Annotated in this window: 48 protein-coding genes (2 of these 48 cut by a window edge); 23 read left to right on the forward strand and 25 right to left on the reverse strand. The window is 43.8% G+C overall.

Going from position 1 to position 57,671, the window contains the following annotated elements; genetic code table 11:
- Positions 1 to 1,833, reverse strand: partial view of a 1-deoxy-D-xylulose-5-phosphate synthase gene (gene dxs, locus G460_RS0115645; protein WP_026956247.1) — the 5' portion only. It extends 81 nt beyond the left edge of the window; only the first 1,833 of its 1,914 coding nucleotides appear in the window; it begins with the start codon at positions 1,831 to 1,833; its stop codon lies beyond the left edge, outside the window.
- Positions 1,834 to 2,010: 177 nt separating this feature from the next.
- Here dxs and G460_RS0115650 point away from each other — a divergent pair, with 177 nt between their 5' ends.
- The 4 genes from G460_RS0115650 to G460_RS0115665 are packed head-to-tail and all read left to right on the forward strand — an operon-like array spanning position 2,011 to position 7,133.
- Positions 2,011 to 2,760, forward strand: coding sequence for a segregation and condensation protein A (locus tag G460_RS0115650; RefSeq protein ID WP_026956248.1), 750 nt, complete (start codon positions 2,011 to 2,013; stop codon positions 2,758 to 2,760).
- A gap of 1 nt (position 2,761) precedes the next feature.
- On the forward strand, positions 2,762 to 3,826 hold the full coding sequence (locus G460_RS0115655) for a lysylphosphatidylglycerol synthase transmembrane domain-containing protein (RefSeq protein WP_026956249.1): 1,065 nt from the start codon (positions 2,762 to 2,764) through the stop codon (positions 3,824 to 3,826).
- A gap of 1 nt (position 3,827) precedes the next feature.
- Entirely contained in the window at positions 3,828 to 6,284 is a 2,457-nt protein-coding gene (locus tag G460_RS0115660; RefSeq protein ID WP_026956250.1) for a bifunctional UDP-N-acetylmuramoyl-tripeptide:D-alanyl-D-alanine ligase/alanine racemase, read from the forward strand.
- A gap of 39 nt (positions 6,285 to 6,323) precedes the next feature.
- Positions 6,324 to 7,133, forward strand: a complete 810-nt coding sequence (locus G460_RS0115665; protein ID WP_035464544.1) for an ion transporter — start codon at positions 6,324 to 6,326, stop codon at positions 7,131 to 7,133.
- 3 nt (positions 7,134 to 7,136) lie between these two features.
- Here G460_RS0115665 and G460_RS0115670 read toward each other — a convergent pair whose 3' ends face one another.
- From G460_RS0115670 to G460_RS0115680, 3 genes are all read right to left on the reverse strand, one after another.
- Positions 7,137 to 7,832 (reverse strand): potassium channel family protein, encoded by a 696-nt coding sequence (locus G460_RS0115670; RefSeq protein WP_026956252.1) that lies wholly within the window; start codon positions 7,830 to 7,832, stop codon positions 7,137 to 7,139.
- A 10-nt stretch (positions 7,833 to 7,842) separates the two neighbouring features.
- Positions 7,843 to 9,606 (reverse strand): TrkH family potassium uptake protein, encoded by a 1,764-nt coding sequence (locus tag G460_RS0115675; RefSeq protein ID WP_245578742.1) that lies wholly within the window; start codon positions 9,604 to 9,606, stop codon positions 7,843 to 7,845.
- Positions 9,607 to 9,730: 124 nt separating this feature from the next.
- Positions 9,731 to 10,957: a voltage-gated chloride channel family protein gene (locus G460_RS0115680; protein WP_026956254.1), complete on the reverse strand. Its 1,227-nt coding sequence runs from the start codon at positions 10,955 to 10,957 to the stop codon at positions 9,731 to 9,733.
- A gap of 119 nt (positions 10,958 to 11,076) precedes the next feature.
- Between G460_RS0115680 and G460_RS0115685 the strand changes: the two genes are divergently transcribed.
- Positions 11,077 to 11,967: a TIGR01777 family oxidoreductase gene (locus tag G460_RS0115685; protein ID WP_026956255.1), complete on the forward strand. Its 891-nt coding sequence runs from the start codon at positions 11,077 to 11,079 to the stop codon at positions 11,965 to 11,967.
- Here the strand turns inward: G460_RS0115685 and G460_RS23080 are convergent, their stop codons facing one another.
- Genes G460_RS23080 through G460_RS0115700 form a run of 3 tightly spaced genes read right to left on the reverse strand, consistent with a single transcriptional unit; the run spans position 11,968 to position 12,632 of the window.
- Complete coding sequence (locus G460_RS23080; RefSeq protein WP_084421363.1) at positions 11,968 to 12,141, reverse strand: PLDc N-terminal domain-containing protein; 174 nt, start codon at positions 12,139 to 12,141, stop codon at positions 11,968 to 11,970.
- Positions 12,142 to 12,378, reverse strand: a complete 237-nt coding sequence (locus tag G460_RS0115695) for a PLDc N-terminal domain-containing protein (protein ID WP_084421365.1) — start codon at positions 12,376 to 12,378, stop codon at positions 12,142 to 12,144.
- Positions 12,375 to 12,632, reverse strand: a complete 258-nt coding sequence (locus G460_RS0115700) for a PLD nuclease N-terminal domain-containing protein (RefSeq protein WP_026956257.1) — start codon at positions 12,630 to 12,632, stop codon at positions 12,375 to 12,377. The genes G460_RS0115695 and G460_RS0115700 overlap by 4 nt, the downstream gene beginning before the upstream one ends.
- Positions 12,633 to 12,725: 93 nt before the next feature.
- Between G460_RS0115700 and G460_RS0115705 the strand changes: the two genes are divergently transcribed.
- The 7 genes from G460_RS0115705 (at position 12,726) to G460_RS0115735 (ending at position 22,671) form a co-directional block, all read left to right on the forward strand.
- Positions 12,726 to 15,281, forward strand: coding sequence for a M14 family metallopeptidase (locus G460_RS0115705; protein WP_026956258.1), 2,556 nt, complete (start codon positions 12,726 to 12,728; stop codon positions 15,279 to 15,281).
- Positions 15,282 to 15,364: 83 nt separating this feature from the next.
- Positions 15,365 to 16,483 (forward strand): amidohydrolase family protein, encoded by a 1,119-nt coding sequence (locus G460_RS0115710; protein WP_035464546.1) that lies wholly within the window; start codon positions 15,365 to 15,367, stop codon positions 16,481 to 16,483.
- A gap of 222 nt (positions 16,484 to 16,705) precedes the next feature.
- The gene (locus tag G460_RS0115715; protein WP_026956260.1) at positions 16,706 to 18,865 is read left to right on the forward strand and encodes a TonB-dependent receptor; all 2,160 of its coding nucleotides are present in this window, start codon (positions 16,706 to 16,708) and stop codon (positions 18,863 to 18,865) included.
- A gap of 10 nt (positions 18,866 to 18,875) precedes the next feature.
- The gene (locus G460_RS0115720) at positions 18,876 to 19,520 is read left to right on the forward strand and encodes a tetratricopeptide repeat protein (RefSeq protein ID WP_026956261.1); all 645 of its coding nucleotides are present in this window, start codon (positions 18,876 to 18,878) and stop codon (positions 19,518 to 19,520) included.
- Positions 19,521 to 19,592: 72 nt separating this feature from the next.
- On the forward strand, positions 19,593 to 20,675 hold the full coding sequence (locus tag G460_RS0115725) for a sensor histidine kinase (protein WP_026956262.1): 1,083 nt from the start codon (positions 19,593 to 19,595) through the stop codon (positions 20,673 to 20,675).
- Positions 20,672 to 21,424, forward strand: a complete 753-nt coding sequence (locus G460_RS0115730; RefSeq protein ID WP_026956263.1) for a LytR/AlgR family response regulator transcription factor — start codon at positions 20,672 to 20,674, stop codon at positions 21,422 to 21,424. The genes G460_RS0115725 and G460_RS0115730 overlap by 4 nt, the downstream gene beginning before the upstream one ends.
- A gap of 29 nt (positions 21,425 to 21,453) precedes the next feature.
- Positions 21,454 to 22,671: a hypothetical protein gene (locus G460_RS0115735; RefSeq protein WP_026956264.1), complete on the forward strand. Its 1,218-nt coding sequence runs from the start codon at positions 21,454 to 21,456 to the stop codon at positions 22,669 to 22,671.
- A 33-nt stretch (positions 22,672 to 22,704) separates the two neighbouring features.
- On the opposite strand, the gene G460_RS0115740 is transcribed toward G460_RS0115735, so the two are convergent.
- The 3 genes from G460_RS0115740 to G460_RS0115750 all read right to left on the reverse strand — a co-directional run bounded on the left by G460_RS0115740 (position 22,705) and on the right by G460_RS0115750 (position 25,611).
- Positions 22,705 to 24,276, reverse strand: coding sequence for an Rne/Rng family ribonuclease (locus G460_RS0115740; protein WP_026956265.1), 1,572 nt, complete (start codon positions 24,274 to 24,276; stop codon positions 22,705 to 22,707).
- Positions 24,277 to 24,462: 186 nt separating this feature from the next.
- The gene (locus G460_RS0115745) at positions 24,463 to 25,284 is read right to left on the reverse strand and encodes a tetratricopeptide repeat protein (protein ID WP_026956266.1); all 822 of its coding nucleotides are present in this window, start codon (positions 25,282 to 25,284) and stop codon (positions 24,463 to 24,465) included.
- An 18-nt stretch (positions 25,285 to 25,302) separates the two neighbouring features.
- Positions 25,303 to 25,611 (reverse strand): HU family DNA-binding protein, encoded by a 309-nt coding sequence (locus G460_RS0115750; RefSeq protein ID WP_026956267.1) that lies wholly within the window; start codon positions 25,609 to 25,611, stop codon positions 25,303 to 25,305.
- A gap of 145 nt (positions 25,612 to 25,756) precedes the next feature.
- Here G460_RS0115750 and mutY point away from each other — a divergent pair, with 145 nt between their 5' ends.
- The 5 genes from mutY (at position 25,757) to G460_RS0115780 (ending at position 35,098) form a co-directional block, all read left to right on the forward strand.
- Entirely contained in the window at positions 25,757 to 26,827 is a 1,071-nt protein-coding gene (mutY, locus tag G460_RS0115755; RefSeq protein ID WP_026956268.1) for an A/G-specific adenine glycosylase, read from the forward strand.
- Positions 26,828 to 26,864: 37 nt separating this feature from the next.
- Positions 26,865 to 27,332, forward strand: a complete 468-nt coding sequence (locus G460_RS0115760; RefSeq protein WP_026956269.1) for a single-stranded DNA-binding protein — start codon at positions 26,865 to 26,867, stop codon at positions 27,330 to 27,332.
- 67 nt (positions 27,333 to 27,399) lie between these two features.
- Positions 27,400 to 28,749 carry a gliding motility-associated protein GldE gene (gene gldE / locus G460_RS0115765; protein ID WP_026956270.1) on the forward strand — a complete coding sequence of 450 codons (1,350 nt, stop codon included), beginning with the start codon at positions 27,400 to 27,402 and terminating at the stop codon, positions 28,747 to 28,749.
- A gap of 378 nt (positions 28,750 to 29,127) precedes the next feature.
- Positions 29,128 to 33,618, forward strand: a complete 4,491-nt coding sequence (gene gltB / locus G460_RS0115775; RefSeq protein WP_026956271.1) for a glutamate synthase large subunit — start codon at positions 29,128 to 29,130, stop codon at positions 33,616 to 33,618.
- 1 nt (position 33,619) lies between these two features.
- Entirely contained in the window at positions 33,620 to 35,098 is a 1,479-nt protein-coding gene (locus tag G460_RS0115780; RefSeq protein WP_026956272.1) for a glutamate synthase subunit beta, read from the forward strand.
- Between the two features lie 137 nt (positions 35,099 to 35,235).
- Here G460_RS0115780 and G460_RS0115785 read toward each other — a convergent pair whose 3' ends face one another.
- The 4 genes from G460_RS0115785 to G460_RS0115800 all read right to left on the reverse strand — a co-directional run bounded on the left by G460_RS0115785 (position 35,236) and on the right by G460_RS0115800 (position 38,116).
- On the reverse strand, positions 35,236 to 35,718 hold the full coding sequence (locus tag G460_RS0115785; RefSeq protein WP_026956273.1) for a hypothetical protein: 483 nt from the start codon (positions 35,716 to 35,718) through the stop codon (positions 35,236 to 35,238).
- 64 nt (positions 35,719 to 35,782) lie between these two features.
- A complete protein-coding gene (locus G460_RS0115790; protein ID WP_026956274.1) occupies positions 35,783 to 36,145 on the reverse strand; it encodes a hypothetical protein in 363 nt (120 codons plus the stop codon).
- A gap of 134 nt (positions 36,146 to 36,279) precedes the next feature.
- Positions 36,280 to 36,705, reverse strand: coding sequence for a Spy/CpxP family protein refolding chaperone (locus G460_RS0115795; protein WP_026956275.1), 426 nt, complete (start codon positions 36,703 to 36,705; stop codon positions 36,280 to 36,282).
- A gap of 79 nt (positions 36,706 to 36,784) precedes the next feature.
- Positions 36,785 to 38,116, reverse strand: a complete 1,332-nt coding sequence (locus tag G460_RS0115800; protein WP_026956276.1) for an NAD(P)/FAD-dependent oxidoreductase — start codon at positions 38,114 to 38,116, stop codon at positions 36,785 to 36,787.
- Positions 38,117 to 38,320: 204 nt separating this feature from the next.
- On the opposite strand from G460_RS0115800, the gene G460_RS0115805 reads away from it, so the two are divergent.
- Together G460_RS0115805 and yjjX are read left to right on the forward strand one after the other, a co-directional pair.
- On the forward strand, positions 38,321 to 39,028 hold the full coding sequence (locus G460_RS0115805; protein WP_026956277.1) for a YebC/PmpR family DNA-binding transcriptional regulator: 708 nt from the start codon (positions 38,321 to 38,323) through the stop codon (positions 39,026 to 39,028).
- Between the two features lie 30 nt (positions 39,029 to 39,058).
- The gene (gene yjjX, locus G460_RS0115810) at positions 39,059 to 39,634 is read left to right on the forward strand and encodes an inosine/xanthosine triphosphatase (protein WP_026956278.1); all 576 of its coding nucleotides are present in this window, start codon (positions 39,059 to 39,061) and stop codon (positions 39,632 to 39,634) included.
- 195 nt (positions 39,635 to 39,829) lie between these two features.
- Here the strand turns inward: yjjX and G460_RS0115815 are convergent, their stop codons facing one another.
- The gene (locus G460_RS0115815) at positions 39,830 to 40,816 is read right to left on the reverse strand and encodes a hypothetical protein (RefSeq protein ID WP_026956279.1); all 987 of its coding nucleotides are present in this window, start codon (positions 40,814 to 40,816) and stop codon (positions 39,830 to 39,832) included.
- Between the two features lie 68 nt (positions 40,817 to 40,884).
- On the opposite strand from G460_RS0115815, the gene G460_RS0115820 reads away from it, so the two are divergent.
- Entirely contained in the window at positions 40,885 to 41,811 is a 927-nt protein-coding gene (locus tag G460_RS0115820) for a M28 family peptidase (RefSeq protein ID WP_026956280.1), read from the forward strand.
- Between the two features lie 114 nt (positions 41,812 to 41,925).
- Complete coding sequence (locus G460_RS0115825; RefSeq protein WP_245578743.1) at positions 41,926 to 43,653, forward strand: chloride channel protein; 1,728 nt, start codon at positions 41,926 to 41,928, stop codon at positions 43,651 to 43,653.
- A gap of 416 nt (positions 43,654 to 44,069) precedes the next feature.
- On the opposite strand, the gene mtgA is transcribed toward G460_RS0115825, so the two are convergent.
- The 4 genes from mtgA to G460_RS0115845 form a co-directional block, all read right to left on the reverse strand.
- The gene (gene mtgA / locus G460_RS0115830; protein WP_026956282.1) at positions 44,070 to 44,765 is read right to left on the reverse strand and encodes a monofunctional biosynthetic peptidoglycan transglycosylase; all 696 of its coding nucleotides are present in this window, start codon (positions 44,763 to 44,765) and stop codon (positions 44,070 to 44,072) included.
- Complete coding sequence (locus G460_RS0115835; RefSeq protein ID WP_026956283.1) at positions 44,765 to 45,565, reverse strand: class I SAM-dependent methyltransferase; 801 nt, start codon at positions 45,563 to 45,565, stop codon at positions 44,765 to 44,767. The genes mtgA and G460_RS0115835 overlap by 1 nt, the downstream gene beginning before the upstream one ends.
- 75 nt (positions 45,566 to 45,640) lie before the next feature.
- Positions 45,641 to 47,578, reverse strand: a complete 1,938-nt coding sequence (locus G460_RS0115840; RefSeq protein WP_026956284.1) for a DUF3857 domain-containing protein — start codon at positions 47,576 to 47,578, stop codon at positions 45,641 to 45,643.
- Positions 47,579 to 47,582: 4 nt separating this feature from the next.
- The gene (locus G460_RS0115845) at positions 47,583 to 49,436 is read right to left on the reverse strand and encodes a transglutaminase-like domain-containing protein (protein WP_026956285.1); all 1,854 of its coding nucleotides are present in this window, start codon (positions 49,434 to 49,436) and stop codon (positions 47,583 to 47,585) included.
- A gap of 200 nt (positions 49,437 to 49,636) precedes the next feature.
- Here G460_RS0115845 and G460_RS0115850 point away from each other — a divergent pair, with 200 nt between their 5' ends.
- A complete protein-coding gene (locus tag G460_RS0115850) occupies positions 49,637 to 50,101 on the forward strand; it encodes a MaoC family dehydratase (RefSeq protein WP_026956286.1) in 465 nt (154 codons plus the stop codon).
- Here G460_RS0115850 and G460_RS0115855 read toward each other — a convergent pair whose 3' ends face one another.
- The 6 genes from G460_RS0115855 to G460_RS0115880 all read right to left on the reverse strand — a co-directional run bounded on the left by G460_RS0115855 (position 50,102) and on the right by G460_RS0115880 (position 56,469).
- Positions 50,102 to 50,827 (reverse strand): tRNA threonylcarbamoyladenosine dehydratase, encoded by a 726-nt coding sequence (locus G460_RS0115855; protein WP_026956287.1) that lies wholly within the window; start codon positions 50,825 to 50,827, stop codon positions 50,102 to 50,104.
- Positions 50,824 to 51,501 (reverse strand): TatD family hydrolase, encoded by a 678-nt coding sequence (locus tag G460_RS0115860; RefSeq protein ID WP_211226758.1) that lies wholly within the window; start codon positions 51,499 to 51,501, stop codon positions 50,824 to 50,826. Before G460_RS0115860 ends, G460_RS0115855 begins: the two co-directional genes overlap by 4 nt.
- 35 nt (positions 51,502 to 51,536) lie before the next feature.
- Entirely contained in the window at positions 51,537 to 53,975 is a 2,439-nt protein-coding gene (locus G460_RS0115865) for a TonB-dependent receptor (protein WP_026956289.1), read from the reverse strand.
- A 200-nt stretch (positions 53,976 to 54,175) separates the two neighbouring features.
- The gene (locus G460_RS0115870) at positions 54,176 to 54,781 is read right to left on the reverse strand and encodes a superoxide dismutase (protein ID WP_026956290.1); all 606 of its coding nucleotides are present in this window, start codon (positions 54,779 to 54,781) and stop codon (positions 54,176 to 54,178) included.
- A 104-nt stretch (positions 54,782 to 54,885) separates the two neighbouring features.
- Positions 54,886 to 55,329 (reverse strand): nucleoside deaminase, encoded by a 444-nt coding sequence (locus G460_RS0115875; protein WP_026956291.1) that lies wholly within the window; start codon positions 55,327 to 55,329, stop codon positions 54,886 to 54,888.
- Positions 55,330 to 56,469 carry a hypothetical protein gene (locus G460_RS0115880; RefSeq protein ID WP_026956292.1) on the reverse strand — a complete coding sequence of 380 codons (1,140 nt, stop codon included), beginning with the start codon at positions 56,467 to 56,469 and terminating at the stop codon, positions 55,330 to 55,332. It abuts the gene before it with no gap.
- Between the two features lie 239 nt (positions 56,470 to 56,708).
- Between G460_RS0115880 and G460_RS0115885 the strand changes: the two genes are divergently transcribed.
- Positions 56,709 to 57,671, forward strand: partial view of a Na/Pi symporter gene (locus G460_RS0115885; RefSeq protein WP_026956293.1) — the 5' portion only. The gene runs 147 nt beyond the window's last position; 963 of the gene's 1,110 nt are visible here — the first part of the coding sequence; its start codon is at positions 56,709 to 56,711; the stop codon falls past the right edge of the window.

Below are 57,671 nucleotides of genomic sequence, written 5' to 3' on the forward strand. Positions count from 1 at the left end.
TTCGATTTGCTCGCCATGTTCGATGATTTCGTCAGGAATCCCAAGTCGTTTTACCTGAGCTTGGTAGCCATGGTCCATCATCCATTCGAGCACTGCGGAGCCAAATCCTCCCATCAGGCAGCCGTCCTCTACTGTCACCACTTTGCTGAATTTCCCAAAAATCTCATGGAGTAATTCTTCATCCAGCGGTTTCACAAATCTCATGTCGAAATGAGCAGGGTTGAGTCCTTCGGAAGCGAGGGTTTCGCAGGCCTCCACGGCATAATTTCCAATATGTCCTATTGTCAGAATAGCTACCTCTTCTCCTTCTTTGATGATTCTACCTTGTCCCAGAGGAATACCTTCAAATGGTGTTCTCCACTCTGGCATGACGCCTTTTCCTCTTGGATATCTGATAGAATAAGGGCCTTCATGGGAAAGGGAGGAATACATCATATTTCTCAATTCCTGCTCATTCATAGGAGCTGCTACCACTAAATTGGGGATGCATCTGAAATAAGCTATATCATAGGCCCCGTGATGGGTAGGTCCATCAGCTCCTGCAAATCCTGCTCGATCCAGGCAGAAGACAACTGGTAAATTTTGCAAACACACATCATGGACGACCTGATCATAGGCCCGCTGCATGAAAGTGGAATAAATATTACAGAATGGTTTGAGTCCTTGTGTGGCAAGACCTGCGGAGAATGTCACAGCATGCTGCTCAGCTATCCCCACGTCAAATGCCCTGTCTGGCATCGCCTCCATCATGATATTCAAAGAAGACCCAGAAGGCATAGCTGGAGTGATACCCATAATGCGTTCATCCTGCTCCGCCAGTTCTACAAGCGTGTGTCCGAAAACATCCTGGTATTTGGGAGCTTGCGGCTTGGAAGGTGATTTTTTGTAAATCTCACCCGTTACTTTGTCAAAGGTGCCCGGCGCATGCCAAGTGGTTTGATTTCCTTTTTCGGCAGGCTCATAACCTTTTCCTTTCACTGTCACACAATGAAGGATTTTTGGGCCTGGAATGTCCTTGAGATCGTCTAAGATTTCCACCAAGTGATTGACATCATGTCCGTCTACCGGACCAAAGTATCTCAAATTGAGAGACTCGAAGAGGTTGCTTTGATTGAGCAAGGCAGATTTGATCGCCCCTTCCACTTTTGAGATGACCTCTTGAGCGGAGCTGCCAAATTTGCTGAATTTCCCGAGCAATTTCCAAACTTCATCTTTCACCTTATTATAGGTATGAGAAGTAGTGATATCTGTGAGATAATCTTTCAAGGCTCCGACATTGGGGTCGATAGCCATGCAGTTATCATTTAGAACAATCAGGATATTGGAATCAGAAACACCGGCATGATTCATCGCCTCAAATGCCATCCCTCCAGTCATGGATCCATCGCCGATGACAGCTACATTTTGGATGCCAGTGCCTTTGTATTTGGATGCCACGGCCATACCCAATGCTGCTGAGATGGATGTGCTACTATGTCCTACGCCAAAGGAGTCGTACTCACTTTCTTTTCTTTTAGGAAAACCTGAGATGCCTCCGAAGATTCGGTTGGTATGAAACTGATCTCTTCTTCCAGTGAGAATTTTGTGTCCGTATGCCTGATGTCCCACATCCCAGACCAGCTGATCTTGAGGGGTATTGAGCACATAGTGCAAAGCTACGGTAAGCTCTACCACACCGAGGCTAGCGCCAAAGTGTCCTCCATAGACGGAGACATTGTCCACGATGAAGTGTCTCAATTCATCACAAATCTGGACCAACTTTTCCTTCGGAAATTTCTTTAAGTCCTCAGGACTATTGATTTGAGCTAGTAATTCTCCCGGTTCAATCAGCATCTATCTAGGCATTTTAAAGTCTGAGATGATAAACTATAGCTATACTGGTTTGTTTTATAGTTAGCATGACAACTACTTGACAATCTCCAATCTCAGACCAGAAATCCAATTAAATTACATTAATTGAATATCTTTGGCTACAAGGTGGCAAAATTAACCCATTAATTTAAATATCCCTTGAGTTTCGAAATCAAATTACCGCTCTTCGAAGGACCTTTCGACCTGATGCTCTTCTTTATAGAGCGGGACGAACTGGATATTTATGACATTCCTATCTCCAAGATTACCAATGATTTCTTGGATTATATCCATCACTTGGAAAAGATGGAAATCGAAGTGGCGAGTGAGTTTATTCTCTTTGCTGCTACCCTGATGAAAATCAAATCCAAAATGCTGCTGCCACGGCCGGAGCTGAATGAGGATGGAGAGGAAATCGACCCCAGAGAGGAGTTGATTCGCAACCTATTGGAGTATAAGAAGTATAAATCTGTCGTAGAAGACTTGTCGTCACTGGAGTCAGAGCGTCTCATGAAAGAAAAGCGGGGAAATATCGCCGCTGAATTGAAAGCTCTGAGAAAGGTGGATGATGTGGACGCAGAAATGCAGGATTTGGATCTGTATAAGCTGCTGAAAGTCTTCCAAAAATGCATGGCCAAAATGGCTGCACGGGTGGAGGAAACCAAACATACGGTCATCCAATACCCCTATACGATCGAACAGCAAAAAGACTTTGTGTTGGAGAAAATCAGTTTTAAAAAACAAGTGCCTTTTACCGAGTTTATCACCTACAAACCCGATAAAATATTCGTTATCTATACTTTTTTGGCAATTCTGGAATTGCTTCAGCTCTCCCAGGTCACTATAGTGATCGGAGAGGGTTTTAATAATTTTTGGGTAGAAAAGACTGAGCCTATCGCTGCAGCCTGATATGAAGCTTGATAACAAAAAAATCTTTGAAACCCTGAATCCCAATAAGGTCTGGGTACCGATCCTGATTGGTTTGGGGATTGTCTTTGGGATGTTTTATCTGGATCCTTCGGTCAACAAAGATTCTCTCAAGGGAATTTTTGATGCTTCTCTTCCTTGGATTTTTGTAGCCATTTTGGTGATTTTCTTTAGAGATGTAGGCTATGTATATAGGATCAGGATCATCACTGACAAGAATCTGTCCTGGCTGAGAGCCATCTATGTGATTATCCTGTGGGAATTTGCCTCAGCTGTCACCCCATCGGTAGTAGGTGGTACGGCTGTTGCGATTTTTATTCTGAATAAAGAAGGAATCAAACTCGGTAGAGCTATAGCCTATGTGATGGTGACAGCGATCCTGGACAATTTATTCTTTGTGATAGGAGCTCCGATTATTCTGTTTTTTGCCAAAGGAAATATCTTCCCGGACAGTCGTCTCCTTGAGGCGCAGCTGCAGAATAGCATGGAAGCTATTTTCTGGATCAGTTATTCTCTCTATGCTGCTTATAGTCTGATCATGGCTGCGGCATTATTTTATAGACCTCGGGTTTTCAAATGGGTATTGATCAAAATATTCTCTATCAAATGGCTCAGGAAATGGAAGCATGATGCACAAGAATATGGCAATCAGATCATAGAAGCTTCCAAGGAACTATCCGGGAAAAATTGGAGATATTGGGTTCCTATCATCGTCGCAACGATCTTTATCTGGAGTTCGAGGTACTTGATGCTGAATGCGCTGATTTCGGCCTTTATTCCATTGAATCTGCATGAGCATACGATCGTTTTTGCCCGTCAGGTGATCATGTGGATAGTCATGATGATCTCACCTACTCCGGGTAGTTCGGGTACTGCTGAGTTTTTCTTTGGTCAGTTCTTTACCGAGTTTTTGAGTAATTATACCTTCATTACCAGCATTCTGTGGAGGCTGTTTTCCTACTATCCTTACTTGATATTGGGAGCTATTTTCCTTCCTCGTTGGATTCGCCAGGTATTTTTCAAAAAGAAAAAAGAGAAATCTGAATAGTATGATTCAAGCTCTTACTGCGGTGCAGCTTGCACAAATCACCCAAGGTACTCTGGAGGGTGATCATCCGGGTTTGATCACTCGGATCATGATCGATTCCAGACAGGTATTGCAGCCTGAGGCAAGCGTATTTGTAGCGCTCAAAGGTGCGAAGGCAGACGGAGCCAGCTATATTCCCGCCTTGTCAGAACAGGGAGTTGCATGCTTTATGGTAGCTCGGGAATTTGATAGCAAAGGTCTCAAAGGTGCTTTCATCCGTGTGAATGACACCAAAATTGCCTTGCAGCAATTGGCGGCTTTTCTACGGGGTCAATTTGAAAAGCCTATCATCGCCATCACAGGTTCTAATGGCAAGACCATCGTCAAAGAATGGCTGGGGCAAGTACTCAGTCAGCGGTTTGCCGTGGCCAAAAGCCCCAAAAGTTACAATTCGCAAGTCGGAGTCCCGCTCTCTGTTTTTGAAATACAGCGCTACCATCAACTGGCGATCTTGGAAGTGGGGATTTCCAAAAAAGGAGAAATGAAGCCATTGGAGGCTATCGTCAAACCCAATTTGGGGATTTTTACCAATATCGGTTCGGCTCATGATGCAGGATTTGAATCTCTTCGCGAAAAAATTGAAGAAAAATCCAGGCTGTTTCAGCATTCAGAGTTACTCATTTATTGCAAGGATCATTGGGAAGTAGCCGAAGTTTTGGAACAAACATATAGTCCAGAGCGACTCATTGGCTGGTCGGATCAGCCAGGTACAGATTTTACCCGCTCAGTCAAAATGCAGGACGGAATCTCCAAGATATATCTTATCAAGTCTGATCTGAAGACTTATACTTTTCAGACAAGTCTATCGGATATTGCTTCACTGGAAAACCTGACCCATACGATCGTTGCCTGTCTGACACTGGGGATGGATGCTTCGCAAATTCAGGAGGGGATTTCACTACTTCGACAGGTGGACATGAGGCTGACTCTCAAGCCCGGCATCAATGAATCTCTGCTGATCGATGATACTTATAATAATGATTTGGCAGGACTTCGGGTTGCTTTGGATTTTATGAGACAGCAGCGTCCCAAAAATCGGAAGATTGTCTTTTTGTCGGATTTCAAGCAGCAGGGTCATCCTGAGAAAATTTATCCAGATGTGGCTCAGTTGCTCAATTCCTACCAAGTAGACCTCGTAGTAGCTGTAGGCAAAGAAATCACAGCTCTGAGCGAAATGATTGAGGCAGATTTTGGGATTTTTGAAACTACTGAAGAGTTGCTGAGGAGCTTGGATGCCGAACAATACCACAATGATCTGATCCTGATCACGGGAGCTCGTGAGTATGGCTTCGAAAAGGTGGTAAACCATCTTCAGCAGCGGATTCATGGGACTACCTTAGAAATTAACCTCAATTCTCTCACACATAATTTCAACTTTTATAAGCGTCTGCTCAAGCCAGAAACACAAGTGATGGTCATGGTCAAGGCTTTTGCCTATGGAGGAGGAGCTACTGAGATCGCCAATCATCTCCAGCAGATGGGGGCAAACTATCTGGCAGTGGCCTATACAGACGAGGGTGTCGCTTTGAGAAAGCAAGGCATCCGGCTGCCTATTATGGTCCTAAATCCTATGGCAGAGTCATTTCAGCTGTGCAAAACCCATGAGCTTGAGCCTGTGGTGTTCAGCTTGGAGTTTTTCAGACTATTAGCTCAATGGACTTTGGCTGAAAAGGCTTCTATGAAAATCCATTTGGATCTGGATACCGGAATGCATCGGTTGGGTTTTGAGGAGTCGCATCTAGAGCAACTGGGGCACTTATTGCAAGCTAATCCACAAATGGAAGTAGCCTCAATCTATACCCATTTGGTAGGTGCTGATGAGGAAATTCATCGCGAGTTTTCCTTGCAGCAGCTGAGTTTATTTTCGAGAATGAGCAAAAATATCAGCTCCCAACTCAGTTACCGCCCCCTGATTCATGCGCTGAATTCAGCGGGAATAGTGGCTTTTCCAGAGTTTCAACTTGACATGGTTCGATTGGGCATAGGACTTTATGGGGTAGAAGTGACAGGTCGGTTTCGCTCTGACCTATTGCCTATCAGTACACTCAAGACGACTATTTCCCAAATCAAGAATCTCTCGGCTGGAGAAACGATCGGCTATTCGCGAAAGGGGAAAATGAACCAGACTGGAAAGATCGCTACGTTGGCGATTGGCTATGCAGATGGCTACGACAGGAGGTTTAGCAATGGCAAAGGCTATGTGCTGATTCATGGAAAAAAAGCTCCTGTGATCGGAAATGTCTGTATGGATATGGTCATGGTAGACGTCAGCGCTATCGATGCTAAGGCGGGTGATGAGGCAATGATCTATGGACCGGGTATTTCCCTTCAGGAGCTTGCAGATCAGATCGGGACCATTCCGTATGAGCTCCTTACCAATATCAGTACTCGGGTGAAGAGAGTTTATTATCTGGATTGACCAGACATTAGCAAATCTTATTTTTTTCTAAATTCAGGAATGAATTTGACCAAAAGGCGACTAGCCCATATTGTATTTGAGTCCAATGACCGGGCTTCCAAGCTATTTGATGTCATTTTGCTGATCCTGATTCTTGGTTCCGTGATCGTGGTAGTATTGGATTCTGTAGCCGATTTGCGTGCGGAGTATGGTCGGCTATTTTACGTACTTGAGCTGGTTTTTACGTTTCTGTTTACTATCGAATACCTTCTGCGTGTTTGGCTGACTTCCAAAACAAGAAAGTATGTTTTCAGCTTTTATGGGATGGTGGATTTACTCGCCATTTTGCCTGTATATCTCAGTTTTTTTATAGCAAATGTACAGTTGCTGACAGTGGTGAGGGCTTTGCGGCTACTGCGCGTGATCCGGATTTTGAAATTGGGAAGATACTTGGCTGAGGCAGACTTCATTCAGCGATCGCTTAAGGCGAGTTTGGCTAAAATCCAGATTTTCCTTTTTGCAGTCATTACGATCGTTCTGATTATGGGTACGCTCATGTACCTCATTGAGGGACCAGAGACCGGGTTCACGAGTATTCCCCGATCGATGTATTGGGCCATAGTGACCTTGACCACGGTTGGATTTGGAGATATCACTCCCGAGACTCCAGTAGGTCAATTTGTCGCTTCACTGATCATGCTCCTGGGGTATGCGATTATTGCAGTGCCTACCGGAATAGTCAGTGCGGAGATGGCGAAGCAAAAAGCTCCCGAGCATCATGCATCCAGTAGGACCTGTACCCATTGTGGCAAAGATGGCCTCGATCGGGATGCTCATTTTTGCAAAAACTGCGGCTATCCGCTGGATTAGAAGTTATTCTTCATCATCCAGATTCAAAAACTCCCGGATATTCTTGATTTTGCCAAACAGTAAAAGAATATCTCCTTCTTCCAGCAAGTAGTCTGGGGTGATTACTCCGATGACTCTTTTTTCCTGAGTTTTGATGCCTAGCATATTGACTTTGTCCACCAGCTTGATCACAGTCAGGATATTGAGGAAAAATTCCTTTCGGATATTGGCTTCGGATACCTGCATGCCGATATAGCGCTTGGGAAGCTTCACTTCTACAATATTGTATTCATCTGAGATCTCCAGCGAGTCGAGGACTCCTTTCATCTGCAGCCGTTTGGAAAGTCTATCGGCAGTTTCCTCTTCAGGGTGGATGATTTCGTCCACGCCGATACTACGGATGACTGTTTCGTGAAGGGAATTGATCGCTCTCGCAATGAGTCTTTTGACGCTGAGCTGCTTGAAGATAGCAGTACACATGATGGAAGCACCTACATCCTCCCCGATCGCGACGATGACGACATCGGCATCCTTGATCGGGAGGTTTTGCACGGCTTGCTGATCGGTGGCGTTTAATGTGACGGCATGCGTGATTTTGTCTTTGATCAAGTCGATGCGCGCTTCATTATTATCTACTCCGATGACTTCATGTCCCATGTCTGTGAGACGCATGGACAGATAGCCTCCAAAATTTCCCATTCCTACGATGATGTATTTCATATCAAGCCATTTAGGTAATAAAGACGTTTTCTTCGGGGAATTTGTAGCGCTGCTCACCAGCTTTTCTGACCAAGGCGATCAGCAAAGTCAAAGTGCCCACTCTCCCCATAAACATACAAAGCATCACGACGATTTTGCTCATGGTGCTCAATTGCGATGTGATCCCCAGGCTCAATCCTACGGTGGAAAAAGCACTAAAAATCTCAAAAGTAACATCAATCAAGTGTAGCTCAGGATTAAAAAGCATGACTGCAAAAATTCCCCCTCCAATAACCAAAAAAGAAAGGGAGATGACTGCAAATGCCTTTCGGATGGTTTCCTGAGAGATCTGTCTAAAGAAGATTTCTACACGCTTTTTGCCTGATGCGATACTGAATGTGTTGAGAATAGCTACTGCAAAAGTGCTGGTTTTCAGTCCTCCTCCCGTAGAGCCAGGAGAGGCACCGATCCACATCAAAATCAAATAAATCAAAATGGTAGGCACTGTCAGTGCTCCCATGTCTACGGTATTGAATCCAGCTGTTCTGGGAGTGACGGCGCCAAAAATGCTCGTTACAAATTTGCCATAAGTACTGAGACCGTCGAGCGTTCCATTTCTCTCAAAAACAGCATAGCTGACAATCCCCACTACCAGTAGTATCCCTGTGGTGTAGAGAGATAGCCGCGTACTGATATTGGTCACTCGTGGCACATGCTTGTAAGTATCGATCCCCAAAAGCTTTTTGGTACCGCCTACCAATACATGTTTTAGATAACTGTAGTAGTTGATCACGACAGGAAAGCCGATGCCACCCAAGACAATAGCTCCTGCCAGCACCAAGTGCATGTGATAGGCTTCCCGAAATCCAGATTCATAAAGTCCATTGCTGAGGGTCGAAAAACCCGCATTACAAAATGCCGAAATGGCATGAAAAGCCGCAAAAAAGAGATGGTCTCCACGAGATGCAAACATGCTGGAGTCCGTAAAATGGTAAATGAGCAAAGCTGCGATAGCCTCTGTCAGGATCGTGAAAAAAACGATTTTCAGCAAGGTAGAATAGACCTCCGACACGTTGTTTTCATTGATATAATCCCGGATAAACAATTGGTTTTCCAGACTAAAACTCCCCTTAAAAAAGAATCCGAAAAAGCTGGTAAATGTCATCATACCCAAACCGCCGATCTGAAATAGCAGCATGATCGTCACCTGACCAAAAAAAGTAAAGTCTTGTGCGGTATCCACCACGATCAGACCTGTCACACAGACAGCAGAAGTGGCTGTGAAAAGGGCATCGATAAAGCTGATGCCCTGAGTAGTCGCATGAGGCAAACTCAGAAGTCCTGCTCCCACCAAAATCAATAAAAAGAAGCTTAAGATGAATACCAAGGTAGGGCTTGCTTTGAGCTTATTGATGGTCAAGCTCAGCTTACTGGCTTCTATGACAAATAAGATCACTACTAGCACATTCACCAGAAAGAACTGTCGGGAAAAGCTCATGATACCTTCCGAAAACTCCATTCCGAAGACATTCCATCGCAAGAGCGAAAACCCGATCAGAAAGAGGGAAAGGACAAATTCCAGAATAATTCTACCCACTAGAATTTTGGGCTCGTAAAGTAGGATTTTAAGAATATATCCCAGCCCGATCAAAATCAGACAGAGCGTAAACAGGAAGGAAAGAATGGAATAAGAAACGGGATTGATGTCATAGCCTATCCCATAGAGTAGTATTCCAAATGTGATGAAGCTGCTGAATTGGACTACCTTCTCGATGATAGCTTTCAGCTTTCGCAAAAAGAAAAGATTCTTATCCGGATTAGAGAAAAATTTGAAATTCAGCTTCATACCAAAAACCTATCCTGTAAAGGGGCTATTCAGCCTAAAAGTTCTGATTTTATATGTTGTATTCCACGATTTGTCATTCTTTTTTCGAAAACAATTTTAGTTTTTTCTCCAGATTTTGTGACGCATAGATGCTGGATCGGCCACTTACAAGGTAGGCTATCAAGCAGCTGACTGCCAAGAAGACGCCGGGTTCTGTCCCAAATAGTTCCATTCCCATGATCGTACAGGCCAGAGGAGTATTGGTGGCCCCCGAGAACACACCGACAAAACCCATCCCCGCCAACAGAGCCAAAGGAAGAGGTATCCAATAGGCCAGAGCATTGCCCAAGGTAGCTCCAGTGAAAAACAATGGAGTGACTTCGCCTCCTTTGAAGCCTGCTCCCAATGTGAATGTGGTCAAGCCAGTTTTGGCCAGCCAATCGTACCAGGGCAGGGGAGCTTCAAAAGCTTCCACGATGCGTGGCACACCCAACCCCAAATAGACAGTGCTGTCCGATATCCATACAATCACCGCGATGATCAGTCCGCCTAAGAACGGTCTCAGGGGAGGTGAAGAGATATACCTGGAAAATAGTTTGGAGAAAAAATGGGAGCTTTCTGCGAAAAGCTTGGCGGCAAGTCCAAATGCTATTGCTGCTGGCACTATCCACAGCAGATTGGTGAAAGTATGATCGGCTACTTGGGGAATATCATACGCAGTGTGTCCCACTCCCCAGCTGATCTCGCAGATCCAGTCAGCTACAAATGCTGCCCAAAAGGCAGGGTACATGGATCTCCATCGGAGCTGACCTGTGTGCATCCATTCCAGTGCAAAAATGGCTCCTGCCAAGGGAGTCCCAAACACGGAAGCAAAGCCTGCCGATACGCCCGAGATCAGGAGGATTCTCCTGTCCAAGCTGTCCAAAGAGACCCATTTATTGAGCTGATCAGCCAGAGAACCGCCCATTTGGACAGCAGTACCCTCTCGGCCTGCGGAGCCTCCGAATAAATGTGTGACGATCGTACCAAACAGAACCAAAGGAGTCATTCTAAGAGGAATAGGCTTCTTTTCTTCGTAGAGTTCATCGAGGAGTAGGTTGTTTCCTTTGAGGGAGTTTTGGCCAAAACGATGGTAGGTCCAGCCGATCAGCAGGCCTCCCAAAGGAAGCATTGCGATGATCCATTTATGTGACTCCCGGTAGTCGTTAGCCCAGTCCAGTGCAATCAAAAAAATGGCTGAGGCTGAGCCGGACATTATACCCACTAGGCCTCCCAATAGTAGCCAGATCCCTATGTATTTTAATTCCTTTTTGAAATTCAAAACGACCGCTTAAATCAAGATTGGCAAATTAGGAATAGAAATTGGATTTAATGTCTTGGATAAAATAGGAAAATCCAAGTCATAGGACTTTCTTATGGCTCGGTGGACATCTACACACTATGAAAAATATTTTGATCACAGGAGGCTCGGGCCTAATCGGTCGCAAAATTACCCGTCTTTTGGAGCAAAAAGGCTATGCAGTCGCTTGGCTCAGTCGCTCCTCACAAGATCAAAAGAGCTTTTCTTGGGATATTTCCAAGCTGGAGATAGACCCTCAGGCGATGGAATGGGCCGATGCGGTGATTCATCTGGCCGGGGCTGGCGTAGCTGAAAAACGCTGGACTGCCGAGCGAAAAAAGACGATTCTCCAATCCCGAACCCAAAGCACATCTCTTTTGTACCATGCGATAGAGCAGGCTGAAAACAAACCGGACACTTTGATTTCTGCATCAGCTGTAGGCTATTATGGTGTGAGCACAGGGGCCACATTGATTGATGAAAATTCACCCGCTGGCGATGATTTTTTGTCTCAGGTCACTAGAGCCTGGGAAAATGAGGTCAAGCAGATCGAGTCACTTCACATCCGTACTGTGATCCTGAGGATAGGGATCGTCTTAGATGCACAGGGAGGAGCTCTGCAAGAAATGCTCAAGCCACCCGTGGCGGCTCCATTGGGTACTGGAGCTCAATGGATGAGCTGGATACACATTGAGGATTTGGTCAGAATGTTCGTTTATGCTCTGGAAAAAACCACCTTACAAGGAATCTACAATGCTGTAGGTCCCAATCCGGCAACGAACCAACAATTGACATATGAAGCGGCCAAGGCAAAAGGCAAACCCTATGTAGGCATAGGAGTGCCGGGATTCATTTTGAAACTCGTTCTTGGGGAAATGGCTTCAATGGTTTTAGGAGGAAATAGAGTTTCTAGCCAAAAAATCCAAAAATCAGGTTTCCAATATGAATACCCAGAATTGGTGACGGCTATGGATGAGCTTTTTAGAAAATAGTCACAGCCTTTTTCCTCTTCCTATCACAAACCAGAGGATGGTGCCAAGGAAAGGCACCAAAACGACGATCAAAACCCAAATGATTTTGTCCGTGTCATTTGCAAAGTTGCTGATGACCACATCGTAAATTGTGTAGGCGTAAATCGCCAGTCCTATGATTCCAAGTCCAAACATTTAGATAATTGTGGCTTTAGTGGTTTTCCCGACCGCTAGGTAAATGATAGATCCGATGAATTGAACAAAAATGAGGATCAGAATCCAGATCAGCTTCATATTTGGATCTCTAAAGTCAGACCTGATGACATCGACGATGCAGTACAGCCACAGTCCAAAATATAGAATTCCGATAAGGAAGAGCACAATTATGGAGCCACCTCCCATGTTTTGGATAAAATTTAAATAATTCATCATTGATTAGTTGAATAAAAATTAGGTTGGAATTTCCGTCTTTTCTTTTGGGTCCGGCTCATCGCCAAATACAGGAATGTACCAAAAAATGGAACGACCAGAATGATCACCACCCACATGATTCTTTCGTGCGGATACTTAAGATTACTTTTGAACAAATCGATCAGTGCATAGACCCAAAAAGCTAAGAGTGCTGAGGAAAGTAGTATGGCTCCCCACTCATACATGGGATTAATTTCAGGAGTAATCGATATCATAGGCTTCTTCCATTATATTTACCATTGCTCCAAAATAGCTTTTTTAAAGAGAAATAAATAAGAATTTAGACAAAAATTAACTAAAAACTTGATATGAAAAAAGGTGCACTTTTGTTGCTGCTTTTGATGATGGCCACCTTTGGCTATGCGCAGGTAGATCTCACGTACTACCTGCCAGAGGGCTACACATACAATCCCGATATTCCCACTCCTCAGGAAGTACTGGGCTATGAAGTGGGTGAATGGCACGTAACCCATGATCAACTAGTCATGTATATGAAGGCGGTGGCGGAAGCCTCGGACCGGGTGATATTTGAGGAGACAGGGCGGACTTACGAAAAAAGACCGCAAACCTTATTGACCATCACTTCGCCGGCTAATTTGGCCAAACTGGATCAAATCAAAGCTGATCGAGCCAAACTACGAGAACCAGGTGCATCCGTATCCATAGAATCCATGCCCGCGGTGATGTTTATGGGCTATTCGGTCCATGGCAATGAGCCCAGCGGAGCGAATGCTTCTTTATTGGCTGCTTATCATTTTGCTGCGGCAAATGAAATAGAAGCCGAACTTGAAAATATTGTTTTGCTCCTAGACCCAGCGATCAATCCAGACGGTCTCAATCGTTTTGCCTCTTGGGTCAACTCTCACAAAGCTTACAACCTCAATGGTGATCCAAACGGTCGGGAATACAACGAAGCCTGGCCCAGAGGTCGTACCAATCATTATTGGTTTGACCTAAATAGAGACTGGCTGCCAGTTCAGCATCCCGAATCTAGAAATCGGGTAAAAGTATTTCAGGCCTGGCTTCCCAATGTTCACTTGGATTTTCATGAAATGGGAAGCAATAGCACTTTCTTCTTTCAGCCAGGAGTGCCTGCACGAATGCACCCGCTGACTCCAGAGAAAAATTTTGAATTGACCAAAAAGATCGGAACCTATCACGCGAAAGCCTTGGATAAGATAGGTTCGCTGTATTACAACCAGGAGAGCTATGATGATTTTTATTATGGGAAAGGCTCTACCTATCCGGACGTTCAAGGTTCGATCGGGATTCTTTTTGAGCAGGCGAGTTCCAGAGGACACTTGCAAGAGACAGACTATGGAATGTTAAGCTTTCCATTTACGATCAGAAATCAGTTTACTGCTAATCTTTCCTCCTTCCAGGCGACACTGGAGATGCGGGAGGAGCTCAATCAGTGGATGAAGGATTTTTATCAGGAAGTCAAGTCTGAGTCAGACAGCGATGTAAACAAAGCTTACATTTTCGGAAGCAAAAATGACGATGCCAAAGGCTATCATTTGGCTGATTTGATTCTGCAGCATGAGATCAAAGTATACAGTCTCAATGAAGATATCACGATCAATGGACAGGAATTTAAAAAAGAGAATTCTTATATCGTACCAGCAGATCAGCCTCAGTACCGTCTGATCAAGGCGATGTTTGAGACACGAACCAGTTTTGCTGATTCGCTTTTCTACGACATTTCTGCCTGGACCTATCCGATGGCTTTCAACCTGGACTATGTAGCACTCAATAGTCGTATTGCCAATCTAGCCAATGTGGAAGAAGTAGCCAAGGAAAGCTTTGCCCTCAAACCAGGTGAGGTGATTGGTGCACCAGGAGCTTACCAATATGCCATGGAGTGGTCGGATTATTATGCACCAAAAGCTGCTTGGAAACTCATGAAGGAAGATTTCTTGGTGCGTGTAGCCAACGCTGAGTTTACGACCGCTGAAGGAAAAACTTTTGGAAGAGGGACGCTTTTGATAGGAAAAGGAGAATCGGGACTGGATGATCAGACTTTTTATCAGAAGTTGCAAAACATAGCTTCCCAATCTACAGTGGATATCCATGCGCTGAGCACTGGCTATACCGAAGGTGCAAACTTAGGTTCTACTTTTATGTCTCCTTTAGATGCACCAAAGATTGCTCTTTTGGTGGACAATGGAGTGGATAGCTATGAGGCTGGGGAAATCTGGCATTTGCTGGATCAGCGCTACGAAATCCCCGTGACTCTTTTGCCTCTGGATCGGGTGAGTAGCTCTGTCATAGATCGATACAATGTCATTTTGATGCCGGATGGCTATTACAGCAGCTTGGGCAAATCAGAGGCTTCCGCTTTGAGGACTTGGATCAGCCGAGGAAATACCCTCGTAGCCAAAGGCGGAGCCATTCGATGGATCAATCAGGCCGAGGTGGCAGAATTTGAATTTAGGAGAGTGGAAGATGAGGATAGCGGAGTTCAGCAAACCTATGCTGATTATGGCAATGCTACTGGCGCGAAAGTGACAGGTGGGGCAATTTTCAATGCCAAACTGGATATCACTCATCCAATTGGCTATGGTTATAGCTCTTCTGAAATCCACACTTTCAGAAATGACAACCAGTTTTTGGAACCTTCCAAAAATCCTTTTGCAAATCCTCTAGTCTACACAGATAGCCCTCTGGCATCAGGATATCTTCATCCAAGCAATCTCCCGGGATTGCAGAATGGCTCAGTCATCCAAATCAAGGGAATTGGACGTGGAAGGATTGTTGCCTTTGCAGATAATATGAATTTCCGCGCATTCTGGTTTGGTACCAACAAGCTCTATATGAATGCCATCTTCTTTGGGCAGGTGATCTCAGGAGGTACTGCTCGCTAGTTTATTGATCCCGAAGTGCTTATCGCTTCGGGATTTTTATTTGAGCGGTGAATCCTAAGTTTCCTTATTCAGTTAAAAGCACTATGAAAAAACAGCTACTCTTAGTCCTATTGATGTTTTGTGTCGGCTTCGCTTCCTCTCTCTGCGCTCAGGAGATGAGCTTCGAAAGCTACGATCCTCCTTCTACTCTGAAAGTCCCGGAGCATCCTGTGACCCGTGCAAAATTCCCCTTTGTGGATATACATAGCCATCAGGGAGGAATCGACTCTACAAAAATCGCCCAGTTGACCTCGGAAATGGATGAGCTGAACATGGGAGTCTTGGTCAATCTCAGTGGTAGAGGTTTTGGTCGCGGAGATAGCAATAGCCAGCAGGAGTATATCAAGTCCATGATTCAGGAGTTTGGTCAGTATGCTCCTGGGAGGTTTATGGTTTTCACTAATCTGAATTTTGCTGGATTTGGAGATGAAAATTGGTCTAGAATCGCTGTCAAAGAACTGGAGGAAGACGTAGAGGCAGGAGCTGTAGGATTGAAAATCTACAAAAGCCTTGGCCTGAATGTAAAAGATATCAAAGGAAACAGAGTGCCGGTGGATCATCCTGATTTGGACCCTGTTTGGGCAAAAGCAGGAGAGTTGGGAATTCCGGTATTGATACACTCGGCTGACCCGGCGCAGTTTTGGCAGCCGATGGATTCACTCAATGAACGATGGCTGGAGCTCAAAACTCATCCCAATCGACAGAGGTCTGCTACTGATCCGGCTCCTTTTGAGCAGATCATAGCCGAGCAGCATCATGTATTTGAAAAGCATCCTGAGACTACCTTTGTCAATGCACACATGGGTTGGATGGCCAATGATTTGGATGCCGCTGGAGCGCATTTGGACAAGTACCCAAATGTCAACTTTGGGATTGGAGCTGTCATTGCCGAATTTGGACGGCAGCCTCGCCGAGCCAAGGAGTTTTTTATCAAGTATCAGGACCGATTGATTTTCGGAAAAGATGCGTACAATCCTGAGGAGTTTTTTACTTATTTCAGAGTGCTGGAGACTGAGGATGAGTATTTTCCCTATTATAAAAAGTACCATGCTTACTGGCGCATGTACGGTTTGGGGCTTCCTGATGAGGTATTGAAAAAGGTCTACTATAAAAATGCCCTCCGGATTGTGCCGGGAATGGATGCTTCGATTTTTCCGGAGTAAATACCAAAATTTCAAAAGTCACGTAGACAGTTTGTCTTCCAGGCGGAGTCGAAGGATCCTCGACTCCGCTGAGGATTGACCTGTAAATCACCTATTTTTAAAAACTCTCTTTTCCTTCATCCACCCCTTTTTACAGTTCAGTCACCAATCTCTACACTTCAGTCAGCTTTAATTTACAGGACGAAATGAAGGCTACATATTCGAATCAAACACTGAGACGATATGACACGCCAACTTTATTTCACAGCCTTATTTTTCTTGATTCACGTAGCGGTTTTTTCTCAAACGGGTATCTCTGGGAAAGTCCTCGATGAGAAAAACCGACCTCTTCCTGGAGTCAATATTTTCATCAAAGGAAGCTATGACGGCGCTACCTCAGGAGAGGATGGCACTTTTGAGTTTGATACAGATGCAGCAGGTACTCAAACTCTCGTTTATCAATTGATGGGGTTCAAAAGCCAAGAATTCACGATTGCTTGTGATTTCAGTCCGATTGTATTTCGGGATGTGTCCTTGAGAGAAATGATCACAGAGATGAATGCGGTGACGATCTCAGCCGGAGCCATGCAGGCTTCAGACGCTTCCAAGGCGGTAGTTTTGAAACCTCTCGATATCGTGACTACTCCCAGCGCTATGGGGGATATCATCGGGGCATTTCAGACACTGCCTGGCACCAGCACGGTTGGAAATGACGGAAGACTGTTTGTCAGGGGTGGAGATGCGAGTGAGGTAGGGATCTACATTGATGGACTGAGAGTAGGAAACGCCTATGGCTCGACGGCAGGTAATTTTCCGACCCGCACCCGATTCAATCCCAATCTATTCAAAGGCACTTTCTTTTCTACTGGAGGTTATTCAGCAGAATATGGACAGGCTTTGTCTTCTGCTTTAGCGCTCAACTCCAAAGATATTTCTCCAAGAAGTCAGGGTGATTTGAGTCTATTGTCACTGGGAGGAGGTTATTCCCATACACTCTCATCAGACAAGCAAAGTATCACTGTCACGGGAAACATCTTTGATTTGGGACCTTATCAAGAGTTGGTCAAGCAAAATATCGATTGGGAAAGAGGACCTCATAGCTGGGATTTGGAAATGGCTTCCCAGAAAAAATTGGCCGACGGTGGTCTGCTGAAAGTCATGGCGAGAACCGAAGCGGGAGGGATGAAGATGTGGCAAAAACTACCTGGTGTGGAAGGCAGAGGAGTATTCATCGACTTGGATAATCGCTATACATTCGCTCAGACTAATTGGAAAAAAGCTTATGAAAATGGCTGGACGATCTTCACAGGGATATCCTATTCGGACAATAAAGATGATATTTTCTACGACTCGGTCAATCTTCAAAAAAGAAGCAAATTACTTCACGCCAAATTCACCGGGATCAAGGATTTCTCTGATCGTATCTCAGCCAATTCCGGCATCGAATATATTCAGAATGGGTACAAAGAGGCAATTATCGAAGCTCAAGTAGAAAGAGACTATGAGGACCATCAATTCTATGGATTTACAGAATGGGACTTTTACCTCAGCAAGAAGCTCGTATTTAGATCAGGTCTTCGGGCTGGACATAGTTCCCTGAACCAAGAGACTTGGTTGGATCCTCGTGCTTCCTTTGCATATCAGGTTTCTGAAAATGGACAGATTTCTTTGGCAGGAGGCACCTTTTCTCAAGTTCCTACAGAGAATTTCAGAGTTCTCAATCCAGGGCTAAAAAATGTAAAGGCAAAGCACTTAATCCTCAATTATCTCTATGGAGGGAATGGGCGCACGCTCCGAGCTGAGGCTTTTTATAAGTCCTATGATAATCTTGTGACATTTGATGGATTGCCGATGGCTCCTCTCGACCCGATCAATGAGGGCAAGGGCTTCGCCAAAGGAATTGATCTTTTCTATAGAGAAAGTCGACTTGTCAAAAACACGGATTTCTGGGTGACCTACAGCTTTGTGGATAGCAAGCGACAGTTTGATCAGTATAGCAGCAAAGTGCAACCTTCCTTCGCACCAAAGCATAACTTCTCAATCGTGGCAAAACACGGGTTTGAAAGTCTCCAATCTCAATTGGGGATGAGTTTCTCGATGAACGATGGATATGCCTATACCGACCCCAATCAAGGAGAAGAAATGAATTCAAAGACTCAATCTTTCCAAAATTTAAGTTTGAGCTGGAGCTACCTGCCCAAGCCCAATCTCATCATTCACTTTGCAGTCAGTAATGTTCTGGGAAGAGAAAATGTGTTCGGTTATCAATATGCTCAAACACCCAATTCTTCGGGAGTCTATGAATCGCTCCCTTCAGGACAAGCAGCCCCAAGATTCCTGCTTTTGGGAGTCTTCCTCACTCTTTCCAAAGACAAAACAGCTAATAATTTAAACAACCTATAATCTCAACATCATGAAAAAATCAATGCTAACTCTCGCTCTCCTATTTATGTGGATCACTTTTGCGAAAGCTTCTGATCCGGCTTATGAAAAAGCCATGGCAAAGCAAATCGCGGCCATCGAAACAATTCAAACATTGGAACAATCCCAGCAGGTGTCCAATTCATTTTTGAGAATCGCAGAAGCGCAACCCGAAGAATGGCTTCCACTCTACTATGCGGGATTGCTTCAGATCGAAGCAGCTTTTCGATTCGATGTGGACCAGGATGAGGCATTTGAGCAGGCACTCGGATACATCGAAAAAGCCAAGAAAATCGCTCCGGATAACTCTGAATTGACTGCTCTGGAAGGATATGCAGTAATGGGCAAAATCAGTGTCGATCCCGGAAGTCGGGGGCAGAGCATGACGCCTCAGGCCATGCAGTTGTATAATAAGGCGATCTCACTGGACAGAGAAAATCCTCGCGCTGTACTATTGATGGCTCAGATGGAGTTGGGGATGTCTCAGTTTTTTGGTTCGGGGCCCGAAAAAGCATGTGGCATGGCTCGAATGGGAAGTGAGCTCCTTCGAAAGGAAAAGGAAAAGATCACCGAATCCTACATATTGCCGACTTGGGGACAAAGACTCGCCTCCCAGTTTGAGAAAGTTTGTCAATAAATCTACCTCTAAGATCCATTGGCAGAGTCGATAATCCATTTCGATTCTGCCAATTTTCCTATCTTCAATCCCATGTTGAACCTCATCAAAGCTGGGTTATCCTTCAAGTCTAACAGAGTCTGGAGCTCTACCAACATTATTAGGTTTGTAGCCGTGCAAGCTGGCATCGCATGTACGATACTCTTGTTTGTGTGTCCGACCTGTTGGTTGACTTGGGAAGGGCTCAAAGATCTAGTGCCTGATTTTCTATTATCCTTTGTTTTTTCATCGGTGATGAGTTTTGGTGGCAATTTGGTGGTCTTCTATTTTGACCAAAGGATCTCATGGGTCGAGCAGCCAATCAAACGGATTGTGCTCACAGTCTTGTATTACATGACCTATGCGTTTGTCACCTCCTATATCATCATATTTTGCTATACATACCTGACCGGACAGATTCCTGCTGACGACATTCCATGGGCCAATCTGATCCCTTATACCAAATTGCCGATGTGGGCTGCTCTCATATTTATGAGTCTTTTTACCACATGGTCTTGGCTCAAAGAATGGAGATTGGCTGCTTTGGAAACTGAAAAGCTTAAATCAGAAAAGCTTGCAGCGCAATACCAAGGGCTCAAAAATCAATTGAATCCTCATTTTCTATTCAATTCTTTGAATGCCCTTTCTAATTTGGTGTATGAAGATGCCGATCGGTCTGCTGCTTTCATTCAAAAACTCTCCAAGATCTACCGGTATGTGCTGGAAGTACAAAATGAAGAGCTGGTGACTTTGAAGCGAGAAGTAGATTTTGCGCGAAATTACCTGGATCTGCAGAAAATAAGATTTGAAGAAAGTCTTCAGTTTTCCATAGCGATTCAGGAAGAAAACAATCAGTGGTTGCCACCTCTTTCTCTTCAACTATTGTTGGAAAACGCCATCAAACACAATGTGGCAAGTAAAGCCAATCCACTGATGATCCAGATTACCCAAAAGCAAAATGAGGTGCGGATCAGTAACAATTTCCAACCTAAAAGTACGATAGAAGAGCGCTCTACAGGGATAGGCTTGAAAAACATCGAGCAGCGCTATCTGGTGTTGAGTGATCAGAAGCCTGAGGTGAGAGCCAGCAAACAAGAGTTTTTGGTTATCCTTCCACTCCTAAAGATTGAATCATGAGAATCCTGATTGTAGAAGATGAAAACCCTGCGGCAAATAGATTGATCAAGCTTTTGAAGCCACTTTTTCCAGATGCTGAGATTTTTGGAAATTTGGATACGATACAAGCTGCCGTAGACTGGCTGAATACTCACCCGCAGCCGGATTTGCTTTTTTGTGACATACAATTGGCGGATGGGATCAGTTTTGAAATCTTTGAAAAGATTCAGCTTTCCGCACCTGTGATTTTCACCACAGCATTTGATCAGTATGCTATTCGTGCCTTTCAGGTCAATGCCATTGATTATCTTTTGAAGCCTATAGATCCAGTAGATCTGGCTCGAGCTGTGGAAAAGTACAAGTCCCATCAGTTAAACTCAAGGATGGATATTGCCATGCTCAAAGATCTGCTAAGTCCAAAGCCTGCTGTCTATAAGTCACGGTTTTTGGTCAAGTACGGGGAGAAAATCCAAAGTATTCCTGCTACAGAGATTTCGTTCTTCTTCAGTGAAGAGCGAGTTACTTTTATCCAGACAGATGAAGGGAAAAAATACGTGCTGGAGCAGACCTTAGAGCAGACGGAATCTGTCTTGGACCCCAGTGCATTTTTCCGGCTCAACAGAAAGTACATTTGCTCTTTTGATGCCGTGGAGGAAATTTTCACTTATTCCAATAGCCGTCTGAAGGTGATGTTGAAAAATTGTGCGGATTCAGATATTCTAATTAGTCGGGAAAAGGTTCAGGAATTTAAATCTTGGCTTGACCGATAGGCTTTGATTGATAATTCTTATTTTTTGGGATGAATCAAAATTCAGATACCTCTCGAAAGTCGGAAGATCTCAGCTGGCTGGAGCAGTTGCAGCGAAATAGCTGGGAACCTGAGGTTATTATTTCCGGGATTATTCTAGCATTTTTATTTGCCTTTCCATCCAAAGTCTATGAGTTTTCGGCCTATTTAATTCAGGATTTAGGCATTGATTTTATTTTCGGAAGCATCATCTTGATTTATCTGACAGGGATTATCAGCATATTCAAGATATTCTTTGTGATTCATCTTTCTCTTAGGTTTTTATGGGCGGGATTGTTGGGACTCAGTTATGCATTTCCAGAGGGCGTGATTCAGGAGAAACTCTTTAAGAATGCACAGGGCTTTGACTATCAAAAGCCAGATGCGATGGTGCTGAAACTTGAAAAAATATGCTCCAGTACCTTTGCCTATCCTGTATCGATGGTCATTATATTTCTCGGAGCCACGGTCTATCTCTGCTTTTTGCTCTTTGTCTATCTCTGGCTACAATTGACATTTGCGCAGGTATATCTATTTTTCATCCTGACGGTCATACTGATTCTAGGGCTTATGATGAGCAAGAAAAAAACCAAATTAAAAATTTGGTACAGTAAATCACTAGTCAGCTCGATCAATGCCATTTACCAAAGCAACACGGGAAAGTGGTTTTCCATTATCTACATGATGCTCATTTTCCTTTTTTCGGTTCCGATTATTTATTCCGATACTCAAGATTTTACCATGTTTCTCAATGAGAGCAATATGCTAGAAAAGGAAATCGAATGGCCTGCCAAGCATTTGTATTTTGAAGATCATCATGATCCCGAAAAACGGTTCCCAAGAGCTTTTTTGGCCAAGGAAGAAGAAGACTCGGAAAATATCCGAATAGGCCTGGCCCGCTACGAAGGTGATCGGAAGATCATGGAAGACTTGCGGGAAAACTATCCGGTCAGTCTGGATACGCTGTCCTGGCAGACATTGGATGAGACGGCGGACCTGCATCGGATCTATCTTGATGATTCTTTGGTGGCGATAGAGGATTGGGGTAAGTACAGGCTTTCTCCTTCGGGTCAGAAGGTGTACCAGTCTACTTTTGCTCTGGATGGTCTGCAGCCTGGCAGACATCGACTGAGAGTAGAAAAACTCATTGTGATCAAGAATCCTTTTACGGGGACTTCCAAGGTGAGGCTGCTCGAGAATTGGTCCCATTTTGAGTTTATTAAGAAGTGAAACCTTCCTACGAGGGCAAAAAAAAAGCGAGACTTACTCAGTCTCGCTTTTTATTTTTAGTTCTATTTCCTCGCCAGATTCATCTAGGAATCTGTATTCCGTCACCGGTAGGGAAGAATCTTTGATCAGTTTTATCCACTTGTAATATTTGAAAAACCATTTCACTCGGCGACTTAGTACGCCAGTGGTGAAATATGCGTGCAGGTAGGGATGCAGCCCGATCTGGATTTTATCCACGTTTTGAATCGTGGCCATGTGGTCCAGATCTTTTTCCAGTTTGTCGGCTACCAGGATCGAAGCCTGGATTTTGCCGGTGCCGTTACATGCCGGGCAGGTTTCCTTCGTCACGATATTGACCTCCGGACGGACACGTTGTCTGGTGATTTGCATGAGTCCAAATTTACTCAGCGGCAAAACAGTGTGTTTCGATCTGTCAGACTTGAGCTCGTTTTTCATCGCTTCGTAGATAGCCTTTTTGTTTTCGGCTCTTTTCATGTCGATAAAATCGACTACGATGATGCCTCCCATATCGCGGAGGCGGAGCTGTCTTCCGATTTCTTTAGCAGCTACCAGGTTTGTTTTTAATGCTGTTGATTCCTGGTCACTTTCCTGATTGGACTTATTGCCACTATTCACATCGATGACGTGTAGGGCTTCGGTATGCTCGATGATCAGATATCCTCCCTGAGGGAGACTAACCGCCTGTCCAAAAAGGCTTTTGATCTGCTTTTCGATTCCAAAACTCTCGAAGAGTTTGGCTTTACCATTGTAAAGCTTGACAATTTTTTCTTTTTCAGGTGCGATGGACCTGATGTAGGATCTGATCTGATCGTAGGTTGATTCTTCTTCTACGGTGATTGCATCGAAGGATTCATTGAGTAGGTCTCTCACAAGTGAGGAAGCCATACTCATCTCTCCTATTATCTTGTCGCGACTTTTGGCTTTCAGCAACTTCTTCATGCCTTCTTCCCAGTTGGTGAGAAGGTTTCTCAGGTCTTTGTCCAGTTCGGTGACAGACTGACCTTCGGCCACGGTGCGTATAATCACACCGAAATTGGCAGGCTTGATGGAGTTGATGAGTCTCAAGAGTCTTTTGCGCTCGTCACTGCTGCGGATTTTTTTGGAGACGTTGACCGAATCCGAAAATGGCACCAATACGAGGTAGCGACCAGGAAGAGAGAGCTCACAGGATAGTCGTGGCCCTTTGGTAGAGATAGGTTCTTTGACGACCTGAACCAGCACTTGGTTGTTTTTGGAGAGAATATTGGAGATTTTTCCGATCTTCTCTATTTCAGGTACATTCTCGAAGCCTTTCAGGTTATAATTGCCATAGTTGTTATTGCGCACCATTTTGGTGAACTTGATCAGGCTGTTGATATTCGGACCCAGGTCCTGGTAGTGCAGAAAGGCATCCTTTTCGTAGCCCACGTCAATGAAGGCTGCATTCAGCCCATTGACGATTTTCCGCACTGTACCTAGGTAAATATCCCCAACTTTAAACTGATTGTCCATCCCTTCGGAGTGCAACTCCACCAGGCTCTTATCTTGAAGTAGGGCTATACGACTCCCGTTTTGAGCAGAATCAATTAACAATTCCGTACTCAAAATCTCGTCTTATACTATGTAAATGAACGTGTTGTTTTGTCAAAAAACGGGTATAAGAAGAAGTGTATTACTTCTTCTTATGTCTGTTTTTTCTAAGTCTTTTCTTACGCTTGTGCGTAGAGATCTTATGTCTTTTTCTTTTTTTACCGCAAGGCATAGTCTTATTATTTAAAGTGTTACAAATATTTATAGCCTGTCAAGATAGGTCTGGACACTCTCCAAAATCATGGGATCTTGGGTGATTTCCTTCACTTTCTCAAACTGGGCCTTGGCTTTATTTTTCTGATTGGCTTCGAAATAGCTCACTGCCAGATAAAATTGCCCCTGAAGATTGTCTGGATGGTAATTGGCCAACTCTTCAAATCGCTCAACGGCTCTTTTGTACTGACCAGACTGCATGGATAGGATTCCCATGTTGAAGAGCGCGTCTTCGTTTTGTGGATCGTCTTCCAATATCTCTCTCAGCATCGTGATCCCTTGCATAGGATTGGATGAGGAGACATAAGTCATGGCTATTTTCGATTTCAAATCTGTCCGGGTGGGATCGTTATCCAGCACCTGATTAAGATAGTTTCGGGTCTGATCGGCAGTATAGCTTACCTTTTCAGGGTCCAGCGCAAATGTAAATGCTTCGTAATAAGCATTCCCGGCTTTTTCGGCATCGCTTACTTCACCGGTTTGATCTGCTGCCAAAGCTAAATAATAAGCAGCACTATCGTATTTCCCTTTTTCCTGATAGAGTTCAGCCAGTTGCTCCATGTCAGCGGCGTAGGTTTCCGATCCAGCATTTGATCGGGATTTCAGCTGCTGGAGATTGGCTTCTTTTTCAGGTGAAAGCTCCGTCTCATGCATCGCGGGCGAATCGGCATTGGGTGAATCAGAAGTGGTGGAGGCTGCTTCGGCTACCTGTCCCTCATTTTCATTGTCCACGACTACTTTGGGCAAGGCATAAAGCCCTGCGATAGCCAATACTCCGATCAGAATGAGAAAGAGCTGTGATTTTTTCATATCAAGGTTCCCTGTGGATTAGTCCTGAGGAGCCAATTCTTTGATTTTTTTGCTGTTTTTGATTTTCTCAACAAACACTTTGGATGGCTTGAAAGCCGGAATGTAGTGCTCATCGATTACGATAGCGGTATTCTTTGAGATGTTTCTTGCGATTTTTTTCGCTCTCTTCTTGTTGATAAAGCTACCAAAACCTCTTACATAAATGTTTTCTCCCTCAGACATTGAGTCTTTTACTACTTTGAAGAAAGCCTCGATGGTCTGTGTCACATCATCCTTCTGGATTCCGGTCTTGTCCGAAATCTTGGTGATTACTTCTGCTTTTGTCACTGTGATTTTAATTTAGAATTTTTGAAATAAGCTTAACAACCTATTAACCAAGTGTTTTTGGGACTGCAAATGTACAAGAAGCAGCGCAATTAAAAAACAATTCAACAAAAATTCACCACATTTACAGGAAAGAATTTTACCTCACATGAGTATTAAACATTCTGATAATCAAACATTTTCATTCGAAATATTACGCTGGTACTCCCAAAATCCAAGGGAACTTCCATGGCGAGGAATCGATGATCCGTACAAAATTTGGCTATCAGAGATCATCCTGCAGCAGACCAGAATCGCTCAGGGATTACCCTATTATGAAAAATTTGTGAAGGCCTATCCACGGGTGGCAGATCTGGCTATTGCTCCAGAAGATGAAGTGCTCCGGATGTGGCAGGGTTTGGGTTATTATTCCAGAGCCAGAAATCTACATGCCTGTGCCAAGCATATTTGGTTTGAGAGGAATGGTGAATTCCCAAATACCTACCAAGGGCTACTTACTCTCAAAGGAGTGGGGAGCTATACAGCTTCTGCAATTGCCAGTTTTGCTTTTGGAGAAGCCAAAGCGGTGGTAGATGGAAATGTGTTTCGGGTTTTGGCAAGATACTTTGGGATAGATACTGATATCGCGAGTGGGCGTGGTAAAAAAGAATTTGAATCTTTGGCAGATAGGCTGATCCCTGCAGATCAACCCGGAGAATATAACCAGGCAATTATGGATTTTGGCTCGAGACAGTGCCTGCCGCTCAATCCCGACTGCAGTAGCTGCCCACTTCAGGAGAGTTGTTTTGCTTTTCAAAAAGACTTGGTAAAAAGCCTACCTGTCAAGATCAATAAAATCAAGATAAAGGAGCGCAATTTTCACTATTATATTATAAGGTGTGGGGAGCACTGGGTTTGGAAGAAAAGAAAAGCGGGAGATATCTGGGAAGGACTGTTTGATTTTCCCCAAATAGAAGCTTCCAAAAAGGAGCCAAGCCAAGAGCTCGATCTTCCAATAGTCGCTAGTGAACGCGTGGAATATCCTAAAAAATACAGACACATTTTGTCGCATCAGAAACTGAATGCTGTTTTCTCAGAAATGGAGATAGCCGAAGAAAATTTGTCTGATCTTCAGGAATGGGCCGACAAAAGAAACTATCAATTAGTAGCAGAAGACCGGATTGACTATTTGGCCAAGCCAAAGTTGATTGTAAACTTTTTGAACGATCATGGCTTTTGACTAACTTCATCTATCGAAAATTGAAAAATCTAATACAATGGCAGGAGTCAATAAGGTAATCCTACTCGGAAACCTCGGAGCAGATCCGGAAGTGAAATATTTGGAAGGAGATAATGTAGTGGCAAATCTGCGACTGGCTACCACGGAATCTTATAAGGATAGGAATGGAAATAGAGTAGATCAGACCGAATGGCATGATCTAGAGCTATGGGGAGGTCAGGCCAAAATCGCCGAGCAGTACCTAAAGAAAGGAAATCAGATCTATGTCGAGGGCAAAATCAAATCCGATACGTGGCAAGATGAGCAAGGACAAAACCGAAAAAGAACTAAAATCCGTGTGCTGAGCTTCACAATGCTGGGTAGCAGACAGGATAACCCAGGCCAAGAAGGTGGAGGAAATAATTATCAGCAGTCACGTCCAAGTGCCGCTCCTGCAGCGACCAGTCAAGCGCCAGCTCCAGATTTGAGTCCGAGCAGTGCAGATGATGATGATTTGCCATTCTGATTCGATTCCCCTGAGGTTGATTTTCAGGGGATTTTTTTATTTTTGCATCAAACATCTCGTTTAGTTCATGGACGACCCTTACCCGAGTTGGTATTTACTTGCTCAAATCAATCAGCCCTCTACGGGCTACCTGTTTTTGAACGGGCTATTTTTTCTACTCTTACTACTCGGCTCGGCATTGGTCTCCGGGTCTGAAGTCGCTTTTTTCTCTCTGACCAACGAAGATCTCAACGAAATTTCAGATAGCGATACCAAGAATAGTCAATCTGTCATCCGACTGCTGCAAAGTCCCAAAAGACTTCTTAGCACGATTTTGATATTGAACAATCTGATCAATATTGCGATCGTGACATTGACGACCTTTGTGTCTTGGACGATTTTTGGGATGAATGCCACAGGTATCGTGATTATCCTGGTTCAGACGATCGGTGTGACCTTTGCAATTGTTTTCTTTGGTGAAATTGTGCCTAAAGTCTACGCAAATAAGGCCAAGGTGGAGTTTAGTATGATCATGGCCCCTACGATCAACTTCTTCTCAACTATCCTGAAGCCCTTTTCGATTCTGCTGATGTTCATTGGGGATCTGATCGAGAGACGCATCGAAAAGAAGGCTTATTCTCTTTCTGTAGATGAACTCAATCAGGCTTTGGAGATCACCACGGAGGATGCTCCTGACGATGAGCGAGACATTCTCAAGGGGATTGTCAATTTTGGTACACTTACTGTCAAGCAGGTGATGCGAAGTCGAATGGACATTACAGCTGTAGACACAGAGATGGATTTTCATGAGCTGATGGATCGCATCAATAAGAGCGGCTACTCAAGAATCCCAGTGTATGATGAAACGATCGACAATATTGAGGGGATTCTTTATATCAAAGACCTTTTGCCTTTCATAGACCGAGATGAGAATTTTGCATGGAAGGAGTTGATCCGAAAAAGTTTTTTTGTGCCAGAAAACAAAAAAGTGGACTCCCTGCTGAAGGACTTTCAGCAGAAGCGTGTGCACATGGCGATCGTCGTGGACGAGTACGGAGGGACATCAGGTTTGGTGACTTTGGAGGATTTGATTGAGGAGATAATCGGCGAAATCAATGATGAATTCGATGATACTGACGATGTTTTCTTCCAAGAAATCGACTCTCATACGTTTATTTTCGAAGGGAAAGTGTCCCTGAATGACTTTTGCAAAAAGCTGGAGCTGGATACGCAGATGTTTGAGGAAGTGAAAGGTGAAAGTGAATCATTGGGAGGATTGCTCCTCGAGATCAACTCCAAGCTGCCTAAAAATGGCACCAAGATCCTATTTGAGGATTTTGAGTTTACGATACTGGCCGTAGATGCCCGTAAAATCAAGAAAGTCAAAGTAAAACTGATCTCTGGGGAAAAGGATGGTACTCAGAGTTTTACGGATTAATTTTTAGTTTGAATCTTTTTTCAGAATTTTATTCTGAGGTATGTCTAGTCTTGGTCTGAGATAGGACTATCTTGTCTTGGATTTCAGAAAAAAATTTCAAAAATTTTTGAAAATTTTTTTTTCAACCCAAGATTTCAAATCTATGCGTCCAATTTTGATGAATTGAATAGTTTTTTAACCATGTTTTATCAAAAAGGAATCTTTTTTGGCAGAATACTGTAAATTTTGAAACCTCTTACTTTTTAATAAATAATCAATAAAAGGCTTTTTCATCTAAAAAATATCACCAAAACCTTCGGTTTGTTGCCTATATTTTAATGAAAGGAAATTTTTGCGTAATTTTTGGAAATTTTGAACCTATTTAACTAGAATAAATATATGCAAGAAGGATTGTACCGCTCGGAGTTTGAGCACGACTCCTGTGGCATAGGCGCAGTGGTGGACTTGACAGCCTCACCCTCACATGAGACTATCAGTGACGCCTTATATATGCTGAGCAATATGGAGCATAGAGGAGGACGCGGGTCTGATCCCAAGTCAGGCGATGGTGCAGGTGTGCTGATACAGGTTCCTCACGAGTTTTTGAAATCTATCACCGCAAGGACAGAAATTTCATTGCCTGAAAAAGGCTACTATGGAGTTGGGATGACATTTTTCCCAAAAAACAAACAGCTTTTTCGTAAGTCGAAGGAATTGCTCAATCAGATCATCGAGGAGTTGGATTTTGAACTGATCGGGTATAGACCTGTACCAGTAGATGAAACTGTACCGGGATCCAGTGCTCTGGAAGTGATGCCCAATATCGAGCAGCTATTTGTCAAGCATAAGAAAGGCCTGACTGGAATCGAATTGGAGAGGAAGTTATATGTTTTAAGAAACTATGCTACCTCAGAGATCAATACCAAAGTACCTGGGGTCAATCAGTCATTTTATTTTGCTTCCTTTAGTAGCTTGACACTGATCTACAAAGGTCAATTACGGACCGATCAGGTATTGCCTTTTTATAAAGACCTTCAGAATAGCAACATTGAATCTGCTTTTGCCATCGTGCATTCCAGGTTCTCTACCAATACATTCCCCAACTGGAGATTGGCTCAGCCATTCAGATGCTTAGCTCACAATGGTGAGATCAATACTATTCGAGGCAATCTGAACAAGATGAAGTCCAAGGAGACGCTGATGAAATCTAAGTATTTCACAGAAGAGGAATTGGAAAAACTGATGCCCATCACAAATAAGCAAAACTCGGATTCGGCCAATTTGGATGCGATGGCGGAGCTATTGTCTTTGAGTGGAAGATCTCTTCCCCATGCCATGATGATGCTGGTGCCAGAAGCTTGGCAGGATAATGAGGTGATGGATCGGGACAGAAAAGCTTTCTATAAGTTTCACGCTTCCTTGGTAGAGCCATGGGATGGACCGGCTGCTTTGCTATTCACGGACGGAAAGTCCGTAGGGGCTACTCTCGATAGAAATGGACTGAGACCACTTCGATATTTTATCACAAAAGACCAGCGCTTGGTCATGTCGTCTGAGGCTGGAGCTTTGCCTATTCGCGAAGCGACCATCCTAGAAAAAGGAAGAATCAGTCCGGGACGTATGCTTTGGGCTGATCTGGAGAAAGGGCGCGTGCTGTTTGACGAGGAAGTCAAAGGTGAAATCTGTAAGAAACAGCCTTATGAGCAGTGGGTCAATGACCAACGGATCAAGCTGAGGTTAGAGCCAGATCCAGAGGTATTGACACATCCGTATTCTACGGAGAATATTAAAAAATGCCAGACCGTGTTTGGTTATACTTCTGAGGAGATCAAGGTCGTGCTTTCTCCAATGGGAGGGACAGCCTATGAGGCAATAGGCTCAATGGGTGCAGATACGCCTCTGGCAGTACTTTCCAAGCAGAGCCAGCATATCTCCAATTATTTCAAGCAACTATTTGCGCAGGTAAGTAATCCGCCAATCGACCCAATTCGGGAGAGAATGGTCATGTCGCTTTTCACCCGATTGGGAGAAGGCCACAATATTTTGGAAGAAAGTCCTCAGCATACACGCCAGATACATATCTCTCAGCCAGTACTCCTCAATGAATCTTTGGAGAAAATCCAAAATATGGAGGGCCAGGGCTACAGGGCCAAGAAACTCTACGCTCATTTCAAAGCAGATCATCAGCCAGGCAGCTTGCTGGAGGCATTAGATCAGCTATGTCAGGATGCAGAAAATGCCATTGCGGAGCGTAAAAATATTCTGATCATATCCGATCGTAACAGTAGTGAAGAGTATGCTCCGATTCCATCTCTATTGGCTATAGGAGCCGTGCATCATCACTTGGTGAAGAAGAAAATCAGAACCAAGGCAGGTTTGGTCTTGGAGTCTGGGGATATTAGAGAAACTCATCACTTTGCCACTGCGATTGGCTATGGTGCTTCTGCTATCAACCCGTATTTGGCATTGGAGTCTTTGCTTGATATTTGGCAGAAGGGACTATTGCCAGAAGTAAAAGATCAAAAAACTCTTTTCTCAAACTATCAAAAGGCAATCGGAAAAGGCTTGCTGAAAGTACTCTCTAAAATGGGTATTTCGACTTTGCAGTCTTATCAAAGTGCCCAGATTTTTGAAGCTATAGGATTGGGACCAGAGGTGATAGATAGATGTTTCAAAGGGACGATCTCCAGAATTTCAGGTGTTTCTTTTGATGAATTGGCCGAGGAAGTTCTCATCCGTCATAGAGCTGCTTACTCAACTGAGAGCCCCATTTTGGAAACCGGTGGAGTGTATCAGTGGAAAAGAAGAGGTGAAAAACACCTTTTCAATCCAGAGACTATCCATTTGCTTCAGAAGTCCACCAAGCTCAACGATTACGGGCTGTACAAAAGGTTTGCAGACAAAATCAATGAGCAAGCCAAGGATGCGTTGACTTTGAGAGGCTTGTTTGAGTTTAAAAAGAGAATTTCTGTTCCTATAGACGAAGTAGAACCGGCTGAGACCATCATCAAGCGTTTTGCCACCGGGGCGATGTCATTTGGTTCGATCTCCTTCGAAGCACATACTACTCTTGCGATTGCGATGAACCGCATCGGTGCCAAAAGTAACTCCGGTGAAGGAGGGGAAGATGAAATCAGATTTCAGAAAAAGGAAAATGGAGACTGGGAGCGCTCTGCCATCAAGCAGGTCGCCTCGGGTAGATTCGGCGTCACCAGTAATTACCTCAGCAATGCGGAGGAGCTTCAGATCAAAATGGCCCAAGGGGCAAAACCTGGAGAAGGCGGACAGCTACCGGGACATAAAGTAGATGATTGGATCGGTAGAGTACGGCACTCCACTCCTGGAGTGGGCTTGATCTCTCCACCTCCTCACCACGATATTTATTCTATTGAGGATTTGGCTCAGCTTATCTATGATCTTAAGAATGCCAACCGAAAAGCCAGAATCAATGTCAAATTGGTATCTCAGGCTGGAGTAGGTACAGTAGCTGCCGGGGTGGCCAAGGCGATGGCTGACGTCATTCTGATCTCAGGTGCAGATGGAGGTACGGGAGCATCTCCCCTTTCATCCATTCGCCACGCAGGCTTGCCTTGGGAGCTGGGATTGTCAGAAGCTCATCAGACCTTGGTCAAAAATAACCTGAGAAGCAGAGTAGTCGTCCAGACAGATGGCCAGCTGCGTACCGGAAGAGATCTTGCCATTGCGACCTTATTGGGCGCTGAAGAATGGGGGATTTCTACTGCAGCCTTGGTCGTAGAAGGCTGTATCATGATGCGGAAGTGTCACTTGAATACCTGCCCTGTCGGGATTGCGACTCAAAATCCAGAACTTCGAAAGTTATTCACTGGCGATCCAGACCATGTGGTAAATTATTTCAACTTCCTTGTACAGGATTTGAGAGAGATCATGGCTTCCTTAGGGTTCCGCACCATCGATGAGATGGTGGGACAGAGTCATGTATTGCAGTCTACCGGGCATCTCAACCACTGGAAATGGGATAAAGTAGATCTTTCTCCGATTTTCCACCGTGTCGAAGTACCTGACCATGTGGGAATCCACAAGCAGATCGATCAAGATTGGGATTTGAAGGCGGTATTAGATAGGAAACTAATCAAAGCAGCACTGCCTGCTCTAGAGCAAGCGATAGCCGTCACTGGCAATTTTGAAATCAAAAACACAGATCGTTCGGTTGGCGCGATGCTTTCCAATGAAGTATCCAAAATCTATGGAAGTGTAGGACTTCCGGATGAGACGATCCAGTTTAAATTCAACGGGTCAGCAGGCCAGACCTTTGGTGGTTTTATTACCAAGGGAGTGAGCTTTGAGCTGGAAGGTGAAGCGAATGACTACTTTGGAAAAGGACTTTCTGGAGGTAGATTGGTAGTATATCCTAGCCGAAATGCGAGATTCAAACCAGAGGAAAATATCATCATCGGAAACGTCGCCTTCTATGGCGCCACGTCTGGAGAAGCCTATATCAATGGGAAAGGTGGTGAGAGGTTCTGTGTGAGAAACTCAGGTGTCAAAACCGTAGTGGAAGGCATAGGCGATCATGGATGCGAATACATGACCGGAGGAATGGTCATCAATCTTGGAGAGATCGGCAGAAACTTTGCCGCAGGTATGAGTGGCGGAATTGCCTACATTCTTCACGATTACATCACCGAGATCAATCCAGAGCTGGTAGACGTAGATCCGCTGACCGAGGAAGATTATGGGACGATCAAGTCTTACCTCAAGCGTCACGTGAAGCTAACCGAAAGTACCCTTGGCCAGCAGTTTTTGGAAGATTGGGATAAATCTAAACAGCGATTTATCAAAGTTATTCCGAGAGACTACAAGGCAGTATTGAAAAAAAGAGCATTAGAACAATCTAAATCATTGGTGTAAGATGGGAGCGAAAGAAGGATTTATCCAATTCAATAGAGAAACCCCAAGCAGCCGCGATCCTAAGCAAAGGATAGGTGACTACAAGGAAATATATGAGCCTTTTTCTGAAGAAAAACTAAACAATCAGGCAGCTAGATGCATGGATTGCGGAGTTCCATTTTGTCACAATGGTTGTCCTTTGGGCAATGTTATTCCTGAATTCAATGATGCTGTCTACCAAAAAGAATGGGGACAGGCTATCCAGATACTACGCAGTACCAATAATTTCCCTGAGTTTACCGGAAGGATCTGTCCGGCTCCTTGTGAAGCCAGTTGTGTTTTGGGGATCAATAAAGATCCTGTAGCGATCGAATTGATCGAAAAAAATATTGCTGAAAAAGCTTACGAGCTAGGCCTGATCCAGCCAGATCCGCCTAAGCACCGAACCAATAAGTCTGTCGCTGTGATCGGTTCTGGACCTTCAGGATTGGCTGCAGCAGATCAGCTCAATCGTGCAGGACACGAGGTGACTGTATTTGAGAAGGATGCAAAACCTGGAGGATTGCTACGCTATGGAATCCCAGACTTCAAGTTGGAGAAGTGGGTCATCGATCGTAGAGTGGATTTGATGAAGCAAGAGGGAGTCATATTCACTTGTGGCACCGATGTAGGCTTCAATATCAAAGCAGAAAACATTCTCAAAAATTTTGACGCTGTCGTGATCGCTACTGGTGCTCAGCAGCCACGAGGATTGCCGATCAAAGGAGCTGATTTGAAAGGAGTTCATTTTGCGATGGAATTCCTTGGCAAGCAGAATCAAGTGGTTGGTGGAGAAATCGCTGAGAATCCGATTTCGGCTGAGGGTAAAAATGTAATCGTGATCGGTGGTGGAGATACAGGAAGTGACTGTATCGGTACTTCCAATCGACATGGAGCTACATCTATTACCCAATTGGAGCTTTTGCCAAAGCCTCCTCAGCAGAGAGCCACACTGAACCCTTGGCCTGAGTGGCCGATGACTCTGAAAACTTCCAGTTCCCATGAAGAAGGGGCGGAGAGAGTGTTTTCGGTGTTGACTAAGGAGTTTATCGGCAATGAAGCTGGAGAAGTGACTGGTCTGAAACTAGTGGATATCGAATGGAAAGATCAAGGAGGTCGCATGGGGTTTGAGGAAGTCTCAGGTACTGAGCGTGTGGTGCCATGTGATTTGGCTTTTCTAGCTATTGGCTATCTAGGTCCAGCGCAAAATGGATTGTTGGATGCATTTGGAGTAGATACATTCGAAAACAGTCTTCCAAAATCCAAAAATTATCAAAGCACAAATTCTAAAGTATTTCTAGCAGGAGATATGCGAAGAGGGCAATCACTGGTCGTATGGGCGATCTCAGAGGGGCGTGAAGCCGCCGTCAAAGTGGACGAGTACCTGATGGGCTCTTCATCTTTGCCTCAAAAAGATGAGTCCTACTATCAGGTAGAGGAGCATATCGCGGGTGTTGAGTGAGTTTTTCTCACCAAAATCCAATAGTATCCCTGTTTAGTTGAAAGACCTGCGATAAACGGAAAGCCATCTGCTTCGGCAGATGGTTTTCTCATTTAGGAGTAAAAGGACAGCTGCATGATGACTGTCCTTTTTATTTATCAGCAGATTTGATTTTTGAGAAGTTGCCCCCACTTTTCAGCCAATACTGATTCCCCGACTAAGTCGGTAAAATCCTCTTGATTGAAAAACTCCAAATAGACTGAAGGCTGATCTGGAAAGGATACCGATAGTCCGATTTCATCGATGACGGTATGTTTTCCTTCTTTGGTGCTGAGTTCCCTGCTCTTGGTTTTGACCTGTACATCTCTCACATCTCCGAGGAAAAAGGAATGAAAGAGTGAATTGTCACCAGCTTTGTAATAGTGAAAGGTTTTGGTGCCCGTACTCAATGCGATCATGTATTGATTTCTCCACATGTCCTGAATGTCCCAAGGGCTTTCAGTTTTTGAAAGTGTCTGAAAGTCTCGAAGCAGTTGAGATTTTTTCTTTTTGTTTTTGATAGAAAATAAAATAAAAGGTAGGGCAAATGCGCCCAATACGATTGCAGCCATGACGAGCGTCACGGGATCAATTGTTGTCATTTTAATGGAAATTTAGGTGAATAAAATACTCAGTCGAGCTGATGCTCGCGGAGGTTGGGTTCACCTACCAGGTATAAAAAAACTGGATAAAAAACTTGAACAAATCCAACAGAGCCTTTGGCTCAGCCCAATGGGGCTTGGATAAGGTCGATTGGGGGATGGATAAGAATGGCCCAGCAAGGTCAGGATTTAATCTTCCAAACAGGCTCCAATCGATTTTGAAGGGAGGGACTTTGCTGGCTGCATTCTGAGATCGAAATTCCAACCCAGGAAGGCTGATTTCTTTTACCAGATCCTGCTGATCTGTGTGGACCAGAGAACTTTTATGAACGGGTGATATCGTGAAAATAGCCACCAATCCCAGCAGCCATGCCAGACTGAGGATATGGATAAATGGTTTATGAAGGCTATGACGATTGGCTATCACCTGCTACTGCTTTAAAACTCGATAATCTGAAAATCAGGGAAGAAGTTCAAATTTCACTAGATTTTTTGACTTTGAAAGCGAAGTAGTCCAAAAAGAAAAGATCCACCCTTATTGGATGGATCTTTAGTAGTTGATTAGTTGTTGCCTCTTCGTTTTCTAAACTCCTCCCTGTCGTGGACTTCTCCACCTGGTCGTCTTCGATCTCTGCTGTTGTCTTTGATCTCTGTCCATTTGGCTTTTTGCTCCTCGGTGAGTACATCTGAAATCTTGGAGTCTTGCTCTTTCATTTCTGCCTTCATTGCTTCCATCTGTGCTTTGCGAGCTTCTTGCTCCGCTTTTCGCTCCTCCATTTCAGCCTCTCTTTTTTTGGCGTACTCCAGGTTTATAGCGAGAATTTTAGCCTTTTGATCTTCGTTGAGGCCAAGTTGTTCGGCCATTCTGTCCGTCATCATTTTGGCTCTGGTCTCTGGATCTGGACGATCTTTGGATCTAGGTCCTTGAGCAAAAGCTCCCAATTCCACAAAAACCAACAAGGCGGTAGTTAACATCCATTTTTTCATTTCAATTTTGTTTTGGTTATGCTCTTTAGACCTGATTTTGTTTGGAGAGTTTAACCATGGAATGTTAAGGAAGCTTAATTCATTTTTCTTCGATCAGCTCATGTCGCTCCGATTCCCTCACATATTTTGGTTTGATCAAAAGCCGCAGACTCGGGTCAAAACTGAGGTAATTCCAAGACCAGTCCATGAAGATGAATAGTTTGTTTTTGACACCTAGTATGGCCATCAGGTGGACAAACAGCCAAGTCAACCAAGCAAATAAACCCTGAAACTTGATAAATGGAAGATCAACTACTGCGAGTTTTCTTCCGACAGTCGCCATTGATCCCAGGTCTTTGTAGTGGAAGGCTTTCTTTTGTTTGTCTTTCGTGCTTCTTATCAGGTTTTTGGCAAGATTGTCTGCTTGCTGCAGAGCTACCTGCGCCACCTGAGGATGTCCTTTGGGGTATGCTTCGTCCTGCATCAAGCTGATATCTCCCAAAGCATAGATGTTTTTTGCCCCTCGGATTTCAGAGTATTCGTCTACGTAGATTCTTCCGTTTCGAGCATAGTATTCTTCCTGCAAACCTGCGATTTTATTCGGTTTGATACCTGCAGCCCACAGGAGAGTTTCCGTTTCTATGGGTTCCTTATCTTCCAAATAGACTTTTTTGCCATCATAGTCTTTTACTTTGGTGTCCAGAAGCACTTCCACCCCCAAATCTTGGAGGTATTCTAATGAACTCGATTTGGCCACGTCTGACATGGCTGCCAAGACCGAAGGACCGGCTTCAATCAGCACCACCTTCATGTTTTTGAAGCTGAGCTCTGGATAATCTTTGGGCAGGACATTGTTTCGCAATTCTGCCATTGCGCCTGCGAGCTCCACTCCGGTAGGACCTCCCCCTACGATGACTACATTCATCAGGGCACGGCGATTTTCGGATTGTGCGATGTTGATTGCTTTTTCGTAATTATGGATGATTTTATTACGGATATAGAGGGCCTCTGAGACTGTTTTCATCGGGGAGGCGAAAGTTTCAATGTTTTTTGCACCGAAATAATTGGTGTCAGCTCCCATCGCCAATACGAGATGGTCAAAATCCAAGTACCCGACATCCGTCTGAATTCTCTTTGCAGACTGGTCTATTCCTTTGACCTCCGCCATTCTGAAAATCACATTGTTGGAATGATGAAAAATCTTCCTGAGAGGAAAGCTGATTGCACTGGGTTCCAAGCCGGCAGTGGCCACTTGGTAAAAAAGCGGCTGAAACTGATGGTAGTTGTTTTTGTCCAGAAGAATGACTTGAAATGGCTTTTTGTTAAGCTCTCTTGCAAGCTTAAGTCCTCCAAAGCCCGCACCTATAATGACTACTTTGGGAAGTGGAGAACTGGGAATGTTTGGAATGGGGTTGTTGGCTGCTTCTTGCATGGCAAATTAGTTGGTCCCTAGGTTGACTGAAAAACAGAGGGAGGTGGGCTTGTGGTTCAAAAAGGAATTTTTATTTCCTTTAGCTTACGAAAATCAATCTAAAAGGGGTGACAATTTGAGGAAAAGCTACGGGCCGTTCTCATAAAGAGTCCTGCCTATTGTCAAAAGATTTCTTATTTTTACAGCCCTAAATCGAGTACATCCATGGGAAGAGCATTTGAATTCAGAAAGGAAAGAAAATTCAAAAGATGGGACAAGATGTCCAAAGTCTTTACCAAACTAGGTAAAGAGATCGTAATGGCAGTGAAAGCCGGAGGACCGGATCCTACCAGCAATGCCAAACTGAGAACAATCATCCAGAATGCCAAGGGTGCTCAGATGCCCAAAGACCGAATAGAAGCTGCAATCAAAAGAGCTTCTAATAAGGATGAAAAAAACTACGAAGAAATCGTCTATGAAGGCTACGGACCCAATGGGATCGCAGTCATCGTCGAGACATCTACTGATAATATCAACCGTACTGTAGCCAATGTTCGGTCTTATTTCACCAAAGCGGGAGGATCCTTGGGTACTTCGGGATCTGTGAGCTTTATGTTTGACCACAAAGCCGTATTTCGATTCACCAAGGATGAATATGACTTGGAAGAGATGGAGCTGGAGTTGATCGATTTTGGATTGACAGATATCGATGAAAATGAAGGCGAAATTTTCGTTTATACGGAGTTTGAAGACTTTGGCACCATGCAAAAAGCTCTAGAAGAGAAAGGGATAGAAGTGATTTCTGCTGATTTTCAGAGATTTCCTACTACCCTGACAGAGCTGACCGAAGAGCAAGAAGAAGTCATCAACAAGATGGTCGAGCGTATGGAAGAGGATGACGATGTCAATAATGTTTACACCAATATGGCCTAAGCATCCCTGCTTAGGCTCTTTTTTTTATTTATGAATTTCAAAAAGCGACAAAATTTTACTGCGACTGAAAAATCCCTCATAGTCGTAGGAAGCAAAAATCCTGTCAAAATCAATAGTACCGAAGATGCCTTCACTCTGGCTTTTTCCAGATCATTTCATATCAATGGAATCACCGCAGCCTCTGGCGTGCCGGATCAACCTATGGGAGATAAGGAGACCCTTTTAGGTGCCAAAAACCGTGCTCTGAATGCTCAGAAGACTTTTCCGGAAGCTGAATATTGGGTTGGTATTGAAGGTGGCCTAGATGAGGATGAAGAAGGGATGTTTGCCTTTGCCTGGGTCTATGTAGTAGGAAAGGACGGGCTATCTGGTCAAGCTAAGACTGCGACTTTTTATATTCCTCAGCAGGTAAGAGAGCTGGTCAAATCCGGAATGGAACTGGGACATGCAGATGATGTGTTCTATTCTCAGACCAACTCCAAACAAGGTGGAGGATCAGTAGGAATATTGACAAAAGGGAAGCTGGAGAGAAGAGGGTATTATGAACAGGCAGTTCTGCTTGCTTTGATTCCTTTTTTGAACAAAGAGCACTATCAAATAGGATAATTCCAATATGAGTTTGAATTTTCTTCAACTTGCTTGAAAAATTTTTTGAAAGTATTGGATAATAAAAAAAATGTGTCTTTTTTGGATAAGATTTAGTTTGAATCTAAAAAAATGCATCTCCTAATCGGAAAAAAGTAAAAGTTGCTATAGTCACCCCTAAATTTATTTAGCGACCAAACCTCCCTTCGGGGAGGTTTACTTTTTTAGGTTGGATAGGAAATTTCGAAGAGCTGTTTGCCAGTTGACATCGGCATCCCATTCTGGACCGATGTACAGTTCGTCTCTCACCAAAAGTTTAATATAATATTTGACGACAGTTTGAGTTTCGGTACTAGGATCAGACTCGAGTCCCATACTTTTCTTAAGATCGGCTTCCCTACCTTCTACTTTGACAAGAAGGAATTGCACGCGGTCTCTGATCAATTCCTGTTCTGATCGGGCCTCTGTGAGCCACTCTACATCATGAGGATAATATTGATCCAAAATTGATTCGATTTGACTTTTTTGAGCTTGTTGTTCTGCTAGGATTGCTTCAGTAGACTTGCCATAGAGATCATAGCGAAAATGACTGATCATTCCCGATTCAGCGCTTGAGCCTTCCAGAGGAACGCCAAGTTTGAACACTTCCAAGTTAAGTGGGTTTCGAGGAAGAAATCGGCTGGCTGAGGCTTGCTGGCTACTTTCGCTCCCCGGGGCAGGAGGAAACTCAGCGACATCCAAAACCAGTAAATTTTGAGAGCGTGAATTGGTACCCAGAGCGGCAAATTGACTAGCGGCTTCTTCGAGAGTTCCGCCTTGGATACCATAAAGCGAAGTAGACTGTATCAATCTGGCATCCCCCGAAAATTCGCCGATGTGGATTCCCGCACCATTTTTCTGGCGAGTGACGAAAATGATGTTTCGAACCATGCGCTGCGCAAAAATTTTGGCATAGCTGTCTTGAACTTCCTCAGATAGTGCCACTTGCTCCAGCTCGTAGTAAGCGACAGGATCTCCTCCAGCTGCGACGAGTGCTTGGTGCACTGAATCAGCCACTAATTTCCAGTCCATGACGGGACGAGCTGCAGGATCGGCAGATACCAACACAATTGATTTCCCATCAAAAAAGCTTGTAGGTAAAGAGCCTTGGGCAAATCCAGTCAATGATGTCAGCCAAAGGGACAGAAAAATTAAATATTTCATAAATGAAACGTGCGAAAGAAGCTTACTTAGTAAATTCAAGCTTTAAATAACGAAATTTTCATCAGCTCATGTACTTTAGGCCTAAACTTCTCACCCTTCTATTGGCTCTTTTTGCCCTGCAACCTGTTTTTTCTCAGTCAGTCAGGGACAAGAATCTTCTAAGTCATCTTGAGTACCTTTCCTCAGATGAATTGAGGGGGAGAAAGACCGGTACTCCAGAGAGTGAAGTTGCGCGCAATTATATTGTTGAGCAGTTTAAAAATTCCAAGTTGAATACCCAATACCCTGATTTTATCCAGGAATTTAGATTTCAAAGTCGTAGAGAAGGCAAAACTCTCGAAGGGAAGAATGTTTTGGGTTTTGTCCCTGGTACAGATTCCAAAAAAGTCATCGTCATCACTGCCCACTATGATCATGTCGGAGTAGGTAGGCCCAATGCGGAAGGTGACTCTATCTATAATGGGACTGATGACAATGCTTCTGGTACGGCTGCTTTGATTGAGTTTGCAGAGTATTTTTCCAAAAACCCACCAAAACATAGCATTCTTTTCGCAGCACTAGATGGAGAAGAAATGGGATTGCAGGGAGCCAAAGCTTTGGTCGCAGATTTCCCCTTTGAACTGGATATGATTGCCATCAATATCAATATGGACATGATTTCCCGCAATGAAAATGGAGAAATTTATGCTTCTGGGACACATCATCATCCTCAGCTCAAGCAAATATTGGAAGCTGCTGCCGTTGGCAAAAGTCCCCAATTGAAGTTTGGCCATGACCTGCCAGGTACAGGAAGTGATGATTGGACAAAAAGCTCGGACCATGGGGCTTTCTATGACAAAGGAATCACTCATGTTTATTTTGGAGTAGAAGATCATCCGGACTATCACCAGCCAAGTGATGAATTTCAGCAGGTAGAGCCTGGTTTTTTCATTGACGCAGCCAATTTGATCCTTGCTTGTGTGATTCAGTTGGATGAGGCACTGCTAAAAGAGTAGCAGATTATTTTCCCTTTGTAATAGAGGATACTTACTTTGTAGTTTATTGAGAACAACAGCGATTTGGCAAAGAACGACCTTATAACCAAGCTACTGATCTGGCGCCTGAGACACATGAGTAATCAGAACTTTATACTGATTCTCAGTGGTATTATCGGGATATTGTCAGGGCTGGCAGCTGTGATCCTCAAACAAGGTGTCCACGCCATCCAAAAGCTTTTGACTGAGGGTTTTTATGTGGAATATGCCAATTTCATGTATATCATCTATCCCATAATTGGGATATCAGCGGCTTATTTGATAGGTAAGTTTGTGTTCAAGGATGTAGGAGGTCACGGGATTCCAGATATTCTTTTCACCATCTCCAAAAAGCAAAGTATTATCCCCCGTGTCAAGACCTACAGCCGTGTGTTTACTTCAGCATTGACGGTGGGCTTTGGGGGCTCGGTGGGATTGGAAGCTCCCATGCTTGTGACTGGTTCGGCGATCGGTTCCAATATGGGACTTTTGGTCCATCTCAATTCTAAAAAGAGAACCCTGTTGATTGGCTGCGGTGCTGCTGGAGCCATCTCAGCTATTTTCGGAGCTCCTATTGGGGGGGTGATTTTTGCGATTGAAGTAATCCTGTTGGAAATCAGTACTGCCAGCTTTATTCCATTATTAATAGCCTCTGCTTTGGGCTCTCTGACATCTATGGTGTTGATAGGTGATGATTCGGTTTTCAATTTCAACCTGGTAGATAATTTCAGAGCCGCCCACATGCCTTATTATTTACTACTCGGGATTTTTTGTGGCGTAGTGTCTATCTATTTCAGCAAGGCTGTGATGAATACCGAAAAAATCATGGAAGGGCTGGAAAGTCAAACTATTCGGATTTTATACGGGGGAGCCTTGTTGGGTTTTATGCTTTTCTTCTTTCCGCCTATCTATGGGGAAGGATATGATACGTTGAATCTCCTGATTGAAGGTGACTCTAGTCAGTTATTGGAGAAAAGCCCATTTTTTTCAGCCATTGAAAACCCCTATTTGATTTTGGTTTTTCTAGCGCTGATTATCTTGATCAAGCCTATCGCTTCTGCTTTGACGCTGGGAGCTGGAGGTGCAGGAGGAATCTTTGCACCCTCACTCTATGTGGGAGGGATCGTAGGATTTCTTTTCGCCTATTCGAAAAATATGCTCGGTTTTCATATTCCACTTCCTTTGGCGCATTTCACCTTGGTAGCCATGTGCGGTGTGATGGCAGGGGTACAGCACTCTCCTCTTTCGGCGATATTCTTAATAGCGGAGATTACGGGAGGCTATGAGTTATTTGTGCCGCTGATGTTTGTATCGGCAATCTCATTCACTACCAAAACCTACTATCAAAAAGATAGCTTGTACATGATGCAGCTGAAAGAAAAAGGGCGACAGCTGCCTGAGACCAAAGATCAAGAGCTACTGGATCTGATCAATATCTCTCATGTGATCGAGCGGGATCTTTTGCCAATTCATCCGGACTCCAAGCTGAAAGATCTAATCAAGCTGGTCAAAATCTCTAAGAGAAATATTTTCCCTGTGGTAGATGAAAATAAGTCATTACGGGGGATTATCACCTTGGATGATATTCGGGATATTATGTTTGATCAGGAAAAGCAGGAAACTACTCAGATCCGTTCCTTGATGCATAGTCCTCCAGAAATCCTATTCTCTGATGAAAATATGCAAAAAGCTATGGAGAAGTTTGAAAAGTCTGGTGCTTGGAATCTGCCAGTAGTTGAGAATGGGCGCTATTTGGGCTTTGTGTCTAAGTCTCGGATTTTCAATTCTTACCGTAAAAGATTGATCCGGCAAAAGCACGATTAAAGCGGAAAAGAAAGAAAATTTGGATTTTGAAATTATCCACTTTTTGAAGACATTTTTTTAGAAAAAGTTGAAAGTTATCTACGATTATCCACAAATCATAGCTTGACGGAAACAGTGTAATTATCTGAATTATAGATGTATATGTTTACTTGTTTTGCCAATGTGGATAAATTAATGAAAATGTGGATAAAAAATTCTTGCTTTTTTTAATCCTCCAAAAATCAATGTATTGCGTGTTTTTTAACTTTCAGGTAAACTGAATTAATCATTTGGTAACAAGCTGAACATGCCAAAGTATCTGGAGTGAAGCGAATTTTATTTGGAATCTTTTTAATGTTCTTCCAAAGCCAGCGGAGGAGAATCATCCTTCAAATCAAGATGACAGGAATAAGTCAATTCAAATAGAATTAATCCAATTATTTTCCCCAGTCTAAGGGCTTGAGATTGCTCATTTGGCGCATGATCCATGTCTGCCTTTGTCGATTATATCCGGTAGGACGCGTCGGCGACCAGCGGAGTGGATTGGGCAGTACAGCCGCGATCAGTGCGGCCTCTGATTTGGTCAGGTTGGATGCAGGCTTATTGTAAAATTCTTGTGACGCCGCTTCGATACCATAGATTCCATCTCCCATTTCGATCACATTAAGATAGACTTCCATGATCCGCTCTTTGGACCAAAGTAACTCTACCAACACAGTAAAATAGGCTTCCAAGCCTTTGCGGAGATAATTTCTCCCCTGCCATAGGAAGACATTTTTGACAGTTTGCTGGGTGATCGTACTTGCTCCCTTGATTCGTTTCCCTTGCTGATTCCCTTCCCAGGCTTTTTTCATAGCTTCAATATCAAAACCATGATGTTCCAGAAATTTTTGATCCTCCGAGGCATACACCGCTTGTGGTGCCTGCTTGGATATTTCTTCCATAGGAACCCAATCCTTGCTGAGCTTCATATTTCTATCTTCTGAGGCAGCCTGCTCGACCAAGCGTACCACCATCAGGGGAGTGATAGGTACTGGGACAAAGCGATATATTATGACCAAGCCTATCGACAGGGCAAAAAACCAGATGCATGCTTTGAGGATAAATCTACCTACACGCTTGAAGAATCTCATCATGGTTTGTTGGCTTTAGCTTGGACAAATTGGTAAAAAAGAACTCCTTCGGGATGCTCGGCTATCTGATCTAGATCGATTTCCATTTGTCGAACAGTTTCGATACTTACTTTTCCATTTTTAAGCATTGCTTCAGCACCGCTTTTCATTAGTCCTTTCCAGTAGATCGCTATTTTCTTCAATTCTTCGGGATTGGTCTGATCCAAATGAAAGCCACTTCTTCTCAGTTCGATGTCTTTAAATCCTGCTTTCTGCAGTAGATTGCCAAGAATCAATCCGACATCCGGATTACCTCCTAGTTCTTCCTGAAAATTATTGTATGCTTTATAGTAGTCGCTGAGACCAGGAAGCTTCGGAATGAACTGAAAACTGGAATTGAAAACTTCAGTGACAAAGATGGTTCCAGTGGACTCCATATTGTCAAAAACCTGCTCCAACATCAATGAAGGCTCACTCAAATGCTCAAGTACCCAACAGATAAACGCTCCGTCAGCTTTTCTCTCCAGATTCATTTTCGAAGCATCTTGGTTTATATATTGAATATTTCTATCCCAAAATGCGGACAGGTTGGATTTCGCTTTTTCAATCTGCTTCTCCTCGATCTCCACACAAGTCAAGTCGATCTGGGGGTAAAGAGACAGCAGCACTTGACTTTGAGCTCCTACACCTGAGCCTACCTCCAACACGTGGTGCTTATCGCTAAAGTCAACCCATGGATAAATCATCGGTCCCAAAACCCCTGCCTGATCGAGGAGACGATCTTGCTCTTCAGGAATATAGCCATGGATGTAGTTGCTCATAGATGTGATTTTTCATTCAAAAATATCACAAAAAAAGGGACTTATGAGTCCCCTTTTTTTGCTTTGATAGCTGGTTTATGGTGTCCCTATTTTTTTAAGCAAGACAGGTGCGCTTAATTTGGTAGCAACTGACTCCATAAAATATTTTAAATCTGGATAGAGGCTAGGGTCAATTATTGGATTTTTGACTTCAAACTTCACCACAATATTGAATATTCCTTCCATACTTACTGTACTATAGGAAAACGCTACAGCGTTTCCTGGGATAGTGATTCTTTCATCAAGAGGAAAATCATCCAGCTCATACCCATCAGGAATTTCAATCTTGGCATTGTAGGTCTCTGCGAATGAAAATCCAAAATCTACCGGAAACACCCGGTATTCTTGAGTAAATGGGTTTTTGGCGTAAGAAGAGTATGTGAATGGGTTGATTGCCAGTAGCATTTCTCCTTCAGAAACTTCCTTTTTCATTTTAAATTTAGTCGAGATATAATTCTTTTCTTCAAGTTCATCGACTATCTCCACTTCAGAAAAGGTGATTCCGGGTTGTTCTTTGAAAAGGTCCTCCAAAGGTTTGTTTTCTTCCTTCAGGCTTTTGCTGATTTTAGAAATCTTCAAACCTTCGTAGTAGTAAGTACGCAGCGTGTTATCCATTACGATGCTTTCACCATCCGTGATTGAAATTTGTGACATCATAATCGTATTGGACGAGTGATCGATTTGAATCGGGATCAACTGACTCTGGTCTCTGATCAGCAGTAGCCCTCCTTGCACATGCTTGTCCAATCCTATATACCCAAATGGGGCCGAAGGATCACTCATGTCCAAATAGTACCTTTTGCCGTCTAACTGGGCAGAAATAATGATATTGTTGAACTGATTCAAGAATGGAAAGGGAACCAAATTACTTCTGCCACTTCCTTTGGAACCGATCAGAACAGGTGCGCATTCGATATCTAGTGACGTTAAAATTCCCATAAGCGCAAGGTTTAGCTCTTCTGGTGTCCCTGTACGCGACTTGAGCAATTGATTAATCCATTGCTCAGGGATAAATCCTCCATCATTATTTAGAGTAAAGCTCTCTTGGATAAAGTTATAGGCCTTGAGAGCTTTTTCCTTTTCAGTCTGGCCAGATAGATCGACATTCAATAGTTCCTTTTCGATAGGGTTGGATCTGAAATAGCCTTTTTCTTGATAAACCGCAAGTACTTTATTCCCCACATCCTTCCAGTTGCTCAATACGTCTTCCCACTCTGGGCCAGCACTGTAGCCGTCTCCACCGCCTCTTTTTATGGCAGCTAGCTGAAATTCTACTTGCTCCTTGTAGTCTCCATAGTTTTTCATGTAGGGCTCCTCCTTCAGCGAGTGCAGGTCACGCAAAGTCCAGCTATAGTTGCCGTTGTTAGCTACTTTTTCGGTAGTGGTGAAGTACTTTTCCCCTTGTCCGATCATCCGATAATCTAGCTCGGGAAGGATGTTGATCTCGTAGATACTGACCAGTGTGGGAATATCATTTTGGAAAGTCCATCCGTCGAGAAACGTAATGTTTTTATCGGATTTTTTATAGGTATACTCGATAATAGAGCCGACTTGCACATTTGGAAAGGTGATGCGGTATTCTTTCCATCCTTCGCCAAGTTCTACTTCGAAAATATTTTCTTTGCCGACTTTTTCTTCCTGAGCTTTTCCGTTGGAGAAATTAGTCACTGTAGCTTTGATACCGGTGATGGTCTCCATCCGGTCATCTCCTACATAATAAGGTATCCGGATATCTCCTTTTTCTTTGCCTGCTTCAGTTAAGATTTTCACTCTGAAAAAATAACTTGTCTCTAGCAGACCTCCGAAAAACTTGGATTGACCCTGCTCCAAAAGCACGACCGCCGGGGCATCTTTTTCAAAATTCACTTCTTTCAAAGTGATTTCTTCATCAGTAAATTCTCCCATTTTTGCTTTTTGAGAGAATGCAGTTCCTATACTAAAAAATAGGAAAATTGGAAAAATGAATTTCTTCATGGGCTTAGTTTATTGTAGGTGTTGATTTCGTGAAATAATAGCTCCTCATGCCCAGTTTGTTGATTTTCTGAAGGACATCTGTTTTGGTGTCTTCGTCCAGATCATCAGGCAAGGAGAGTTGGACAGTTCTTTCGACGTGGAGTTTTCCCTCCTCCAGTCTATTAGTCAGAGATACTTTGAAAAAATCCTCTTCCAGATGACTGTCTTCCAGAGCTACCTCTGTTTCCAGTCCTTCCGGAAGTCGTATTTCGTAGCTTTCCTCCATGTCCAAATGAAGATTGACTAGCATGTCTTCAGTGATTTTACCTAAAAAGGGTTTAAGAATCAGACGCTTTGCAGTGGCCTGTGCAAACCGGGATATCATCCCTTCGATTTCTAAATTGGCGGTAGGAATGGAGTCGTTTTTTTGGACTGCTAGCTGGTAGTCGTTGATAATCAATCCTGCTACCGGAGAGTTTTTATTGAAATAATCACGCTGTTCTCTTTCGTCTAAGTGCTGCTTCAGCATTAAAATTTCCTCGGCAAAATTCCCATCCATTTGTCTTTTGGATTTAATGGAGGCATTGCCCTGTTCGTCTATTTCCAAGCTGCTTTTATTGACTACCTTGTTCCAAGAGGGAGTGCTATATCCGGGGGTTTTCGTCAGGTATCCTCCTCCTTCTTGAGTCACCAGTACGTGTCGGTTTTTGGTAAAATCCCCTAAAAATCCTGCGGGTAGTAGGGTAGAGGTGCATTCCAACCATATAGGACTTGAGTCAGTGGGGACTTGGAGAATCACATGGTTGAACTGATTGGAAGGAAGATCCACTTCAATGTCATCAGCAGAGGCTCCAGCATAGACCAAGGTATAGTTGGCAGGGATGTCTGCTACCTGGAGCATACTTTTCATAAGATTGGTGAGGCCCTTGCAGTCTCCATAGGAGTACTTGACGACATCTTCCGCTGTCATAGTTTGCCAGCCACCTACACCTAGTTGTATACTGACATAGCGATAGTTTTGCTGCAGATATTCGTAGAGGATTCGGACTTTTTCATAGGTGTTGTCCACTCCTGCTACCATCGATCGCACTTTCGCCTGAAAATCTGCTGGCAAGGCATCTCTTCCTTGATTTAGTTTGTTTTGCCAAGATGCCAGTCCTGCCCAGTCCTCCATGGTCCCTTGGACGCCGTCCAATGCAAATTGCTGAGGAGCTAGGAGGATTTTGTGATCATCTTCCGATTCGAAGTCGCGCCCCTGAATCGGGAGATCTTTTTCTACCCAAGTCAATTTTACCCTGCCATCGGGTAGTTTTTCTTCGATCTTTTCTCCTAAAAGATTTAATTCCTTGTATCTGATACCGATGGATTCTGGATAGATCACCTCGAGCGTGGATTGATCCACCTTTTGGAAATGATGGTGTACAGGTATCCAGGAGGGAAAGTAGAAATTAGTGCTATGGTAAGACTCAGTTTGGATTTTTACCTCCAGCGGAAATTTGCCGGTGCTTAATTGATAATATTTATGTCGATTGTCATCAAAGATGGAGGAGCTGGAATAAATCGCTGCATCTGTCATGTCTTTCAGTTTTGCTTTTTCGATGACTTTTCCCGTAGTGAGATCTGTCGCTTCCAGCTGAAAGTCTTTTACTTGGACTAGCTTGTCATAGAAAAGAGAAGTAAAGGCGTGATCCAGACCATCTCTGGTCAGGATTTTTAGGGTAGTCTCTTTTTTGATGGTGTAGTCAAAATTTTCCCCGATGATGTAGGTTTGTTTTTCGCGAATAATAGAATGATTGGGTAAAAAATCTTGCTTTTTGGTAGAGTCGCTCTCAGCATGAAATCCTAAAAAAGTGAAACAAAAAAGAATAAAATTCAACATAAGTCAATGGGCTAAAATTTGGTTAAAAAAGGTAGATTTCTGCCAATTATCAGAATTTTTTCAGAAGAAAATTAGACAAGCTCTTTTGGTCTAATTTTAAGTTGTTGATGCTTAGTGAGTTTATTTTTCGGTCAAAATAAAGTGACTTGTATATCCCAAATAAACTTCCCTATTTGACTTTTTAAATAATAGCATATCAAATGAACCCCGTAATCATTAGAAGTTTCGAAGAGTTCGAAAAATACAATGGACAAGAAATAGGAAGCTCCGATTATTTCACAATCACGCAGGATCAAATCAATCTTTTTGCTGATGCGACGCATGATCATCAATGGATCCATACCAACCCTGAAAGAGCCAAGGCTGAGGGCGCATTTGGCAATACGATAGCACATGGATACCTGACTCTGAGTATAGTACCACATCTTTGGGACCAGATCGTCAAGGTCGAAAACCTCAAAATGATGATCAACTATGGCGTGGAGTCTCTTCGATTTGCCCAAGCGGTCACTGTCGACAGCGAAGTGCGACTACATGCCAAGCTAAAAAATATAGCCAACCTCCGAGGTACTGTCAAGGCAGAAGTTGAGGTCAAGCTAGAGATCAAGGATCAAAGAAAACCGGCTTTCACCGGCGTGTTGATCTTTTTATACCATTTCAACTGATCAGGAAGCCAATAGATCATTGACTACAGTGGCGGCACATGAGCAGCCAAATGCAGCTGGCAAAAATGACATGGTGCCATAGGCAGATTTTTTGAAATTGCTGCCATCAGTCATCATCATGCTTTCTTTGATCATCCGCTCAGAGGAAAATACGGCTTTGAAACCGGAATAGATTTTTCGGTTTCGAAGCCTTTTTCTTACCATTCTGGCTAGCTTGCATTCATAGGTTTCGGAGATGTCCACTACTTTGATTTGGGTGGGGTCTACTTTGCCTCCAGCTCCCATAGAGCTCACGAGAGGGAATTTTCTTTTATAAGCTCCTTCGATCAGATGAAGTTTTGGAGTGAAGCTGTCGATGCAATCCACTACATAGTCAAATTCATTTTTTGCCAATAAATCTGTCATCTCTCCGGGATCCAAAAACTTTTTGACTGTATGGATTTTCAAATTTGGATTGATTGATAAAAGTCGCTCTTCCATCCATTCCGCTTTTGATTGTCCTACATTTTTCTGTGTAGCCGGAAGCTGCCGATTGCAATTGGTGACATCAACGACATCACCGTCGATGATGGTCATCTGGCCCACGCCAGATCGGCAAATGAACTCAGCTGCAAACGAACCGACTCCGCCAAGACCTACCACCAAGACATGTTTTTGTGCTAGTTTTTCCAGTCCCTCACGACCTGTGATCAATTCCGTTCTACTGAGCCAGGCATATTCACTCATGATATTTTTCTACTTGATAGGTGATTCCAATTCTTGATTAGCTGCTGAGAAAGCTCTTCCTCAGAGAGCTGCAAAATTAAGGAAGCCTCTCTATAAATGGAATCAATTCTGAGATCCGAATCGTCAGATTCTAGAAAAATCCGGTCTTTCGGACATTCTTGTAGCCATTGAGCGGCATTAGAGTCTGCCTGTGTGAGGACTTTTCCAAAAGAAAAGTAAACTGGAAAGTCGAGAGTCTGCTTAGCTAGGTGGCTTTTCAGATTGTAGCCATGCCAGATAATTCGAGGGACGCGGACTTCTGTCTTCAGATATTCGATCAGCAGATCATGCCCCTTGACCAGATGTAGTATCAATGGGATCTGCAGTCTGTAGGCCAACTGAGCATGGGCATGGAAAGCTTTTTTCTGAAGGGAAATGTCTGGCCCCCAGATCCGATCAAATCCGGTTTCGCCTACGGCGAGGCAGTTGGGGTTTTCGCTGATTTCCTGAATTTTTTCAAAAGCTACTTCCCAATTTTTGGTCAGATTCCATGGGTGAATACCTGCTGAAAAGTAACCTCCTTGGATATTGGACTCATGCTCACTGAGATTGTAAATGCTTTGAAAACCTTGGCTATGATGGGTATGAAAATCGAAAAATGGCATGTGCAAAGATGAAAAAAAGTCGGCTTTCACCGACTTTCTTTTTGATAATCAGTCCTATGGCCTGATCAATCCAATCTGTTTCTTTCTTCGCTACTTCCCGTACTTTTATTGACTCGGAAACTTTCGCCTTTGGCAAATCGATAGCGGAGCGTGAAGCGGACTCCCTGATTGCTCCTATATTGTCTAAATGAAGTGTCGATGTCTGCAAAATCAACTTTCGCTTTGATGACTTGTGTTCTAAACAAGTCCGTTCCGTTCACTGCGATGGTCAGTTTGTCGTCCATGATGGTTTTGGTCACACCGGCATCCATCCATCCAAATCCGTCGATCTCACCTTGTCCCCAAATTTGTGGACCGAGATACATCCCCACCAATTCCAGCTTGAATCCTTTTGGCAGATTCAAATTGTGCTGAGATCGGACCATGAAAGAGGTTTGCTCATTGTCGAGATAGTCGTCTCCGATTTGGGATTTGTATCGGTTGTAGTTGACCTGAACCATATTAGAGGTGCCCCACCATTCTTTGAGTTGCACTGGTACAATCGCCCTGAAGTTGGCATTTCTGGTTTTATCAAAATTGTCCGTGTAAGTCGTGGTAGTTCTAGCTTCATCATCTTGGATGAAAACCTGCATGAAGGCATCAGTAGTCTCACTGTATCCGACGGTAAACTGGTACGTGCCTTTGACCACATGATTCATCTCAAAGTTATTGGAGTACTGTGGAGTAAGGTTAGGGTTGCCACGCTCTGTCGTCAATGGATCGATGTAGTATACAAAAGGATTGAGCAGGCGGTAGTTTGGTCTGGTGATCCGACGGTTTGCATTGTAGACGATTTGATAGTTTTCGCTGACCTTGTGCTGTAAAAAGGCACTTGGAAATAGATTAAAATAATCCTGCTTATTGATTTGATCCAAGGTCACAGAATTTCCTTCAATATTGGAGTGCTCCCCTCTCAATCCTGCCTGATAACTTAGCTTTTCAGAGATTTTGCCTTTGTAGGAGACATATCCTGCCAGTACATTTTCATGGTAGATGAAGTGATTGCTATTAGGAGAAGGCTCATATGGGCCATCTTCTACAGAAAGGGACAAGTCCAGATTATTGTCAGATTTCACCCACGAACCTTTGACTCCAGTCTCCAATGTTCCTTTGCCCAATGGTTTGACAAAGTCCACCTTGGCGGTAAAGATATTGTAGTACATATCATTTAGAGTCTTTAGGTTTCCATTTTCCGCAATAGATGGATCGTCCCCAGCCCAGGTGCTGGTACTCAGCAGCGATTGACTATCGGAATTCATTCTGGTGAAGTCCACATCAGCTGTCAGTTTGGTTCCGACTGTATCCAGGTTTCCCCCATAGTGGAGGTTGCCAAAGAATCGGTTGCCGCCTCCATCTGAGTCGTTGTAGGAGTCTAGGTAAGTGATTTCTGCTACGCCTGGAGTCTGGATAGCCGTCAAGGAAGGGTTGGTCGTTTTATTGTTGAAATCAGAAGCCTGTACATTGAGGCCAATGTTGTGGTTTTCGTTGATTTCGTAGTTGGTCGCTCCGTTGAAAAACAAGTTTTTATTTCGCTGTTTGATTCGTGATTCCTGAAGGAAGTGAGAGACTCCTTCAGTCACATCAAAATTTCTTTCGATATCCAATTCATTGAGATTGGCGTAGTGATTGTAGTTGAGGTCTGCATTGCTGGACCATTTCCCTTTTTTCACATTGAGTGATACACCACCGATTGGAGCCCAAAAGCCATTGTATTGTCCTCCAGCCTGCACGTTTCCAAAGACACCATCCACGGTATTTTTCTTCAGTCGAATGTTGATAACACCTGCTGAGCCTTCCGCATCAAATCTTGCCGAAGGATTATTGATCACCTCTATACTTTTGATATTGTCTGCTGGCATGGCGCGGAGGAAGTTTGCCAGATCAGTCGCCGACATGTAAGTCTGACGATCATTGATCATCACTACGACTCCTGCGCGTCCATTGAGGTTGATGATGCCATCTTGATCTACATAGATCCCAGGAGATCTGCCGATCACGTCCAGCGCATTGGAGCCTTCGGCCATGACGGTACCCTCTACGTTGACGACTGTTTTGTCAGGTTCGATGATGATCTCCGGGCGTGTGGATTGGACAGTGACTTCGTCCAACCCAGTCATTTCATCTTCGATAGTCAGTTTTCCTAGGTCTTTGATCATCCCCGGCTTCATATCAAATGCCTCCGAAGTGTAAGTACTGAATCCGATGGAGGTCACGACCAGTTGTACTTTGGCCGTTTTGATAGATTCGATCAAAAATTGTCCTTCTTCATCGGATACTGCTCCGTCGACTAATCCTTGTCCGTCAGTAGCTATCAAAGCCACATTGGCAAATGGAACCGGCGCGCCGCTTTGGTCCACTACAGTTCCTGAGATTTTGCTGATCTCCTTGGAAGCTCCTTGGGCAAAATTGCTCACCCCTAGTAGGTAGATGAAAAGGGTAATGAATAGATAGTTGGCAGTTTTCATTTTCGTATTGCGTGTTAATCAGTACCAGCTAATGAAAATGAGGTGCCACGATTCTGAAAAGTGCCAAATGAGCCAAAAAATGAGCTTTTTGTTAAGGATGGTGTTATTTGATGTTCACTAATGAACACTATTTTGGATTATTCGGACAAAAAAAATCCCCAGATTTTCGTCCGGGGATGTTCGATTGTCAGCTCGACTTCTTACAAAGCAGCAGTATATCTTTTGGAAACTTCGTCCCAGTTGATCACATTCCAGAATGCCGAAACGTAATCAGGACGTCTGTTTTGATAGTTGAGGTAGTAGGCGTGCTCCCATACGTCCAATCCTAGGATCGGAGTACCTTTGATCTCAGCGATATCCATGACAGGATTGTCTTGGTTTGCAGTAGAAGTGACTTCCAATGTGCCAGATGCTGTCACTACAAGCCATGCCCAGCCAGAACCAAAACGGGTAGCTGCTGCTTTGTTGAATACATCTTTGAAAGCATCAAAATTGCCAAATTTGGCATTGATTGCATTGGCAAGATCACCTGTCGGAGCACCTCCGCCAGATGGAGATAGTACAGTCCAGAATAAAGAGTGATTGTAATGTCCACCACCGTTGTTTCTGACAGCTGCATTAGAACCGGCTACAGCCATTAGTTCTTCTAGAGATTTGCCCTCTAGCTCAGTACCAGCTACAGCGTTGTTGAGGTTGGTGACATAGCCATTGTGGTGCTTGCCATGGTGGATTTCCATGGTGCGAGCATCGATATGAGGCTCTAGTGCATCAAAAGCATAGGGTAAGGATGGAAGTTCAAAAGCCATTGTTGATAAAATTTTATAGGTTAAACATGTATTAGAAATTCTTCTCGAATCTGTTTGAGAAACCAAGTGAGAATAGAAAAGGTTCTTTCGAATCCAATTTCTTATTATTTTCTCAGTTTTTGGAAAAAATCATGGAGGAGTTTTTCACTTGGCTCAGCCAAGATTCCTCCTTTGAGTTGGGTTTTGGGATGGAGCAGTCCAGGATTAGATTGTCTGAAACCTCTCTTGGGATCTGAGGCTCCGAAAAATACTGCTCCGACTTGAGACCAAAAAAGAGCCCCGCCACACATGGTGCAGGGCTCGAGTGTTACGTACAATTTGCAGGTTGTCAGGTATTTGCTTCCCAGAGAATTGGCAGCGGAAGTGATGGCAATCATCTCAGCATGTGCTGTCACATCATTGAGCTTTTCGGTTTGGTTGTAGGCTTTGGCTATGATGCGATTATTGGCCACGATCACAGCGCCTACCGGAATTTCACCCTCTTCAAAAGCAATCTGGGCTTGCTTAAGGGCTTCATTCATGAAATATTCATCCGAAAATAATTCCATTTAACGGAAGTAGTCGAAGATTTCGTTTCTCACGCCTTCGTTGATGATGACTGCCAAGACGAGGGAGACGATCAAACCAATTGCAGCCTTGAAGACGTCATTTCTAGCCAATACAAAGGCTCTGTATCTCCATGCATGCTTTTTACTAGCTTTTCCATGCTTGCCTATCGCGATGGCTAGCTCTCTACCTCCTAGCAAACCTATGAATACCCATGTAGTACTCATCGGTACACTGCTGTAGATCTTGAAGTAGAAAAGAATGATTGCATAGACAAAATCCACGATAGTAGCTGCTCTCACATCGGTAACATTGGACTTTTCATTGACGATGCCCTGGATTTTATCCCCTTTCATGTAGAACAAGAATCCGAGACCGATGAATACAAAGCCCGCATAGGCGATGAACTCTACGATATCCAACTGGCGGGGAAGGAATACTGCAATGTTAGCGGCATCCTGCATGATCCATACAGACCAAAGTGTCCCTGAAGTGATCCACTGAAGGACAAGCCAGTAAGGTTTTGCTTTGCCTTTCAGGTAGTTTTGGACAAATCGCTCCAAAACAAACCATACGACAATCGCTATTCCGAATGCCAATAGGTAGCCGACAAAGCTTTTGAACATCACATCGACGATCGTGCCAGCCTTGTAAGTGAATACATTCAATAGCAAAAAGGTCGTGGAAACTGGCATCCTCAGACGGGTCATGATCAGAAGGACAATCGGTGCTGCCAACTGCAGGAATACAAATCCTTCAGGAGCTTTCTCCAGTCCTTTGGTTGTCAATCTTTCGTAGCTGACGTCTCCTCCGTATGTCAGCCAGCTATAAGTGACTGTTCCTACGAAAATTAAACCCATAAACAGCCAAAGCCAATACCATTTTCGGTTTTGATTGGAGGCAATAAAGGTTCCGATCGTCTGGATACTGTCGTTGGCAATAGCGGAGTAGGCTGCCAATCCAAATCCAAACCACATCGCTGCATACGTATAAGGGGTCACGATGGCTGCGATGGAAATCAGGATACAAATGATGATCAGAAAGGGCTTCTCTTTTTTGGTAAAATCAAACAGGGAGTAGGCTGTTTTCGAAAGCTTTTCCTGGTTGATATTCTGGTCTATGATTTTCTTGTTCTTGGCCATGACTGGGGCTTGTGAGCGAAGCGACAAAATTAAATAAGTTATCGGGGCTTTAATATTAAGAAATTGTTAACTCAGTACTATTCATTCTTCTAAAGCCACTTTCGACATTGTATTTCGTAAAAAAATTTCAATTTTTGCCAATTCGTAGCTAGAAAATTTGGATTTAGGCGAAAATTAATTCTCAACCATTTCCAATATTTTGACTTGCTAAAACCAAAATCAAAGCGTTTCTTTCATTCATGGAGAGCTGGGAGCTAAATACTAATCAACCCAATAAAACCAAAAGCTATTTGATCATGCTTTTGGCTCTCATGCTGTTTATTTTTTCGATAGACTTATTGACTGTCGCGCTGAGCCATCTCAATAATAATGTAGCTCAGGAGCTGTTTCAAGCCACCAAGAATCCATTTGTCAGTCTATTTATAGGATTATTGATGACCGCGCTCATCCAAAGTAGCTCGACAGTGACGGCGAGTGTGGTGGCGGTGGTAGCTGCCGGCAATATGAGTTTGGAGCAGGCCGTGCCGATGGTGATGGGAGCCAATATCGGTACCACGCTGACTAGTACTCTGGTTTCTTTTTCATATTTGATGAAAAAGAAGGAGTTTAAGCGTGCTCTGTCAGCGGGGATTGTCCATGATATTTTCAATATTTTCACGGTATTGCTCCTGCTTCCTCTGGAATTGTACTTTCGGGTCTTGACTAGACTGGCGCTGTATTTTGCCCATTGGTTTTCGCCCAATGAAAATTTTACCGGTCCGGTGATTTACAATAAGGTATTTACCCGTCCTATTACAGAGTGGATTTCTGAGACGATCAATATTCCTTTTGTGACGGTTTTTATAGCGATCTTTTTGGTCTTTGCTGCGATCAAGCTGTTGGCGAGTTCGGTTTATAGAGCATTTATCTCGGATAGCTTTCAGGAGATCAGCAACATGATTTTTAAGAAAAACTGGCTGGCGTTTATCTATGGACTCTTTTTCACCGCCGCTGTGCAATCCAGCACGGTGACGACTTCCTTGGTCGTGCCGCTGGTGGCTACCAAGCGAGTGACGCTGCGTAAGGCTTTCCCATTCATCGTAGGAGCTAATATAGGGACGACGATCACGGCGGCTCTTGCAGCGATCTACAAAAGTGAGGCTGCGATAGCTCTGGCGATCGTGCATTTCCTCTTCAATACCTTTGGGGCGATCGTGATTTTG

The sequence above is a fragment of the Algoriphagus vanfongensis DSM 17529 genome, assembly GCF_000429465.1.
GTDB classification, from domain to species: domain Bacteria; phylum Bacteroidota; class Bacteroidia; order Cytophagales; family Cyclobacteriaceae; genus Algoriphagus; species Algoriphagus vanfongensis.

Coding starts and splice junctions, on each gene's coding strand:
- G460_RS0115655 (WP_026956249.1), top strand. CDS start 2,762: ATGAAGCTTGATAACAAAAAAATCTTTGAAACCCTGAATCCCAATAAG.
- G460_RS0115660 (WP_026956250.1), top strand. CDS start 3,828: ATGATTCAAGCTCTTACTGCGGTGCAGCTTGCACAAATCACCCAAGGT.
- G460_RS0115665 (WP_035464544.1), top strand. CDS start 6,324: ATGAATTTGACCAAAAGGCGACTAGCCCATATTGTATTTGAGTCCAAT.
- G460_RS0115670 (WP_026956252.1), bottom strand. CDS start 7,832: ATGAAATACATCATCGTAGGAATGGGAAATTTTGGAGGCTATCTGTCC.
- G460_RS0115685 (WP_026956255.1), top strand. CDS start 11,077: ATGAAAAATATTTTGATCACAGGAGGCTCGGGCCTAATCGGTCGCAAA.
- G460_RS23080 (WP_084421363.1), bottom strand. CDS start 12,141: ATGTTTGGACTTGGAATCATAGGACTGGCGATTTACGCCTACACAATT.
- G460_RS0115695 (WP_084421365.1), bottom strand. CDS start 12,378: ATGATGAATTATTTAAATTTTATCCAAAACATGGGAGGTGGCTCCATA.
- G460_RS0115700 (WP_026956257.1), bottom strand. CDS start 12,632: ATGATATCGATTACTCCTGAAATTAATCCCATGTATGAGTGGGGAGCC.
- G460_RS0115705 (WP_026956258.1), top strand. CDS start 12,726: ATGAAAAAAGGTGCACTTTTGTTGCTGCTTTTGATGATGGCCACCTTT.
- G460_RS0115710 (WP_035464546.1), top strand. CDS start 15,365: ATGAAAAAACAGCTACTCTTAGTCCTATTGATGTTTTGTGTCGGCTTC.
- G460_RS0115715 (WP_026956260.1), top strand. CDS start 16,706: ATGACACGCCAACTTTATTTCACAGCCTTATTTTTCTTGATTCACGTA.
- G460_RS0115720 (WP_026956261.1), top strand. CDS start 18,876: ATGAAAAAATCAATGCTAACTCTCGCTCTCCTATTTATGTGGATCACT.
- G460_RS0115725 (WP_026956262.1), top strand. CDS start 19,593: ATGTTGAACCTCATCAAAGCTGGGTTATCCTTCAAGTCTAACAGAGTC.
- G460_RS0115730 (WP_026956263.1), top strand. CDS start 20,672: ATGAGAATCCTGATTGTAGAAGATGAAAACCCTGCGGCAAATAGATTG.
- G460_RS0115735 (WP_026956264.1), top strand. CDS start 21,454: ATGAATCAAAATTCAGATACCTCTCGAAAGTCGGAAGATCTCAGCTGG.
- G460_RS0115745 (WP_026956266.1), bottom strand. CDS start 25,284: ATGAAAAAATCACAGCTCTTTCTCATTCTGATCGGAGTATTGGCTATC.
- mutY (WP_026956268.1), top strand. CDS start 25,757: ATGAGTATTAAACATTCTGATAATCAAACATTTTCATTCGAAATATTA.
- G460_RS0115760 (WP_026956269.1), top strand. CDS start 26,865: ATGGCAGGAGTCAATAAGGTAATCCTACTCGGAAACCTCGGAGCAGAT.
- gldE (WP_026956270.1), top strand. CDS start 27,400: ATGGACGACCCTTACCCGAGTTGGTATTTACTTGCTCAAATCAATCAG.
- gltB (WP_026956271.1), top strand. CDS start 29,128: ATGCAAGAAGGATTGTACCGCTCGGAGTTTGAGCACGACTCCTGTGGC.
- G460_RS0115780 (WP_026956272.1), top strand. CDS start 33,620: ATGGGAGCGAAAGAAGGATTTATCCAATTCAATAGAGAAACCCCAAGC.
- G460_RS0115785 (WP_026956273.1), bottom strand. CDS start 35,718: ATGACAACAATTGATCCCGTGACGCTCGTCATGGCTGCAATCGTATTG.
- G460_RS0115795 (WP_026956275.1), bottom strand. CDS start 36,705: ATGAAAAAATGGATGTTAACTACCGCCTTGTTGGTTTTTGTGGAATTG.
- G460_RS0115800 (WP_026956276.1), bottom strand. CDS start 38,116: ATGCAAGAAGCAGCCAACAACCCCATTCCAAACATTCCCAGTTCTCCA.
- G460_RS0115805 (WP_026956277.1), top strand. CDS start 38,321: ATGGGAAGAGCATTTGAATTCAGAAAGGAAAGAAAATTCAAAAGATGG.
- yjjX (WP_026956278.1), top strand. CDS start 39,059: ATGAATTTCAAAAAGCGACAAAATTTTACTGCGACTGAAAAATCCCTC.
- G460_RS0115815 (WP_026956279.1), bottom strand. CDS start 40,816: ATGAAATATTTAATTTTTCTGTCCCTTTGGCTGACATCATTGACTGGA.
- G460_RS0115820 (WP_026956280.1), top strand. CDS start 40,885: ATGTACTTTAGGCCTAAACTTCTCACCCTTCTATTGGCTCTTTTTGCC.
- G460_RS0115825 (WP_245578743.1), top strand. CDS start 41,926: ATGAGTAATCAGAACTTTATACTGATTCTCAGTGGTATTATCGGGATA.
- mtgA (WP_026956282.1), bottom strand. CDS start 44,765: ATGAGATTCTTCAAGCGTGTAGGTAGATTTATCCTCAAAGCATGCATC.
- G460_RS0115835 (WP_026956283.1), bottom strand. CDS start 45,565: ATGAGCAACTACATCCATGGCTATATTCCTGAAGAGCAAGATCGTCTC.
- G460_RS0115840 (WP_026956284.1), bottom strand. CDS start 47,578: ATGAAGAAATTCATTTTTCCAATTTTCCTATTTTTTAGTATAGGAACT.
- G460_RS0115845 (WP_026956285.1), bottom strand. CDS start 49,436: ATGTTGAATTTTATTCTTTTTTGTTTCACTTTTTTAGGATTTCATGCT.
- G460_RS0115850 (WP_026956286.1), top strand. CDS start 49,637: ATGAACCCCGTAATCATTAGAAGTTTCGAAGAGTTCGAAAAATACAAT.
- G460_RS0115855 (WP_026956287.1), bottom strand. CDS start 50,827: ATGAGTGAATATGCCTGGCTCAGTAGAACGGAATTGATCACAGGTCGT.
- G460_RS0115865 (WP_026956289.1), bottom strand. CDS start 53,975: ATGAAAACTGCCAACTATCTATTCATTACCCTTTTCATCTACCTACTA.
- G460_RS0115870 (WP_026956290.1), bottom strand. CDS start 54,781: ATGGCTTTTGAACTTCCATCCTTACCCTATGCTTTTGATGCACTAGAG.
- G460_RS0115875 (WP_026956291.1), bottom strand. CDS start 55,329: ATGGAATTATTTTCGGATGAATATTTCATGAATGAAGCCCTTAAGCAA.
- G460_RS0115880 (WP_026956292.1), bottom strand. CDS start 56,469: ATGGCCAAGAACAAGAAAATCATAGACCAGAATATCAACCAGGAAAAG.